The following is a 45306-nucleotide window of genomic DNA, read 5'->3' on the forward strand; positions in this document are numbered from 1 at the left end:
CGGAATTATGAACAACTTCCAGCAGGTCGTCAACAGGTTTTTATCACTCGCTTAACCCGTCCACACCGCGGAAGTCCCCGCCATCCAAGGCTTCCCGCTCCTCCGCGCCCCGGCGTCCGGAGCGCGAAAGAGCGGGATTCTAGTCGGCGCAGCCCAAACATGCAAGCGAAATCCTGGGGTTTTCCTCAGGGCGCCTTCCCCACACGGCCCGGATCGTCTACCACGGACGTTTTCACTTCCGGCGACAGAGTCTGCGCTTTCGATGCGCCGATCGTCCAGTCATGCAGCACAGCATATGCGACCGCCAACAACGTAGGGCCGATGAAAACACCAAGGAACCCAAACGCGAACGCGCCGCCGAGGATACCCAACATCACCAGAATCAACGGCATATCGCTGTTCTTGCCGATCAGGATCGGCTTGATGACGTTGTCGGACATGCCGACAACCAGCACACCCCACACGACCAGAAAAATCGCCCAGCCAGTCGAACCGCCCTGATACAGCCAGATCGCCGCGGGCAGCCAGACGATGACCGGGCCGCCGGGCACCACCGACAGGAAAAACGTCGCCAGCCCGAGCAGCGCCGGCGCCGGCACTCCCGCCATCCAGCAACCGAATCCCGCGAGAACCGCCTGCACGAGAGCCGTACCGAGAATCCCGTAGACCACGCCCTTCACAGTGCTGCCCGCGAGCGCAAGCAGATAGTCTGCGCGCTCACCCGCGACTCGACGCATCCCCGCATTCAGCCACGCGGCCGCTCCCTCGCCACCGGTGTAAAAGAAGAACGCGAGCACGATGCTCAGCGCCAGCAGCCCCAGACCGTGCGTCACCGCCAAGGCCGCCGCCAGAATCCACTTGCCCGCCGGTGCAGCGAGCGTGCGCAGTTGTGCGATCAGTTCGGAATTGCTGCTGGTGACGCGCTCCCAAAAGGTTTCGATGCTCGAACCGACAAGCGGGATCCGCTGTATCCACGGCGGCAGATCAGGCAACCCCGACTCGAAAAGTCTTTCCACCAGCGCCACGATCTGGTGAACATGCGCGCCGAATGCAAAACCCGCATAAACGAACGGCCCCAGCACCACGATCAGAATGATCAGCACGATGAAGGTCGCAGCCAGCTTGCGCCGGCCGCCGACCACGCCAGTAAGTCGCCGGTAGAGTCCCCAGGAGCTGTAACTGAGGATGGCCCCCCACAGCAGCGCGGTCGTAAAAGGCGCCAGCACCAGCAACGAACCACCCACGAGCACAATCAATGCGAATACCGCGGCAAGTCGTTCGATCAGTTGGTCCGATTTCACGAGGGTTCTCCTATTGCGCCAGACCGCGGCAATGAAATGTCACACGCCCGTCAGGCGCCCGCTGAACGCCGTCAGTATAGAAGCGAGTCAGGCGCTCGGGGTGCTCTTATACCATCGGGTCAAGGCGATGTGCGTCGGGTGAGACTGTGCTGGTGGCAAGCGCATTCTTGAGATGGAAACGCCCAAATCGCTCGTGGATGGCCCACCAACCGATACAGCTTCCCGGAAACGACTAGAATATAAGGTTCCGTGCCCCCAATTTTCCGGATCTATGCGCTCGCGAATCGCCAAACGTCTCCCTCCCGACGCCGACAAGCTCGTCGGTCTCTCGCTCGCGCTTTTCGCGTCGGGCAGCCGTACCGAAGATCGCTTCTGGGAAGCGAGACTCGACGCGCTGCTGACAAAAATTGTGCGTAACGCCAACCAGACTACGCTCGACGCCGCGCTCGACCATCTGCAGCAGAATCATCCCGATGCCTACGGCGCGCTAGCTGACATGGCGGAAACGCATAGCGAATCGTTCGTGCTCGAACACGAAGGCGTGTCTTATGAAGCCCTGCTCATCGCGGCGCCCGTGCTCGCCTGGACCCGCTACGTGATTCCCTCCGGCCCGCTCAAGTCCGACGCCGCCGACGCGTTGCGCGCGCACCTGCAAGCGCACGTGCTCGCCGCGAACACGCGCGTCGCAATGGCGCCGTTCCTGTACAGCATCGACCAGTTGCCGCGCCATCACGTCGAAACGTGGCGCATCGCTCAGCAACTCGCGCAGGCCGCCGTCAGCGGCGGCAACCCGAAGCTCAATTACGGCGAACTGCCAGAGACCTCGCCGATTTTGGCGGACCCGCGCTTCCTGCTCGCCGTCGTCGCCGCGCCCGTCGGCGAGGCGACGTTCCGCTGGCAGGAAGAAGAGCACGGCAGTCGCATCGAACGCAGCCAATGTCTCGAGCAATGGGCCACGCAAGGCGGTGCGAATCTGTCGGTCGTGCTGCCGGGCTGCGAATTTGAATGCCTGCTGCCGGACGCGTACTACTCGGCCTGCCGCGACGCCGACGAAAGCGTTCGTCCGCACACCGTGCGGACCGCCGTGCGTTATCTTTTCGACACAATTGGCACGGCGCCGCAGGACCTGCGCGCGGTGGTTGCCGGTTTCGGCGAACGACGCATCGACGAGTACCGCGTTGGCTTCACGCGCAAGGGCAGCAACGACGTGATCTACGGTGTCGTGTGGCCACTCTATGGTCGCGAGAATGGAGAACCGGGCATCGACGAAGAGCCGCAGGAAATCACTGGCTCGGACGATCCACTCGAGGAAATCGTCGCGCTTCTCAAGGAAACCGGCATCACCGACGTGCGCCGCCACGCAGGCCGCTTCGAGCCGGAATATTGCGACGACTGCGGCGTGCCGCTGTATGCGGACCCACTCGGCGAGATCGTCCATGCGGAAATGCCTGAAGACGCTGAGCCCGCGCAACCCCATTTCCATTAATCCCGGCGTCGACATCCACGCCTTATCGCGAAAAGGCCCCGCATATGCGGGGCTTTTTCGTTGAATAGCCGCCTTTCTTATGCCTTTTGGACAGCCGTCAAAACGAAAGGAATTTGTCATCATAGACACGGTGACGTATCGCCGTGATCGAGCCAGCTTCACGAACCGGACAGATGCGTCGCGCTATCTCGCCCGATACATCTGGAGACATACATGCGCTTCTCGATTCTCAATTCAAACCCGGAACGACGTGATGGACTCAAGGCCTTGTTGCGGCAGATCGACCGGCTGGCGCGCTTTACCGAAGCCGATGAATGGCGTCTGCTCGAACGTCCGTTCAAGCGTTACCGGCCTGATCTCGTCGTAATCGACTGGGAAGACTGGATGTCGGTTGCGCAAGTTCGCGCACTGCTCAGCCACTTTCCCGACCTGCGTATCAGCGTGCTCACCGACGGGACGGTACCAGCGCTCGTGCGCGCGCTGATGGACGAAGGCGTGCTCGGCGTCGTCCCGCGCGACACCGATCCCTGCCTGATCGTGCGTGCGCTCGAAATGGTGCTGCTCGGCGGTCATTACGTGCCGCCCGGCGCGCTGGCGATCGATCCGCCGCTGCCGACCGACACCACGATCCGTCCGTTCGATGAAGAATGTCCGCCGCCGCGCCGCAACAGACTCTCGAGCGGACTGTCACCCCGGCAGGAGCAGATCATGCGCTGCGTACACATGGGCAGCACCAACAAGATGATCGCGCGCACGCTCGGCATTAGCGAGGGCACGGTCAAGATCCACCTGACCAGCATATTCCAGCAACTCGGCGCGCCCAATCGCGCCGCCGCGGTCGCGCTTTACAACGGCTGGCTGACGAACCATTTGCAGGTCCTGCGCAACAACGGCGAGAGCAGCGCGAAGCCTGTCGTACGCGGTCAACCTGGCCCAGTTCCGCTACGGCACCGCAAACGCGCGCGCTTCCAGTACCCGTTGCCCGACGGCGACACCGGCACGGCGCTGCCAATGGCAGCGGAACCCACCCCGTCGTATGGGGAGACCCCGCCCGAGCGGCTCGCACAAAAGTCGGTCAGGTCGGGCTCAACATGACGCGGGTCGCGTTGCGCACATGCGCTCGAACAACCGCATTCGCGCAACGTTGAAGGTGGGCTGGCATGGAAGCCGCTCACACCTTTTCTCGTCCAACGAGTAATATGAGACTCATGGGGTTCCTCTACACACCGCTTCCGTTCTGGGTCGCTGTCGGTGGCTGGATTGCCACTGCGATGGTGATCGCGCTCGCGCTGTGGAAGAATCCTTTCAAAAGACTTCAGGACGGCACGCTCCAGCATGTCTGGCTCGCCATCATCGTCGCGGTGTCGGTGCTGTGGGCGAGTAACGCCTGGCTCGACGACGGCACCGTGATGCACCTGCTCGGCGCCACGCTCGTCGTCACGCTGTTCGACTGGGGTCTCGCGCTGATCGCGATGGCGGTAGTTGCAGGTCTGGCTGCCGTGGTCTTCGATGCGCCGTGGCAGGGCATCGCGCTGACGTTCCTCGTGTACGGCGCGCTGCCCGTCGGTATCTCGACCTTGCTCCAGCGCGTGTGCACCGCGTGGCTGCCGCGCAATCTTTTCATGTTCATCTTCGGCCAGGGTTTCGTTTCACCCTCTATTGCCGTGTCGCTGACCGCCGCGGCAGCGCTCGGAGTTCACATCGCGGTCTCTGGCGGTTCGATGACGGTGGTGCCGGTCGGCTATGCGCTGAGCGTGCTCCTGCTCGCCACCGGCGAAGCATGGTTCACTGGCATGGCGACCGCACTGATCGCGGTCTACCGTCCCGCGTGGGTCACGACGTACGATGTGCGGCGCTATCGTCTGGGCGGCCCGCGCACCTGAGATGCGCGCTTTGACGCCGCACGGCGCGCATCTGTGATAATCAGCGCATTGTCAGTGGAGGCTTATCGGGCGCTCCCACGAGGACGACACTGAATATTTGTCGCCACATTGAACTCAACCCGTCCGCGGGGCATCTTATTTGCCTCACTTCCCATTAGCGTCTAAACAACTAGATGGATCGCACCAACTTACCGCGCCGACTGTTGCGGGTGATCGGCCGGTTCGCAGCCTGCGCAGCGAGTCTCCCCCTCATCTGCGCGGTTCCCGCATTCGCTGATCAACTCGAACAGCACAACGACCTCGTCAACAGATTTATCACCCAAATGCACGCGGACCCGCTCGTCGCGGACTGCGCCGCGCATGGCGACTTTGTCGCGAGCACATCGACCGCGTTCGACCACGTCGAATTTCCGCCCAGTTCGTTCGACAGCGCCCATTCATCGGTCACGCCGTGGAACGACTCGTTCGACGAAGGCAAGCAGCGCGTCAAGGTGGACAGCATCGTCACCGTCGAGGGCGTCGGTGTGCGCTCGAACAACTCCGGCGAGCCAGCCGATCTCAAATTCCGCTGCGGCTACGTCGGCTCACAAATGCTCGCGTTCAGCTGGAACGACCCGGTGCCGCCGAACCGCGCGAATAGCACGGGATCGGGCAAGCACAAGGGCGGCAAAGGCAAGCACGCGGCCGGCAGCAAGTCGCCGAAGAAATCGTCGAATACAGGCTCGGGAAAGTCGTCGCGCGCTGCGTCGAACAAATCGGCAAACAAGAGCTCGAAGAAAAAGAGCCCATGACATCGGGCGCCGATCGACTGGCGCGCCCGCCCGATCTGCCGTTCCAATAAAAAAACGAGGCACGCACTTTTTCCGTGCGAGCCTCGTTTTTTATGTCTGTCGGCGTCTTTAAGCGAACGTCTCTACGTGACGCAGGATCGCCTGCAACATCGCGGCGCCAAGCGACGCGCTGCGCTCACCGTTCCAGCCCACACGCTCGTCGGGCAGATTCGCGTTATCCTTGAACGGCATTTCCAACGTCAACGACAGACAGCCGAATTCATTGCCGATGTACTTCGACGCGAGCTTCAACGCATCCTCTCGATACTTGCTCGCCGCATAGCCGAACTTGTCCTGAAAATCCGGACTCGCGTGCTTGAACGCTTCGATGAACGCCTTCTGCTCGAGCCCCTGCCGCTCGGTGAAACCAGGCAGCATTTCGGAGCCCGCCACGAACACATACGGCAGCGCCTCGTCGCCATGAATATCGAAGAACAGGTCGCAGCCCGTCGCCTGAATCGCGTCGCGTACCACCAGCACCTCAGGACTGCGCGCGGCGTCCGGCTCCATCCATTCGCGGTTCAGATTCGCGCCGGCCGCATTGGTGCGCAGATTGCCGCGCACACTGCCGTCCGGATTCATGTTCGGCACGATGTAGAACACCGCGTGGCCGTACAGCTTGCGCGCGACCGGATCGCCCGCCCAATCGCCCCAACCCACGAGGCGTTTCACGAACCCTTCGATAAACCATTCGGCCATTGTCTCGCCCGGATGCTGGCGCGCGATCAGCCAGATCTTCTTTTTCGGTGCGGCGTCGGCGGCATCGTCCGTGGGCGGCGTGCCGAGCGTGAGCAGCGAAATCGGCCGGCCTTCGACGGTCTTGCCAAGTTCGGTCAGCGATGCGTGCGGCATCTGCTGCACGGCGCCGAGAAACTCGGCATGGCGCTCCTCGCTGTACGGCTCGAAGTACGCGTAGTAGATGCTGTCGAAATCCGGTGTGTGGTCGATCGTCAGCACCTTGCCGTCGTACGAGGTCGGCACGCGAAACCAGTTCACGCGGTCATAGCTCGCGACTGCCCGATAGTCGCGCCAGCCCTCCGCGAACGCGCACGCGGCTGCGTTCTCGAAGGTCATCACGCAGCGCTCGCGCGCCGCGCCCGTGAGGCGGAAATAGAACCACTGCGCGAACTCGGCGTGGCTGTCGGGCCGCACGCGCAAGCGAATATTGCCGGCGTCCTCGCAGGACAACACATCAATCGCGCCAGCGTCGAAATTGCTCGTAATCGATAACGTCATGAGATTCATCCCTGCCTGAATTCACGCTGCCTGTTCAACGCAGCGCCACCCTCATTCCGCAATACGGCGGCGAAATACGTAAGTGGAATCGTTCGAGGCTTCGGCGTTGAACGCATAGCCTTCAGAATCGAAGTCCCTCAGCTGCGCGGGACGATCGAGGCGGTTTTCGACCGCGAAGCGCGCCATCAATCCACGCGCGCGTTTTGCATGGAAGCTGATGACCTTGTAGCGGCCGCCCTTCCAGTCTTCGAACACCGGCGTGACGACCGGCGCGTCGAGCAGCTTCGGCTTGACCGACTTGAAGTACTCGCCCGAGGCGCAATTGACCAGCACGCGCGAGGCCGCCGCATTCGCCTTCAACTGCGCGTTCAACGCTTGCGTGATGCGCTCGCCCCAGAACGCATACAGGTCCTTGCCGCGCGGGTTGGCGAAGCGCGTGCCCATTTCGAGCCGATAAGGTTGCAGCAGATCGAGCGGACGCAACAGGCCGTAGAGGCCCGACAGCACACGCACATGATTCTGCGCATAGTCGAGGTCGGCCGGCGATAGCGTCTTCGCACCGAAACCTTCGTACACGTCGCCGTCGAAGGCGAGCACCGCCTGCTTGGCGTTGTGCGTGCCGAATTGCGGCGACCAGTCCGCATAACGCTGAAAATTGAGGTGCGCGAGCTGATCGGAAATGCTCATCAGCGAAGCAATCTGTTGCGGCGACAAGCGGCGCAGGCCGTTGATCAGTTCGGCGGCATCGTCGACGAAATCGGGGATCGTGTGCTTTTTGACGTGCGGCGGGGTGTCGTAGTCGAGCGATTTCGCCGGCGACAGAACGATTATCATAGAGGCTTGCAGGCACGCCGTGCCTGGCGGTCAAAGACGAAAGCCCGATTGTAACGAATGCCCGGTTCCCTCGCCTCAAGCGGCGCGTTGCGCGTCGTACTCGATTCCAACGTGTGGATCGATATTCTCGTATTCGACGATCCGCGCACGCGGCCGATCGCCGCCGCGCTCGAGAGCGGCGCCCTTGCCGCGCTGATCGACGCGCGCTGCCTCGCCGAGCTCACCTACGTGCTCGACTATCCGCAATTCGCGCAGCGCAACGTCGACAAAGCTGCCGCGCTCGCGGTCGTCGCGCGGCTGGCGCAACTGGTCGAGCCGCCTGAGCCGACCGAGTCCACCGGCAACGCGCGGCCGCTGCCCCAATGCAAGGATCGCGACGATCAGAAGTTTCTCGAGCTCGCGCATGCGGCCCAAGCTGACTGGCTCGTGTCGAAAGATCGCGCTGTGCTGAAACTGGCGAAACGGATCGCGCGCGACTTCGGCTTCCGGATCGCGCAACCGGCACCGTTCGTCGAGGCAACCGCCATCGCGCAGAATGCCGGGGGCGAGCCCGTCAGCGCGTGACTCCGGCCACCGGTATCGCGTTTCGAGCCAACCGCGCATCGACGGCTCATCACGAGCCGGGCGGACGGCCGGCGTGAATCCCGCGGTGCGCACGGCATCTCGCGATTCCCTACAATCAGGCTTCGCCCTTCGCAACGACAGTTTCGAGAACCGGCCTTCCTTATTGCCTGCTACCCACGACGCCATGAACGCACCGCACGACACGCCCACGAGCCCCACGTTTCCGTCTCGCCTGCCGGATGTCGGCACGACGATTTTCACCGTGATGAGCGCGCTCGCCGCGGAAAAAGGCGCGGTGAATCTGGGCCAGGGCTTTCCCGACTTCGCCTGCGATCCGCGCATCGTCGACGCGGTCTCCAACGCCATGCGCGATGGCCACAACCAGTACCCGCCGATGGCCGGCGTGCTGCCGCTGCGTCAGGCGATTTCGGACAAGATCGCGAACCTGTACGGCCGCCGATATGACGCCAACGGCGAAATCACCGTCACCGCGGGCGCCACGCAGGCATTGCTGACCGCAATTCTCTGCACCGTCCATCCGGGCGACGAAGTAATCGTGATCGAGCCGACCTACGACAGCTATCCGCCGTCGATCGAACTCGCGGGCGGCAAGCCGGTCTTCGTCACGCTCGACGCACCCGACTACGCGATCCCGTTCGACAAGCTCGCCGCCGCGCTCACGCCGAAGACGCGGCTCATCATGATCAACACGCCGCACAATCCGACCGGCACGGTGTGGCGCGAACAGGATATGCGCAAGCTCGAAGAGATCGTACGCGGCACCAACGTGCTGATCCTGTCCGACGAGGTGTACGAGCACATGGTCTACGACGGCGCGCCGCATGAAAGCGTCGCGCGTTATCCGGAGCTCGCGCAGCGCAGCTTCGTCGTGTCGAGCTTCGGCAAGACCTACCACGTAACCGGCTGGAAGGTCGGCTATGTGGCCGCACCTGCCGCGCTCACCGCCGAATTCCGCAAGGTGCACCAGTTCAACGTATTCACCGTCAACACGCCGATGCAGATCGGGCTCGCTGACTACATGAAGGACCCCGCACCCTACGTCGATCTGCCGGCGTTTTATCAGCGCAAACGCGACTTCTTCCGCGCGGGCCTCGCGAGTTCGCGCTTCAGGTTGCTGCCGTGCACGGGCACGTATTTTCAGTGTGTCGACTATTCGGCGATCAGCGGTCTGCCCGAAGCCGAATTCGCGCAATGGCTGACCGGCGAGATCGGCGTGGCGGCCATTCCGGTCTCGGCGTTCTATCATGAGGCGCACGAATCAGGCGTGGTGCGCTTCTGCTTCGCCAAGCAGGAAAGCACGCTCGCCACCGCGCTCGAACGGCTCGCGCGGCTCTAGGATGCGTCGCGATACCGACGAGCGGCAGGTTCACGTAGCCGGCGGTATCCGCGACGCTGAACTGAGCATCGCGGGTTCCTGACTCGGCTTCACGAGTTCCTCCTCGAACTCGATACCAGCCGCGACTTTCGATCAAATCACCCAATAAATGGCACGATCGTGCTATTCTGAAATAACCATGGAGTCCGGCATCACAATGAACTCTCGCAATTTCAGTATCGAGACCATCGGCATCGTCGGCACAGGCGCAATGGGCCGCGGCATCGCGCAGATCGCGGCGCTCGCGGGCCTGCGCGTGCGGCTCTACGACACCAACGCGGCGGCTGTCGGCGCCGCGCGCGACTATCTCGCGGAGACCTTCGCCAAATTGACGGCCAAAAGCAAGCTCGCCCAGTCGCGCTCGCTTGCGGCGCTCGCGAACGTAAGCAGCGCGCAGGCGATCAGTGAACTGGTCGGCTGCGATCTGGTCATCGAGGCGATCGTCGAAAAGCTCGATGTGAAGCAGGCGCTATTCCGCGAGCTCGAAACCGTGGTCAGCGGCCGCTGCATCCTCGCGTCGAATACCTCGTCGCTGTCGATCACCGCGATCGCCGCGGGCTGCACCGATCCGTCGCGCGTGGTCGGCTATCACTTTTTCAATCCGGTCCCGCTGATGAAGGTCGTCGAGGTGATCGACGGGCTGCGCAGCGACCCGGCAGCGGGCGACGCGCTGATGGACCTCGCGCGCCGCATGGGTCACACGCCCGTGCGCGCGAAGGACATGCCGGGCTTCATCGTCAATCACGCGGGCCGCGGCATGAATACCGAGGGCCTGCGCGTGGCGGGCGAAGGCGTCGCGAGCTTTGCCGATATCGACCGCATCATGCGCGAGCAGGCCGGCTTTCGCCTCGGGCCATTCGAGCTGCTGGACCTGACCGCGCTCGACGTGTCGCACCCGGTGATGGAGTCGATCTATCACCAGTTTTACGAGGAACCGCGCTACACGCCGTCGCCAATCACCGGCACGCGGCTCGCGGGCGGACTGCTCGGCCGCAAAACCGGCGAGGGTTTTTATCGCTACGTGGACGGCAAGCAGCAGGTGCCCGCCGAAGATCCCGTGCCGACCACGCTGCCGCAAAGTGTGTGGGTCAGCAAACGCTACCCTGAAGCGTATGAGGCGGTCGTGCAACTGGTCGGCAAAGCGGGCGTGAAGCTCGACGAAGGCGCGACGCCCGCGGCCGGTTCGCTGATCGTCGTCACGCCGTTCGGCCACGACGCGACCACGGCCGCCGTCGACGAAGCGCTCGACGCGAGCCGCGTCGTCGCCGTAGACGCGCTGTTTCCGCTCGTCGGCGCGCAACGCCGCACACTGATGACCACGCCAGCCACGACGCGCGCGGCGCGCGACAGCGCGCATGCGCTGTTCGCCGCCGACGGCGTCCCCGTCACCGTGATCCGTGATTCGACCGGCTTCGTCGCGCAGCGGGTGGTCGCGACGATCGTCAACATCGGCTGCGACATCGCGCAAAAGCAGATCGCAACGCCGCAGGACATTGATCTTGCCGTTACGCTCGGTCTCGGCTATCCGCGTGGGCCGCTCGCATTGGGAGACGCACTGGGCGCCACCACGATCCTGATCATCCTGCGCAATATGTTCAACGTGCTCGGCGAGCCGCGCTACCGCCCGTCGCCATGGCTCGCAAGACGCGCGCAACTCGGCCTTTCGCTCACGCAACGCGACGTCGCCGACGTCCAGACGGAGACAGAATCATGAGCGCCGCCCTCCTCGCTTCACGCCCGGCCAGCAGCGAATCGACGCTGGTCCTCACACTGTCGAATCCCGGCGCGCGCAACGCGCTGCACCCCGACATGTACGCGGCCGCCATCGAGGCGTTCGATACGGTCGAGCGCGATCCGTCGATTCGCGCCGTCGTCATCACCGGCGCCGACAACTTCTTTTGCGCGGGTGGCAATCTGAACCGCCTGCTCGAAAATCGCGCGAAAGACCCGTCCGTGCAAGCCGACAGCATCGACATGCTCGGAGAATGGATTTCGGCACTCCGGCTGTCGTCGAAACCCGTCATTGCGGCAGTGGAAGGCGCCGCGGCCGGCGCGGGATTTTCGCTTGCGCTCGCCTGCGATCTGATCGTCGCCGCCGACAACGCCAAATTCGCGATGTCATATGCGCGCGTCGGCTTGACGCCCGACGGCGGCGGCTCGTGGTTCCTCGCGCAGTCACTGCCGCGTCAGCTGGCCACCGAGGTACTGATCGAAGCCAAGCCGATCGGCGCTGCGCGATTGCATGAACTTGGCGTGGTCAACCGGCTGACGAAAGCCGGCAGCGCACTTGATCACGCGCTCGCCTGGGCCGACGAGCTCGGCTCGATTTCGCCCAACTCGGCCGCGCGCATCAAGGGGCTGATTGCCGCCGCCGGGGCGCAAACGCTCGCGGATCATCTGGTCGCCGAGCGCGATAACTTCGTCGCGTCGCTGCATCATCGCGACGGTCTCGAAGGCATCACCGCGTTCCTCGAAAAACGCGCGCCGATCTATAAATAAGCGACGGGAGAGCCACCCGACATGCCCGACTACCAACTGCCGAAACGTCGCCGCATCTTCCTCATGCGTCACGGCGACGTCACTTACTTCGACGACTCCGGCCGCGCGATCAATCCCGAAACCGTGCCGTTGAACGCGAACGGCCGCGAGCAGGCGAGCGCGGCGGGCCGCGTGTTCGCCGCGCAGCAGGTGCGCTTTGACCGCGTGATCGTCAGCGGCTTGCCGCGCACGATCGAAACCGCGCGGCGCGTGCTTGCCGAAACGGGGCAGCAGATCGAACCCGAGATCGAACCCGCATGGCAGGAGATTCGCGGCGGGCGGCTCGGCACCATTCCGGCGAGCGATATCGAGGCGGCGTTTCTCGGCGTGTTCGACGGCATCGTGCCGGAAAGCACGCGTTTTCTCGACGGCGAAACGATCGGCGAGCTGTTCGATCGCGTGTTGCCGGCCGTGACGGCGCTGCGGGAGGACACGTCGTGGGACACCGTCTTGCTGGTGCTGCACGGCGGCGTCAATCGCGCGATCCTCTCGCACGCGCTGACGGCTGGGGGCCGCACGTTCTTCGGCCATCTGGCGCAGGCGACCGGCTGCATCAACGCGCTCGACGTCGGCGCCGCACCGCGCGACTGGGTGCTGCGCATGCTCAACTATTCGCCACCGTCTCCGTTGCATCGCGACATCCGCAACACGACGATGGAAATGCTCTACGCGCAATTCATCCGATACCAGCGCAGCTGACACCGAACTGGAGGGCACACATGGCGCAAGCCACGCAGACCGGCGAACCCGCACGCGGCCGGGACTACTCGGCTTTCGAGGGCACCCGCCCGGTCAACGAGCGGCAACGCTTCGACAACGACGCGCTCGCCGCGTGGCTGGCCGGGCACGTCGATGGATTCGAGGGTCCGCTCACGCTCGAGCAATTCGCGGGCGGACAATCCAATCCCACTTTCAAGCTGATTACGCCGTCGCGCTCGTATGTAATGCGCGCGAAGCCCGGGCCCGCCGCGAAGCTGCTGCCGTCCGCGCATGCGATCGAACGCGAATATCGCGTGATGCGCGCGCTCGCCGGCACCGAGGTGCCGGTCGCGCGGATGCTCGCGCTGTGCGAGGACGAAAGCGTGCTCGGCCGCGCGTTCTACGTGATGGAGTTCGTGGAGGGGCGCGTGCTGTGGGATCAGTCGCTGCCCGGGATGACGCCCACCGAGCGCGCGGCGATTTATGACGAAATGAATCGCGTCATCGCGGCGTTGCACAGCGTCGACGTCGCCGCCGCCGGCCTCGCCGATTTCGGTAAGCCCGGCAATTACTTCGCGCGCCAGATCGGTCGCTGGAGCAAGCAGTATCTGGCCTCCGAGACCGAGCCGATCGACGCGATGCATCGGCTGATCGATTGGCTGCCGCAGCACATGCCCGCAGAGACGAGTGGCCGTACCTCGGTCGTGCATGGCGACTATCGGCTCGACAATCTGATCTTCGATCGCAACGAGCCGCGCGTGCTTGCGGTGCTCGACTGGGAACTGTCGACGCTCGGCGACCCGCTCGCCGATCTTGCGTATCACTGCATGGCTTGGCATGTCGACCCGGCACAGTTCCGCGGCATCGCGGGACTCGATTGGGGCGCGCTTGGCATTCCCGATGAAGCACGGTACGTCGAGCGATATTGCCAACGCACCGGCTTCGAGATTCATGGCGACTGGAATTTCTACCTGGCGTACAACATGTTCCGCATTGCCGCGATCCTGCAAGGGATCATGAAGCGCGTCGTCGACGGTACCGCATCGAGCGCGCAGGCGCTCGACGCCGGCCGACGCGCGAAGCCGATGGCCGAACTGGCCTGGCGCTACGCGCAGAAGGCTCTCTAGACGCAACGGCGCGCCCCGCGTCCCACATTCGCAGTCCGCAATCCGCGAGGTCTCAGATGAATTTCGATTACACCCCGAAGGTCCAGGCGTTGCGCGAAAAACTGCTCGCCTTTTTCGACGAGCACATTTATCCGAACGAACAGGCGTTCTATGCCGAGATCGCGCGCAATCGCCAGAACGGCAACGCGTGGGTGCCGACCGAACTGATCGAGCAACTGAAGCAGAAGGCACGCGACGCCGGCCTGTGGAATCTGTTCCTGCCGCAATCGGAGCGCGGCGCCGGCCTGACGAATCTCGAATACGCGCCGCTGTGCGAGATCATGGGCCGCGTGCCCTGGGCGCCGGAAGTGTTCAACTGCAACGCGCCGGACACCGGCAACATGGAGACGATCGAGCGCTACGGCAGCGAAGACAACAAGCGCGAATGGCTCGAACCGCTGCTTCAAGGGCAGATCCGTTCGGCGTTTCTGATGACGGAACCGGAGGTGGCGTCGTCGGATGCGACCAATATCCAGACTAGCATCGTGCGCGACGGCGACCATTACGTGATCAACGGTCACAAGTGGTGGTCATCGGGCGCGGGCGATCCGCGTTGCGCCGTCTATATCGTGATGGGCAAGACCGATCCGGACGCGCCGCGCCATCAGCAACAGTCGATGATCCTCGTGCCCGCCGACGCCACCGGCATCACCGTGCACCGCCCGCTCACCGTGTTCGGTTACGACGATGCGCCGCACGGCCACATGGAGATCACCCTCGACAACGTGCGGGTACCCGCCACCAACATGCTGCTCGGCGAGGGCCGCGGCTTCGAGATCGCACAGGGCCGTCTCGGCCCGGGGCGCATTCATCACTGCATGCGCCTGATCGGTCTCGCCGAACGCGCGCTCGAACTGATGGCGAAGCGCTCGCTGCGGCGGGTCGCGTTCGGCAAGCCGGTTGCATCGCAAGGCGTCACCCAGGAGCGTCTCGCCGAGGCGCGCTGCATGATCGAACAGGCGCGCCTGCTCACGCTGAAGACCGCGTACATGATGGACACCGTCGGCAACAAGGGCGCGCGCGGCGAGATCGCGATGATCAAGGTGGTCGCACCGAACATGGCGTGTCAGGTGATCGACTGGGCGATTCAGGCGCATGGCGGCGGCGGCGTCAGCGACGATTTCCCGCTCGCGTATGCGTATGCCTCGGCGCGCACGCTGCGGTTCGCCGACGGTCCCGACGAAGTGCACCGCAACGCGATAGCCAAGCTCGAGCTCGCGCGTTATATGAATGCGGGCGGCTGAGGTCATCGCAAGCGGCGTCGCGCGATCTATGCTCTAATTTTCGGCAACGGCGGCGCCCTCATTGCGGCGCGGCTTTGACGAACAAGGAGCCAGGATGATCGACGTCTATAGCTGGGCGACCCCGAACGGCCACAAGGTTCACATCATGCTCGAGGAGACGGGCCTGCCTTACACCGTGCATGCCGTGAACATCGGTGCCGGCGACCAGTTCACGCCCGAGTTTCTCGCCATCAGTCCCAACAACAAGATTCCCGCGATCGTCGATTCTGAAGGTCCGAAAGGCGCCGATGGGCGGCCGTTCGCGTTGTTCGAATCGGGTGCGATTCTGATCTATCTCGCCGAGAAAACCGGCAAATTTCTACCGACCGATCCCGCCGCGCGCTATAAGGTGCTGCAATGGCTGATGTTCCAGATGGGCGGCCTCGGTCCGATGCTCGGACAAACGCACCACTTCCGCGTGTATGCACCCGAGCAGATCGAATACGCGGTCAACCGCTACACCAACGAAGCACGGCGTCTGTATGGCGTGATGGACACGCAACTCGGCAAGACGCGTTATCTCGCGGGCAACGACTATACGATCGCGGACATCGCCGCGTTTCCGTGGACGCGTTCGTGGAAAAACCAGGGCATCGACCTCGATGCGTTGCCGAACGTGAAGCGCTGGCATGAAGAAATCGCGGCCCGGCCGGCGGTGGTGCGCGGCGTCGAAGTGCTCGCGTCCGCGCGCGCGCCGCTGATGGACGATAAAGCGAAAGAGATCCTGTTTGGCGCCACGCAGTACGCGAGACACTGATTCAAAGCCGTCTCGCTGAGACGGCTCGACACAAATAGAAAGCGCGAGCGGCAGGCACGCCGGCTCGCGCTTTTTCATTTCATCTGCAAAGGGCAAACGCTAGAAATAATGCCGCGTGATGAACTCCGCGACGCACACCGGCCGCGCGCTGCCCTGACGCTCGAGCGTCACGTTCCATGCGAGCTGCACGCCGCCGTTCTCCACGTCGGTCACCGATTCGACCGCGAACTTCCCGCGCAGCGACGAACCGACCGGCACAGGCGAGATGAAGCGCACGCGATTCAAGCCGTAGTTGACGCCCATGCGTTGCTCGATTCTCACCGTTTCGCCGAGCAAAGCCGGAATCAGCGACAGCGTCAGGAATCCATGCGCGACCGGCCCGCCAAAAGGCGATTCAAGCGTGGCCCGCTCGGGATCGATGTGAATCCATTGATGATCGCCGGTCGCCTCGGCGAAGCGGTTGACCCGGTCCTGATCGACGCTTAGCCATTCGCTGACGAGCGGCTGCGCGCCGATGAGCGCACGCAAGGCTTCGGCGTTGTCGAACGCAACGATCGTCGCGGCACTCGCTTTCATGCCGCGACTCCAGGTTCGCGCAGACCGAACAGGCCCTTCGAGCTCACCGTGATCACCGTTTCGCCGTGCTGATTGATACCTTCCCAGCGGGTCGACACGATGCCGCGATCGGGCTTGCTCTGCGACACGCGTTTGTCGACGACGACATTCATCATCGTGATCGTGTCGCCAACTCGTACCGGCTTTAGCCAGCGGATTTCGTCGACACCGGGCGAGCCCATCGACGTCGAATCCGCCAGTACATTGCGCACGAGCATGCCCATCATGACCGAGCACGTGTGCCAACCGCTCGCGACGAGGCCACGAAACGGCGATTCGGCCGCGGCGGCTTCGTCGAGATGAAACGGTTGTGGATCGAACTTCTGCGCGAATTCAACAATCTCCTCGCGCGTGAATGTGTGCTTGCCGATCTCGCGGCTCGTGCCCACTTCCATGTCTTCGAAACTGAATTTCATTGTGCAACTCCTTTGTCCGCTGAAACCGGCCGCTCAGTCTTCGGCGATGGCAAATGCGGGTAGCGTGGCAAACCGCGCGAGATGATGATCGACGTCGCCAAGCGTGGTCTCGATGATCGCAAGACGCTTGAACAGATGCGCAGCCGCCACTTCGTTCGTGACACCCATGCCGCCATGCAGCTGCACCGCCTGTTGACCGACGAAACGCGCGGCCTGCCCGACCCGAACCTTGGCTGCGGAGATGGCACGACGCCGCTCGTTCGCGTCCTCACTCGCGTAGCGCATCGCAGCCAGATACGTGATCGAACGCGCCTGCTCCGCGTGGATCAGCATCTCGACCATGCGGTGCTGCAACGCCTGAAAACGCGCGATCGGCTGGCCGAACTGCTGGCGCGTTTTCGTGTACTCGACAGTGGCGTGATTGAGCGCGTCGAGCGCGCCGAGCGCTTCCGCGCACAGCAGCAACGTGCCGTAGTCGGCGATCTGCTCGAGGCCCGCCGCACCCGCATGTTTGCCGGCGAGCCGGCGCGCAGGCGTGCTGCTGAATTCGAGCGTCGCGGCCCGCTGGCCGTCGATGGTGCGGTACTCGGTGAGCTTGACGCCGGACGCGTTTCGCGCGACGGCAAAAAGCGCGATTTCGCCATCGAGGCGCGCCGGCACGATCCAGTGGTCCGCCTGTGCGCCGTGCTGCACGACCGATTTCGTGCCGCTCAGCGTGTGCTGTGCGCCCTGCGCGCTCGCGGTCGTCGCGACCTCGAACAGATCGTAGCGCGCGTGCGGCTCGTGAAGCGCCACGGCCAGTTTGCATTCGCCCCGCGCCACCCGCTCAAGCAATGCGGCGTCTTCGCCGTCGTCAGTGCCTGCGATGCGCAGCGCTTCGATGCCGACCGCGGTCGCCCAATACGGCTCGATGACGAGCGCCCGACCGAGTTCCTGCATAACCACGAGCATGTCGATCGGGCCGCCGTTGAAGCCACCGTGCGCTTCGGGCACCGGCAACGCGGTCAACCCAAGCTCGGTGAACGCGGTCCAGTGCGAAGCCGATATGCCCTGCTCCGAGCGCACGATCTCCTGGCGCGCTTCGAAGCCGTAACTCTTCTCGAGATAGCGGCGCAACGCATCGGCAAATTGCTGTTGTTCGTCGTTGAAAGTGAAGTCCATGCGACGCTCCTCAAAGTCCGAGAATCATCTGCGCGATGATGTTCTTTTGAATTTCGTTCGACCCGCCGTAAATCGACGTCTTACGGAAATTGAAGTAGTACGCGGCGAGCGGCGCGGCATCGTCGTCGCCAGCGAGACTGTGCTCGCGTTCGCCTTCGAGGAAAGGCACGTCGAACGGTGCGGCGAGCGGACCGATGGCTTCGAACATCAACTCGGTCAGCCCCTGCTGCACCTCCGTGCCCTTGATCTTCAGCATCGATGCTTCCGGACCCGGGCCGCGGCCGCCCGCCTCGTTGGCCACCACGCGTTGCACGGTGACTTCCAGCGCCATCAACTCGATCTCGAGACCCGCGACCTTCGCGGCAAACACCGGATCGTGCAGCAGCGGCTTGCCGTTCTTTCTCTGATTCAGCGAGACACGCTTGAGAAAGGCCAACTCGCGCTTTGACGCGCCGACTCGCGCAATGCCGGTACGCTCGTGCCCGAGCAGATATTTCGCATACGTCCAGCCGCGATTTTCTTCGCCGACCAGATTGTCGACCGGTACTTTCACGTCCTCGAAGAACACTTCGTTGACTTCGTGATCTTCGTCGAGCGTGATGATCGGCCGCACCGTGATGCCCGGCGTTTTCATGTCGATGAGCAGGAACGAGATGCCCTCCTGCTTTTTGGCACCGCTGTCGGTGCGCACGAGGCAGAACATCATGTCGGCATACTGGCCGAGCGTGGTCCAGGTCTTTTGACCATTGACCACGTAATGATCACCGACGCGCTCAGCGCGAGTGCGCAGCGACGCAAGGTCGGAGCCCGCTCCCGGCTCCGAATAGCCCTGGCACCACCAATCCGTACCATCGAGAATGCGCGGCAGATAATGGCGCTTTTGCGCCTCGTTGCCGTACTTCATCAGCACCGGCGCGACCATCGACACACCGAAAGGCAGAACGGTAGGCGCGCCTATACGCGCGCACTCCTCTTCCCAGATATGCCGTTGCGTCGCGTCCCAGCCAGGGCCGCCGTATTCGCGCGGCCATGCGACCGCTGACCAACCTCGCGTGCCGAGCAGCCTGTGCCAGCTTGCGAAGTCTTCGCGAGAAAGACGTTTGTGATTGAGAACCTTGTCGCTCAGCTCGCGAGGCAGATTCGCTTCGAGCCAGGCGCGGATGTCGGCGCGGAACGCGTCTTCAGCGGGGGAATAGTCCAGATTCATGCGTAGTGTCTCCTGGCCGCCACCATCCGGCTGCCTGGAGCCACTGCGCTATTGCAGCGGTTCCTTCAGCGCAGCCGGGACCGGCAGCGGCATCACTTCAATGCCTTCCTCGACCAAGGCACGCGCATCCTCCGGCGTCGTCACGCCGCGAATGCTGCGCGCGGGCGCCTCGTTGTAGTGAATGCGCCGCGCTTCCTCGGCGAAGCGGTCGCCCACGTTCTCGGTCTTCTCCAGTACCTCGCGCAGCGCTCGGATCATGTGCGCCTGCATTTGCTCTACGCCCGCCGGCACCTTCGAGTCGGCCGCGCCCGACAGATTCAGACGCGGTGCCGACGGCAACCGGCTGACCTCGGTCGCGCCGCAGATCGGACATTCGACGAGCTTGCGGGACTGCTGCGACTCGAAGTCATCAGCCGAAGCGAACCATCCTTCGAACCGATGGCCATGCGGACACTGTAAATCGAGGACCTTCATGTGGAATCAGGGCTTGCGTGCCAGTTTAGCGCAAAATGAAAATTTGTGAACGGTCGTTCGTAAAGCTGCGGAGCCGACGCTCAGTCGTCAGTTGGTGTACGGGAATCTGACGCGGGTGGGCGATTTTAACGCTTTACGGCAGGCCCTGCCGAAGGCGGCCCGGCGCGTAAGCCATGTCACGCCTGATTCGTTTTCCCGCCCGCTTCCGGAGCCCTCCTACGCCACGAGATCTCCGAGTTGACGGCTCACACGCGGTTCGATCTGACGGGCCTCCTTCGTCAGATTGATCTGCTTTGCCAGTTTTGCCATGTCCATCACACCGGTCTTGATGTCGTAGTCGCCGCGCTCGGTCAGCCATTCGAGTACGTCCGCCAGATGCCACACCGACGCACTGCCTTCGTGGACCGGCGGCGGGAAGTCGATGGCGTGGTTCAGCATCAGCTTGCGCATGTTTTGCCGCGACACACCGGCCACCTCGGCCACGTCGGTCAGCCCCACGAAGTCAGGCCCCGCTTCGACCAGTCTGGCGGACGGCACCGTGCGCTTCACGTCTTTGAGCGCGCTGGCGACAGCCTCAATCGCGCTCGCGCCTTCCCGAGTGAAAAGCAGCGCGAGACGACCTGCTTGCCCGACGCCAACTGTGGCGTCGTCGCACCCCATTGCTCCCAACCGCTCGACGATTGCGTCCGCATCACAGTCTTCGGCAGCGAGGCGATATTTCAACGTGAACACATATTCCATACGTTACTCCTGTCCTGGTTTAGCCCACCTGATTGCGATTGCGGTTTAATACTTGCGAACCGACTGACGTCGAGTCGTGCAGTTGTCGACGATGCGCCGCAAATGTCTGGCGTGATTGCCGGGGTTCTTCGGCGTACTCCATACGCTCGATATACAGAACTCTCCGCAACGGCACTCGCTGTCTTTGTACGGGCAAGAAATCTTTCCCCACGCATGGCCTTTCCCTCCGTCCTGGACGCGCCAGCCATGCCGTTCCGCGTACGCCAATGCGTTCTCGATCTCTTTCTTCGTGTGCTTTCCTCGAACCACCGGCACCTCCAATGTAGTCGCTCCGCCAATAGTTGTCAATCGACAACCACAAATCGACCTGCAATCAGATTATTCCGATGCCGATCATTCGTTATCCCAAACAAGATCAGCGACCGGCAGCGGATAATAGGTTCATACTAGCTCGCCAACGAGACCGCGACGAGCCGGCCGGATGGCATAGGAACCGCCTTGTTCTCGGGCTCGAAAGAAAATGGCGAAGCCAATGACGAAGCCCCTGCCGGTCGTCGACCAACAGGGGCTTTATTAAACGTCAACGCGGATCAGCGATCCGGCAGAGGCACACCTATACCGCTTCGGGCGCTTTCGTCGGCCACGCGCCCGACAACACCTTCTCGAGCCAGAACGTACCAATGATCGTCTTCACATCGGTGATTTTGCCCGTTCGCACCCACTCCGACACCTGCTCCAGGTTTGCCGTGAAGAGTTCGAGAAACTCGCCGTCGTCGAGTTCGCGCTCGCCCACGGTCAAGCCTCGCGCGAGATAGATGTCAATGAATTCGGTCGAATAGGAAATGATCGGGTGAATTCGTGTCAAGTACACGTATTCGCGAGCGGTATAGCCGGTTTCCTCACGTAGTTCGCGCACCGCGCAGGCGAGCGCCCCCTCGTTCGGGTCGAGCTTGCCGGCCGGATATTCGACCATCACCTTGCCCATCGGATAGCGATACTGGCTCTCAAGCAGGACGCGACCGTCATCGAACAAAGGGATCACCATGACGGCGCCCGGATGCTGAACGTATTCGCGCGTCGCCTGTTTGCCGTCTGGCAAACGGACCGTATCGAACTTGACCGTCATGAACGGCCCTTGATGGACCGTCTTGCTGTCGATGCAAGTCTCAGTTAGCGCGGCATCGTGATTGGGAAGTTCGGCCATGTGCGGACCTCAGAACAGCCAGGCGCGCCCGACGGCGGCACGCCGTCAGCGGCGTTTGACGAGATATTGGAAGGTAAATCCGGGGAATGCGAACACGACGAACAGCGCGAACGTGATCGCATAGAACTGCCAGCCCTGCTCGAAGCGATTTCCCGCGCGCGCCTCGAGCAGAAAAGCCAGCGCGCCGACCACGAAATACAGCACGATCAATTCGGCGATCCGGAGCCATGCGCTTTTCTTCGCCGCTTTCAACGGCACGGCGGCGAAGAGGCGCTGATTCACGAACGGCAGGTTGGCGCCGACCAGCGCCAACAGCACGATGAACCAGCCCGCGGCGGACATCAGAGCAGCAGCGTGTGCTGGACTGCCTGCAGACAGGCGCGCAACAGCGGATCCGGCACTATACCGAGCACCAGCACCGCGACGCCGTTGAGCGCGAGCATCGCGCGAGTGCCCGTGTCGGCAAGGATCGGCGATTTGTCTTGCGGCTCGTCGAAGTACATCAGCTTGACGATACGCAGGTAGTAGAACGCGCCGAACAACGACGTAATCACTGCCAGCACGGTGAGCCAGGTCAGGCCAGCGTTCATCGTCGCCTGCAGCACGGCGAGCTTCGCGTAGAAGCCGACTGCGGGCGGAATTCCCGCGAGCGAGAACATCATGATCATCATGACGAAGGCGAACACCGGGCTGCGCTGATTGAGGCCCTTGAAGTCCTCGAGCGTGTCCGCTTCGCAGTCGCGGCGCGCGAGCAGCATGATGACGCCGAAGGTGCCGAGTGTCGTGATCAGGTAGACGATGCTGTAGAACATCGCCGAGCTGTACGCGCTCGCAGCGCCCGTGGTCTTCTCGTCGACGACGCCGGCGAGCAGGCCGAGCAGCACGAAGCCCATGTTCGAAATCGCCGAATACGCGAGCATCCGCTTGACGTTGCGCTGCACGATACCGGTAATGTTGCCGACGATCAGCGACAGCGCCGCCAGAATCACCAGCATCTGCTGCCATTCAACTGCGAGCGGCAGCAGGCCCATCACGAGGAAACGCAGACCCCAGGCAAACGCCGCGACCTTGGGGCCGCCGCCGACCACGAGCGTCATGGCCGTTGGTGCGCCCTGGTACACGTCGGGCACCCACATATGGAACGGCACCGCGCCCATCTTGAACGCCACGCCCGCCACGATGAAGATCACACCGAACAGCAACACGGTCGCATCGTAGTGGCTTGTGCTGATCGCCTTGAACACCTCGCTCAGGTCGAGCGAGCCGGTCGCGCCATACAGCATCGAAATACCGTAGAGCAGGAAGCCCGAAGCCAGCGCGCCGAGCACGTAGTACTTCATCGCCGCTTCGTTCGACGACGCCACTTCGCGGCGCAGCGCAATCACGGCGTACAGCGACAGCGACATCAGTTCCAGACCGAGGTACAGCGTCAGGAAGTTGTTGCCCGAGATCATCACGATCTGACCGAGCAGCGAGAACATGCCGAGCAGGAAGAAGTCGCCGCGGAACAGGCCACGGTCTTCCAGGTAGCGACGCGAATAAACGATCGTCACCGCGTAGCCGAGCGACACCACCGCCTTCATCACGTTGGCGAACGGATCGACCACGTACATGTGATCGAAGAAGTAATGCACTTGCGGGTCGAACGCATTGAACGCGAACCAGATCCCGGCGACGAGCGTCGAGTAGAACGCGATGAAATACGTGGTGCGGCGACCCTCCTGGCCGACGAACGTGTCGTTGAGCCACGCGATCACAATGGCGAACATCACCAGTGCGTCGGGCAACAGAGCAGTCATAGGGGCGTTTTGCATGGTCTTAAATTCCTCCGCTCGTCGTTACTGAGGCAACGGCAGCTTCGATTGAGCAACGTGGGAGAGGAGGTTTTCCACGGATACGTGCATCACATCGGTAAAGGGCTTCGGGTACAGGCCCATGAACAGCGTCAGTGCAGCAAGCACTGCCAGCATGAAAAACTCGCGGCGGTTGATGTCGAACAGGCTCTTCACGTGATCGTTGGCGACCGCACCGAAGTACACCCGCTTGTACATCCATAGCGTGTAGGCCGCGCCGAGAATCAGCGTGACGGCCGCACCGCCCGCGATCCAGAAGTTGTACTGGACGGCAGCCAGAATCACCATGAACTCGCCGACGAAACCGGAAGTGCCCGGCAAGCCGCAGTTGGCCATGGCGAACAGCATCACGAACGCGGCGAACTTCGGCATCACGTTGACGACGCCACCGTAATCGGCGATCTGACGCGAGTGCATCCGGTCGTACAGTACGCCGATGGTCAGGAACATCGCGCCCGACACGAAGCCGTGCGAGATCATCTGCACGATCGCGCCTTCCGCGCCGAGCTGATTGAAGATGAAAAAGCCGAGCGTGACGAAACCCATATGCGCGATCGACGAATAAGCGACCAGCTTCTTCATGTCGGCCTGCACCATCGCGACGAGGCCGATGTAGATCACGGCAATCAGCGACAGCGTGATGACGACCGGCGCCAGAAAATGGCTCGCGTCCGGCGTGATCGGCAGTGAGAAACGCAGGAAACCGTATGCGCCCAGCTTCAGCATGATCGCGGCCAGCACGACCGAGCCGCCGGTCGGCGCTTCCACGTGGGCGTCAGGCAACCAGGTGTGCACCGGCCACATGGGGACCTTCACCGCGAATGCGAGGAAGAACGCGATGAAGAGCAGTACCTGTGGCGTCATCGCGATCTGCGTGTGCTGCCAGGTCGCGAGGTCGAACGATCCGGTCTCGACATACAGATAGATCAGCGCGACCAGCATCAGCAGGGAGCCCGCCAGCGTATACAGGAAGAACTTGAACGCCGCATACACGCGGTTCGGCCCGCCCCACACACCGATGATGATGTACATCGGAATCAGCGTCGCTTCGAAGAACGCGTAGAACAACAAGCCGTCCGCCGCGCTGAACACGCCCACCATGATCCCCGAGAGGATCAGGAACGCTGCGAAGTACTGGCCGACGTTCTTGGTGATCACTTCCCACCCTGCGATCACCACGATCACCGTGATCAACGCTGTCAACACGACGAACCACATCGAAATGCCGTCCACGCCGAGGTGATACGTGATGTGGAAGCGATCGATCCAGCTCGTCTGCTCGACGAACTGCAGGTCGGCGGTGCTCGAGTCGAAGCTCGTGATCAGCGGCAGCGTGACGATGAAGCTCAGGACCGAGCCGATCAGCGAGATCCAGCGTGCGGGGGCCGGGTTCTGGTCGTTGCCGATCGCAAGGACCAGCAGACCGAAGAGGATCGGCAACCAGATCGCGATGCTGAGAATCGGATAAGCGTGCATGAGTGTCCCTCGCCTTATTTGCCGCCGAGCGTTACAAACAGGGTCAGGAGCCCCAGCATGCCGATGATCATGGCGAACGCGTAGTGGTAGATGTAGCCGGATTGCAGGAACCGGATCACGCTAGCGAACCAGCCGATAAAGCGTGCGCTGCCGTTGACGACGCCGTCGATCACGACCACGTCGCCTTCCTTCCACAGACCCCGGCCAATGGCGACCGCGCCACGAGCAAACACGACTTCGTTGATCTTGTCCATGTAGTACTTGTTATCGAGCAGCGTGTAGATCGGGCCGAATGCGCGCTTGATGACCGCAGGCAGATCCGGACGGACCAGATACAGGTACCAGGCGACCAGTACGCCAGCGAGCGCGAGCCATACCGGCAGACCCGACACCGAGTGCAGTCCCATCGACGCCCAGCCCTGGAATTCTTCAGCCATCTCATGCAGCGCCGGATGGTTCTCGCTGATGTAGATCACCTTGTCGAACGCGACGCCGTGCTGGAAGAAGTCGCCGAACAGCAGCGGACCGACAGCTATCGCGCCGATCACGATCGACGGAATCGCCAGCAGCACCAGCGGCACCCACACGACCCACGGCGTCTCATGCGGCTCGTGAGCGTGGTCGTCGTGGCCGTGGGCGTCATGCGCATGTGCATGCAACGCGGCTTCGGCGCCCATCGGAGATCCCGGGTGCTTCGGACCGCGGAAGCGCTCCTCGCCATGAAACACCATGAAATACATACGGAACGAATACAGCGCGGTCACGAACACGCTTGCTACCACTGCGAAGTATGCGAAACCCGAGCCCGGCAGATGCGACAGCCTCACCGCGTCGATGATCGAGTCTTTCGAATAGAAGCCTGAGAAGAACGGGGTGCCGATCAGCGCGAGCGAACCGATCAGCGACGTGATCCACGTGATCGGCATGTACTTGCGCAGGCCGCCCATGTTGCGCATGTCCTGATCGTGGTGCATGCCGATGATCACCGAGCCGGCGCCGAGGAACAACAGCGCCTTGAAGAACGCGTGCGTCATCAGATGGAAGACGGCGACCGAATAAGCCGACGCGCCGAGCGCGACCGTCATGTAACCGAGCTGCGACAGCGTGGAATAAGCGACCACACGCTTGATGTCGTTCTGGACGACCCCGAGGAAGCCCATGAAAAGCGCGGTAATCGCACCGATGACCAGGACGAAGGACAGCGCCGTATCCGACAGTTCGAACAGCGGCGACATACGCGTGACCATGAAGATACCGGCCGTCACCATGGTTGCCGCGTGAATCAGCGCGGAGATCGGCGTCGGGCCTTCCATCGAATCGGGCAGCCACACGTGCAGCGGGAACTGCGCCGACTTACCCATCGCGCCGATGAACAGGCAAATGCAGGCGACCGTCAGCAGACCCCAGTCGGTACCCGGAAAATTCAGCGCCGCGAGTTCCGTGCGCTTCGCAAAGACCTCGCCGTAGTTCATCGAACCGGCGAATGCGAACAGCAGACCGATACCGAGCAGGAAACCGAAGTCGCCGACGCGGTTCACGATGAACGCCTTCATGTTCGCGTAGATCGCGCTCTCACGCTTGAAGTAGAAGCCGATCAGCAGGTACGAGACGAGACCCACCGCCTCCCAGCCGAAGAACAACTGCAGGAAGTTGTTGCTCATCACGAGCATCAGCATCGAGAACGTGAACAGCGAGATGTACGAAAAGAAGCGTTGGTAGCCATCGTCGTCGGCCATGTAGCCGATCGTGTAGATGTGCACCATCAACGACACGAAATTCACCACGACGATCATCATCGCGGTCAGCGAGTCGACCAGGAACCCGACCTCGAGCTGCGTCTTGCCGATCGACATCCATTGATAAACGGTCGCGTTGAAGCTCGCGCCGTCCATCACCTGGAAGAACACCATGACCGACAGGACGAACGATATCGCGACGCCGAGGATCGTGACCGAATGCGCGCCCGCTCGCCCTATCGCCTTTCCGAACAGCCCTGCAACCAGCGAACCGGCGAGCGGTGCCAGCGGAATTGCCAACAGCAGGTTTTCATTGAGTATCGTGGACATAACCGCTTTTCCTGAAATTAACCTTTGAGCTGATCGAGATCCTCGACATTGATCGTGTCGAGGCTGCGGAACAGGGTCACCAGAATTGCGAGACCGATCGCCGCTTCGGCAGCGGCAACCGTCAGCACGAAGAAGACGAAAATCTGGCCGTGCACGTCGCCCAGGTAGTGCGAGAACGCGACGAAATTGGTGTTCACCGCGAGCAGCATCAGTTCGATCGCCATCAGAATGATGATGACGTTGCGGCGGTTCAGGAAAATGCCGACGATGCTGATCGCAAACAGGATCGCGCCGAGGACAAGGTAATGGGCAAGGCTCAACATGATTTCTATCTCCTGTCCGCTCAGCTGTTCTTGGCCGGTGCCGAGTCGGCTGCTGCTGCAGCTGCAGCAGCTGCTTCTTCCGCTGCAAGGGTTGCCGCGCTTTTCTCTGACGGCATCTTCACGACGCGCACGCGGTCCTGGGCTCGCACCTTGACCTGGGCGCTGACGTTCTGACGCTTGCTGTCTTTCTTGTGGCTCGAGGTCAGCGCGATCGCAGCGATGATCGCCACCAGCAGAATCAGGCCGGCGATTTCAAACGCGAAGATGTAGTCGGTGTAGATGACTTTGCCGATCAGGCGCGTATTCGACCAATCGCCCATACCGGCGGCGGCCGCGGCCGTGTCGTGCAGCGCCGTGGTGGTCGCGCCATAGCCGTGCCACAGGATCAGCGCGGTTTCGACCACGATGATCGCTCCCACCGCCGAGGCCATCGGCACGAAGCGTTTGAAGTCCTTGCGCAGCACGTCGAGATTGATGTCCAGCATCATCACGACGAACAGGAACAGCACCATCACCGCGCCGACGTAGACCAACACCAGCAGGATCGCGAGGAACTCGGCCTCCAGCAGCATCCAGATCGCCGCTGCGTTGAAGAACGCCAGCACCAGAAACAGTGCGCACGCCACCGGGTTGCGCGAGGTGATCACCTTCAGCCCTGAAACCACCAGGAGCAGCGCGAAGATGTAGAACAGTACGGTCGTGAATTCCATGATTACCGGTTCATCGTTAGGCCATCGTCAGGCATTGTTCTTTGGCACGCGTGCTCGGCAACAGCGGCCGAAACCGCCAGAACCGCCGCACAGGTGCGCCGTGCCGCGGCGCTCAGGCCGCGGCGGTCGGCCCGACAGCAGGCCGTGTTACTGCTTTTACTGCCGCAATTACTGCATCAGCGGGAAAGCGCTTCAACGATACGGTGCATCGGCTGCCTTATTGGCGGCGATCTGCGCTTCGTAGCGGTCGCCGACGGCCAGCAGCATTTCCTTCGTGAAGTACAGGTCGCCGCGCTTCTCGCCGTGATACTCGAGAATGTGCGTCTCGACGATCGAGTCGACCGGGCAGCTTTCTTCGCAAAAACCGCAGAAGATGCACTTGGTCAGGTCGATGTCGTAGCGCGTCGTGCGGCGCGTGTTGTCCGCGCGCGTTTCCGATTCGATCGTGATCGCGAGCGCCGGACACACTGCTTCGCACAGTTTGCACGCGATACAGCGCTCTTCGCCGTTTTCATAGCGGCGCAGCGCATGCAGGCCGCGGAAACGCGGCGAGATCGGGGTCTTCTCTTCCGGGAACTGCACGGTGACCTTGCGCTGGAACGTGTAGCGTCCGGTCAGCGCGAGGCCTTTCAGCAGTTCCGTGAGGAAGAAAGTCTTGAAGAAGTTTTGGATTGCGGTCATAGGTTCGTCCGCCCTTTATTTCCAGATGTTCAACGGCGACATGATCCAGAAGCCGACCACCACGAGCCACACCACACAGACCGGAATGAAGACCTTCCAGCCCAGACGCATGATCTGGTCGTAGCGGTAGCGCGGGAACGTCGCACGCGCCCAGATGAACACCGACAACAGGAGGAAGACCTTGGCGACGAGCCAGACGATGCCCGGGATGAACGACAGGAACCCAAACGGTGCGCTCCAGCCGCCGAGGAACAGAGTTGCAGCCAATGCCGAGATGACGATCATGTTGATGTACTCGGCGAGGAAGAACAGCGCGAACGCCATACCCGAGTAATCGATCATGTGGCCCGCGACGATTTCCGATTCACCTTCCACCACGTCGAACGGATGACGGTTGGTTTCGGCAATGCCCGAGATGAAGTACACGACGAACATCGGCAGCAACGGCAGCCAGTTCCACGACAGGAAGTTCAGGCCGTGCGATGCGAAGAAGCCCTGCTCCTGCGAGCCGACGATGCCCGACAGATTCAGCGTGCCCGCCGTCATCAGCACGACCACGAGCGCGAAGCCCATCGAGATTTCGTATGAGACCATCTGCGCCGCGGCACGCATCGCGCCGAGAAACGCGTATTTCGAGTTCGACGCCCATCCGGCCAGAATCACGCCATATACGCCGATCGACGAGATCGCCATCGCGTACAACAGACCCGCGTTGATGTCGCCGAGCACCGCGCCCGCCTGAAACGGAATCACCGCCCAAACCGCGAACGCCGGCACCACCACCATGATCGGCGCGATGACGTAGATCCAGCGGCTCGCCTGGGCGGGCTGGATCACTTCCTTGAGCAGCAGCTTCAGCACGTCGGCGATCGGCTGCAAGAGTCCACCGGGGCCGACGCGGTTCGGCCCGAGACGCACGTGCATCCAGCCGATCAGCTTACGCTCCCACAGGATCAGGTAAGCGACGCACAGCAGGATCACGACGGCCACCACCAGGATGCGCACGAGCGCCCACACCGTGGGCCATGCCACACCGAGAAGTTGGGCGCCGCCCGAGTTGATCGTATCGAACAAGCTCATTTACGCCTTCTCCACCACCAGTTCACCGAACAGGCTGCCCAGCGCCGCACCGGCAGGCGTAGCCGCCGATACGCGGACGACCGTCTCCGCAAGATTCGCATCGCGCACGGCCGGCAACTGCACCGTTTGCTCGCCCTGACGAACGCGCACCGCGTCGCCCTCTTTCAATCCCAGTTTGTCGAACAGCGCCGCCGGCAGGCCGACCGCGTTCGCCGTACGGGCCGCCGCCGTCAGGTGCAACGACGGCGCGCGACGCACGAGGGCATCGGCATGATAGATCGGCACGTTCGCGAGACGCTCGAACTTGCCTTCCGCCGCCGTCACGGCCTTGCCGCGCGTTACCGCGACGCCGGTGCGGTTCGACAGACGCGAACTCAGGTCACCATCGCCGAGCGCAGCCGTGCGCACTTCTTCAACCGTGTCGTATTCGAAGCCCGGCGCGCCGAGCAGGCTGCCCAGCACGCGCAACACCTTCCAGGCCGGACGCGTGTCGCCGAGCGGACGCACCACGCCATTGAACGCCTGCACGGTACCTTCCGCGTTGACGAAGGAGCCGCCGGTTTCCGTGAACGGCGCGATTGGCAGCAGCACGTCGGCATAGTCGGCGCCCGTCTGGAACGGCGACATGACGACGACCATCTCGGCCTGCTTGAGCGCGGCAAGCGCCTCTGCCGGATTGGCCGTGTCGAATTCCGGTTCGAGATTCAGCAGCAGATAGCCCTTGCGCGGCTGCTCGAACACTTCGCGTGCGTTAAGACCGCCTTCGCCCGGCAGCGCGTTCACGAGGTGCGCGCCGACCGTGTTGGCCGCTTCAGTCAGGAAACCGAGTGTTGCGCCGGTTGCCTCGGCAATCCATTGCGCCGTGGCGTGGATCGCAGCGAAGTCCGGATGACGAACCACTTCGTTGCCAAGCAGCACGACGCGGTGCTCGCCGGTGACCAGCGATTTTGCGATCTGCTTGTGTGCGTCGGTCGGCTGCGTGCCAGCGAATGCTTCCGGCAGCGCGACGCCCTGCGCTTCGCCCACCGCACCGGCGATGCCGGCGAGCATGTCGAGCCATGCCGACGGCGCCGCAACCACACGTCGCGCCTGCGGGATCATCGCGTCGTCGTTGGTGGCCTGGATCAGCGTGAGCGGGGAGCCGCCGCGTGCGACCTGGCGCAGACGTGCGGCGAACAGCGGATGATCCCGGCGCAGATCCGAACCGATCACGAGCGCCGCATCGACGTTCGACAGATCGGCGATCGTGCTGCCGAGCCACGGCGCGCCAGTCACGGGCGCCGAAAAATCCGACTGACGCAGGCGGAAGTCGACGTTCGGCGTGCCGACGGCTTGCGCGACCTGCTTCAGCAGAAATAGCTCTTCGACCGTGCTATGCGCGCTCGACAGCGCCGCGAGCGCCTGCGCACCATGGTCGCCCTTGATGCCCTTCAGACCCTTGACCACGTATTCGAGCGCGGTTTGCCAGTCGGTTTCGACCCACTGGCCGCCCTGCTTGAGCATCGGTCTCGTCAGACGTTCGGGGCTGTTGAGGCCTTCGTATGAGAAGCGGTCCTTGTCCGAAATCCAGCACTCGTTGATCGCTTCGTTTTCGAACGGCAGAACGCGCATCACGCGACTGTTCTTCACCTGCACGATGAGGTTCGCGCCGACGGAATCGTGCGGGCTCACCGACTTGCGGCGCGACAGCTCCCACGTCCGGGCGCTGTAGCGGAACGGCTTGCTCGTGAGCGCGCCGACCGGGCACAGGTCGATCATGTTGCCCGACAGTTCGGAGTCGACCGTCTTGCCGACGAACGACGTGATTTCCGAATGCTCGCCGCGACCCAGCATGCCGAGTTCCATCACACCGGCGATTTCCTGACCGAAGCGAACGCAACGCGTGCAGTGGATGCAGCGCGACATCTCTTCCATCGAGATCAGCGGGCCCACGTTCTTGTGGAACACCACGCGCTTTTCTTCGCTGTAGCGAGACGACGACTTGCCGTAGCCAACTGCCAGATCCTGCAACTGGCATTCGCCGCCCTGGTCGCAGATCGGGCAATCGAGCGGATGGTTGATCAGCAGGAATTCCATCACGGCTTGTTGGCCCTTCACCGCCTTGTCCGACTTGGTGCGCACGATCATGCCGGCCGACACCGGGGTCGCGCACGCTGGCACGGCCTTCGGCATCTTCTCTACATCGACCAGACACATCCGGCAATTGGCCGCAATCGACAGCTTCTTGTGATAGCAGAAGTGAGGAATGTAGGTGTCGACCTTATGCGCAGCCTGGATCACCATGCTGCCTTCAGGCACCTCGACTTTCTTGCCGTCTATTTCCAGTTCAACCATGATGGTCAATCTTCCTTAACCTGTTACCGCTCAATCGTTCGCCTGTTCATCGCCCGCTTCGGGCGATGAATCCTGCGGTTGAGGTGTTCGTCTGGTAGTTATCCGTCAGCCGAATCTGTCGGGCCGACTCAGGCAGCCACTGTTTCGGGCGCCGCCGCCGTGCCGGCATGGCCGCCGACGAGGCAATGCTTGTGAGCGACGTGATATTCGAATTCGTCCCAGTAGTGCTTGAGCATGCCCCGGACCGGCATGGCGGCTGCGTCGCCCAGCGCGCAGATCGTGCGGCCCATGATGTTTTCCGCGACGGAGTTCAGCAGATCCAGATCTTCCTGGCGACCGAGACCATGTTCGATACGATGCACCACGCGGTACAGCCAGCCCGTGCCTTCGCGGCAAGGCGTGCACTGACCGCACGACTCTTCGTAATAGAAGTACGACAGACGCAGCAGCGAGCGCACCATGCAGCGCGTCTCGTCCATCACGATCACGGCGCCCGAACCGAGCATCGAGCCAGCCTTCGCGATCGAGTCGTAATCCATGTCGGTCTGCATCATCATGTCGCCCGGAATCACCGGTGCCGACGAACCGCCAGGAATCACGGCCTTGATCTTCTTGCCACCACGCATACCGCCGGCGAGCTCCATCAGCGTCGCGAACGGCGTGCCGAGCGGGATTTCATAATTGCCCGGCCGCTCGACGTCGCCCGACACCGAGAAAATCTTCGTGCCGCCGTTGTTCGGTTTGCCGATTTCGAGGTAATTCTGCGGGCCGATGGCGAGCAGGAACGGCACCGCCGCGAACGTTTCGGTGTTATTGATCGTGGTCGGCTTGCCGTACACGCCGAAGCTCGCCGGGAACGGCGGCTTGAAGCGCGGCTGCCCCTTCTTGCCCTCGAGGGATTCGAGCAGGGCGGTTTCCTCGCCGCAGATATACGCGCCGTAACCGTGATGCGCGTGCAGCTGGAACGAGAAGCCCGAGCCCATGATGTTGTCGCCGAGGAACCCGGCGCGGCGAGCTTCTTCTAACGCTTGTTCAAAGCGCTTGTAGACTTCCCAGATTTCGCCGTGAATATAGTTGTAGCCGACCGTGATGCCCATCGCGTACGCACCGATCGCCATGCCTTCGATCAGCGCATGCGGATTGAAGCGAAGGATGTCACGGTCCTTGAACGTACCCGGTTCGCCCTCGTCCGAATTGCAGACGAGGTATTTCTGGCCCGGGAACTGACGCGGCATGAAGCTCCACTTCAGACCGGTCGGGAAGCCCGCACCGCCGCGCCCGCGCAGACCCGACGCCTTGACGTCGGCGATCACCTGCTCGGCGGGAATCTTTTCTTCGAGGATGCGGCGCAGCTGCGCATAACCGCCGCGCGCTACGTAGTCTTCGAGATGCCAGTTGTCGCCGTTCAGCCCGGCGAGAATCAGCGGTTTGATGTGACGATCATGTAAAGCCGTCATTTCGAAAGTTCCTCGAGCAGCTGGTCGATCTTCTCGCGGCTCATGAAGCTGCACATACGGTGGTTGTTCACCAGCATCACCGGCGCGTCGCCGCACGAACCCATGCACTCACCTTCTTTCAGGGAGAACTTGCCGTCGGGCGTGGTTTCGCCGAAGTCGATGCCGAGCTTCTGCTTCAGGTATTCGGCGGCGCTTTCCGAACCGCCGTCCGGGCCGAGCTGACACGGCAGATTCGTGCAGAGCGTGATCTTGTACTTGCCGACCGGCGACGTCTCGTACATCGTGTAGAAGGTCGCCACCTCCTGCACGGCGATCGCCGGCATGCCAAGATAATCCGCGACGAACTGCATAAGTTCGGGCGACAGCCAGCCATGCTCGTCCTGAGCAATGGCCAACGCCGACATCACGGCGGACTGTTTCTGATCGGCGGGATACTTCGCGATCGCACGATCGATTTCTTTCAGGCCTTCAGCTGAGATCATTTTCAGACACGACTCTTTCAATTCCTACCGAACGAAAACCTGTCGCGTACGTCAGACTGCGACAGACCCGGCGTTCCTTTGCTTGACGCGCGTGGCGGTGCGACGACCGCAGACCCGCGTCGCTGAATACGTCCTAGCGATCCACTTCGCCGAACACGATGTCCTGCGTGCCGATGATCGTCACGGCGTCCGCGATCATGTGGCCGCGCGCCATTTCGTCGAGCGCGGACAGGTGCGCGTAACCCGGGGCGCGAATCTTCAGGCGATACGGCTTGTTAGCGCCGTCCGAGATCAGATAGATGCCGAACTCGCCCTTCGGATGTTCGACTGCGGCGTACGCCTCCCCTTCCGGCACATGGAAGCCCTCGGTGAACAGCTTGAAGTGATGGATCAGATCTTCCATGTTCGACTTCATGCCGACTCGCGACGGCGGCGCAACCTTGTGATTGTCCGTCATCACCGGGCCCGGATTTTTGCGCAGCCACTCAATGCACTGTTTCGCGATCCGCGTTGATTGACGCATTTCTTCGACGCGCACCAGGTAGCGGTCGTAGCAGTCGCCGTTCACGCCGACCGGAATGTCGAAGTCGAGCTTGTCATACACTTCGTACGGCTGCTTCTTGCGCAGGTCCCACTCGACACCCGAGCCGCGCAGCATCGCGCCGGTCATGCCGAGCTGCAGCGCGCGCTCCGGGCTGACCACGCCGATGCCGACCAGACGCTGCTTCCAGATCCGGTTGTCGGTGAGCAGCGTTTCGTATTCGTCGACGCACTTCGGGAAGCGCGTAAAGAAATCGTCGATGAAGTCGAGCAGCGAACCCTGACGGTTCTCGTTCATCTTCGACAACGCCTTCGCATTGCGGATCTTCGACGCCTTGTATTGCGGCATTGCGTCAGGCAGATCGCGATAGACGCCACCCGGACGATAGTAGGCCGCGTGCATCCGTGCGCCGGACACCGCTTCATACACATCCATCAGGTCTTCGCGTTCGCGGAATGCATACAGGAACACCGCCATCGCGCCGACGTCGAGCGCATGCGCGCCGATCCACATCAGATGGTTCAACACCCGCGTGATTTCGTCGAACAGGACCCGAATGTATTGCGCGCGCAGCGGCACGTCGATGCCGAGCAGCTTTTCGATGGCGAGCACATAGCCGTGCTCGTTGACCATCATCGACACGTAGTCGAGACGGTCCATGTACGGCACTGATTGGATGAACGTCTTGCCTTCGGCAAGCTTTTCAGTCGCGCGATGCAGCAGACCGATGTGCGGATCGGCGCGCTGGATCACTTCGCCGTCGAGTTCGAGCACGAGCCGCAGCACACCGTGCGCTGCCGGGTGCTGCGGACCGAAGTTGAGCGTGTAGTTCTTGATCTCTGCCATGACGTTCTCTTAGTGTTTCAGACCGCCATAGCGATCCTCGCGGATCACGCGCGGTGTGATTTCCCGCGGCTCGATCGTCACCGGTTGATAGACGACGCGCTTCTCTTCCGGGTCGTAACGCATCTCGACGTAACCGGAGATCGGAAAATCCTTGCGGAACGGGTGACCGATGAAACCGTAGTCGGTCAGGATGCGGCGCAGGTCCGGGTGACCTTCGAAGACGATGCCGTACAAGTCGAACGCTTCGCGCTCGTACCAGTTGACCGAATTCCAGATTTCGACGACGGACGGCAGGATCGGCATGTCGTCGTCCGGCGCGAATACGCGCAGACGTAGACGCCAGTTGTTCTGCACCGACAGCAGATGCAGCACGGCCGCAAAACGCGGGCCGTCGTAAGCGCCATCGGCATAGGTTTGATAATCGACGCCGCACAGGTCAACGCACTGCTCGAAACCGAGCGTGCGGTCGTCGCGCAGACGCCTTGCCACGTTGAGGTAATCGCTCGCCTTCACGACGATCGTCAACTCACCGACTGCCTCGGTGGTGCTCAACAGGAGGCCGCCAAAGGCCGCCTCGAGGTTCGCTTTCAGGGTCTCGAGTTTGCTTGCCATATAGTGGGGAGGCGTTGGCCTTATTGACGGGCGATGGTGTTGGTGCGGCGAATCTTGGCTTGCAGCTGGATCACGCCGTACACCAGCGCTTCCGCCGTGGGCGGACAACCCGGCACGTACACGTCGACCGGAACGATCCGGTCGCAGCCGCGCACGACCGAGTAAGAGTAGTGGTAATAGCCACCGCCGTTCGCGCACGAGCCCATCGAGATCACCCAGCGCGGCTCGGCCATCTGGTCGTAGACCTTGCGCAGAGCGGGCGCCATCTTGTTGCACAGCGTGCCGGCGACGATCATCACGTCCGACTGACGCGGACTCGGACGAAACACCACACCAAAACGGTCGAGGTCATAACGGGCAGCCCCCGCATGCATCATCTCGACCGCACAGCACGCAAGACCGAACGTCATCGGCCACAGCGAGCCGGTGCGCGTCCAGTTGATCAGTTTGTCTGCCGTAGTGGTGACAAACCCTTCCTTCAAGACCCCTTCGATACTCATTTGCTTTCCACTCCAGACTGGGCGGCAAGCCTGGCCACCCACGCAAACCGGCGATTAATCCATCATTCCCAGTCGAGGCCGCCCTTCTTCCAGATATAGGCAAAGCCAAGCAGGAACTCGAGCAGGAAAATCATCATTGCCGTGAAACCAGCCCAGCCGATGTCACGCAACGCCACGCCCCACGGGAACAGGAACGCGGTTTCAAGGTCGAAAATAATGAAGAGAATGGCGACGAGGTAGTAGCGCACGTCGAACTTCATGCGCGCATCTTCGAATGCTTCGAAGCCGCACTCGTACGGTGCGTTTTTCTCGGTGTCGGGCTTGTTGGGACCGAGGATCTTGCCGATACTGACCAGTGCTACGCCTAAACCGGTGCCCACAATAAGGAACAACAAAACGGGGAAATAGGCTGCGAGGTTCAAGACAATCCTCAATCGGTTGGTTCTGAGTGCCGTCAGGAGCATAGCACCCCTGACGCGAAATCACTTTCTCAACGTACATGGCGCAAGCCCTGCGCGCGCCAGAAGTGAAAATGCCAGCCGAAGCGAAGCAAACGGCTGGCATTTAGATAACATTTGGTGCCGACGGCGAGACTCGAACTCGCACAGCTTTCGCCACTACCCCCTCAAGATAGCGTGTCTACCAATTTCACCACGTCGGCACTATATGCAATCCGGGAAAACAACTTGTAAAACCCGCGAATCGCTTCAAGACTTGAATTCTAACTTGTTTAAGCGGATTGTTCAACGCACAAGAGCACGTCGGCCGAAAATTTATTTCGGCACGCCCGTCGCCGGAACGGACGCTGGCGAAGCCGGCGTTGCAGGCGACGGCGCCACTGGAGCCGAGCCCGCAGCCGGCGCCGAAGCAACAACCGGCGCAGTGACTGCCGCACCCAGCACGCCTGCCGAAGGCTTCACGCGGTACGCGCCAAGGTAAGTGAGCGCCAGCGTCGTGACAAAAAACAGCGCCGCGAGCACAGCCGTGGTACGCGAGAGGAAGTTCGCCGACCCCGTCGCGCCGAACAGGCTGCCCGACGCTCCGCTGCCGAAAGCCGCGCCCATATCGGCACCCTTGCCGTGCTGCAACAAGACGAGCCCGATGACCCCGAGCGCCGACAATAACTGAACGACGATAATCAACGTTTTCAAATACAGCATCACACTCACCTGAGTCTTTATTTAACCGCGCCGCACACTTTGTGTTGCGCTAAATGGAGTCATCCTTGCCGAGACGCCCTGCTTAACCGGCAACGCTGGTTGCGGCCGCCGCCTTGCAGATCGCCAGGAAATCCTGAGCTTTCAACGACGCGCCGCCAATCAGGCCACCGTCGATATCGAGTTGACGAAACAACTCTTCCGCGTTGTCCGGCTTCACGCTGCCGCCGTACAGCAACGGCACGTCCGCCGCGCCCTCTGCCGCGAGACGCGCACGTAGAAACGCGTGCACGGCCTGCGCCTGCTCCGCCGACGCACTCTTGCCGGTGCCAATTGCCCACACCGGCTCATACGCAACGACGAGGCGCGCCGCTTCCTGAGCCGACAGCTTCGCGAGCACCTCGTCGAGTTGCGCGCCGACCACCCGCTCGGTCAAACCACCTTCGCGTTCCTCGAGGGTTTCGCCGACACAGACGATCGGCGTCAGACCCGCTTCGAGCGCACGCTGCGTTTTGACCGCCACCAGTTCGGCGCTTTCGCGGTGATACGCACGACGCTCCGAGTGCCCGACGATCGCAAGCGTGGCGCCGAAGTCCGTCACCATCGGCGCGGCCACTTCGCCGGTATAGGCGCCGTGCGTGAATGCGGACACATCCTGCACGCCCCACACGACCGGACTGCCTTCGAGCAGCGACTGCGCCTGCGCGACATAGAGGCTCGGCACGCATACACCGACGCGCACGTCGGCCGGCAATTCATCGGCGCCCTGCGCTACCGCCTGCAACAACGCGGTATTCGCGGCGAGCCGCCCATGCATCTTCCAGTTACCGACGACCAGCTTGCCTCGTTGTTGTTTCGACATCGTCTCGTGTTGTCCTGTCTTGGCAGTCCTGCCTGCTCTGCTGGCGGACTTAGCTAACGTCTCGCTACAGGTTCTTGCCTGCGCTCGCGGTCCGCCCGCCGCTTCTACCCGGCGCGCGCAAAACGCGCAATTTTACTGCGTGGGGTGGATCGGGTCAAACCGATGCCGTCAAGCGTCCTGACCCCAAGTCAGCACGATCTTGCCGACGTGCGCGCTGCTTTCCATCAGCGAATGCGCGTCGGCAGCCTGGACGGCAGGAAACACGCGATGTATGACTGGTTTGATGCGCCCGGCTTCGAGATGCGGCCACACGCGCTCCTTCAGTTGCGCGGCGATTTGCGCCTTGAATTCGACCGGCCGCGGCCGCAGCGTCGAACCGGTGAGCGTGAGCCGCCGGCGCAACATTTCATTCAGGTTCAACTCCGCCTTAGCGCCGCCGAGCAGCGCGATCAGGACGATGCGGCCGCCGTCGGCGAGCGCCGACAGCTCGCGCGGCACGTAGCTGCCCGCCACCATGTCGAGGATCACGTCGACGCCGCGATCGTTGGTCAGCGACTTGATGACCTCGACGAAATCTTCAGTCTTGTAGTTGATCGCCCGTTCGGCGCCGAGCGCTTCGCACGCGCGACACTTTTCGTCCGAGCCGGCGGTGGCGAACACACGGAAACCGAGGGCATGCGCAATCTGGATCGCAGTCACACCGATCCCGCTCGACCCACCCTGCACGAGCAGCGTTTCGTTCGGACCGCCTTCACCCTGGCCGAGTTGCGCGCGATTGAACACGTTGCTCCACACCGTGAAGAATGTCTCGGGCAGCGAAGCCGCCTCGATATCCGACAACCCCACCGGCACCGGCAGGCACTGCAGGAGCGGCGCCGCCGCATACTCGGCGTAGCCGCCGCCCGCGAGCAGCGCGCACACGCGATCGCCGATTTTCAGACTGAACGGGTTGTTCTTCGGCTCGATTGCGCCACCGACGATCTCGCCCGCCACCTCCAGCCCCGGCAGATCCGACGCCCCCGGTGGAGGCGCATAGCCGCCCTTGCGCTGAAACACATCCGGACGATTGATGCCGGATGCCGCCACCTTGATGAGCACCTCACCCGCCTTGAGCTGCGGCGTCGGACGCTCCGCCAGCTTGAGGACTTCCGGCGCACCGAATTCGGTGATTTCGATCGCTTTCATCTGCGTCAACTCCAAGATTGGATTGTGTTGCCTATCCGTTGCTGTCGGCCGCCTGAGTGCCGCGTCGCCACTCGAATCCGCAACGCAATCCATCCTGCATGAAAAACGGCCGGCGCGCATTACGCAACCGGCCGTTTTTTCGCTACCGCATTATTGCGGCGTCGGCTCGCCTTGCGGCGCGTCGTTCAGCAACGCCTTTGCCGACAGACGCACACGACCCTTCTCGTCCGTCTGGATGACCTTGACCTTCACTTGCTGGCCGTCCTTCAGGTAGTCGTTGATGTCCTTGATGCGCTCGTTCGCAATCTCGGAGATGTGCAGCAGACCATCCTTACCCGGCAGGATGTTCACGATCGCGCCGAAATCGAGCAGCTTGAGCACGGTGCCTTCGTACACCTGGCCGACTTCCACTTCCATCGTGATCGCTTCGATACGACGCTTCGCTTCGGCCATGCCTTCGCTATTCGTGCTCGCGATCGTGACAACGCCGTCGTCCGAAATGTCGATCGTCGTGCCGGTTTCTTCGGTCAGCGCACGGATCACCGAGCCGCCCTTGCCGATCACGTCGCGGATCTTTTCCGGGTTGATCTTGATCGTGATCATGCGTGGCGCAAACTCCGACAGCTGCGTATTCGCACCTGCCACGGCCGAGGTCATCTTGCCGAGGATGTGCATGCGGCCCTCCTTCGCCTGCGCGAGCGCGACCTGCATGATTTCCTTCGTGATGCCCTGGATCTTGATGTCCATCTGCAGCGCGGTCACACCTTGCTCGGTACCCGCGACCTTGAAGTCCATGTCGCCGAGGTGATCTTCGTCGCCGAGGATGTCGGTCAGCACCGCGAAGCGGTTGCCTTCGAGAATCAGGCCCATCGCGATACCGGCGACGTGCGCCTTCATCGGCACGCCGGCGTCCATCAGCGCGAGGCAGCCGCCGCACACCGAAGCCATCGACGAGGAACCGTTCGACTCGGTGATTTCCGACACGACGCGGATCGAGTAGCCGAATTCGTCGGCGCTCGGCAGGCACGCGACGAGCGCGCGCTTCGCGAGTCGGCCGTGGCCGATTTCACGGCGCTTCGGCGAACCGACGCGGCCCGTTTCGCCGGTAGCGAACGGAGGCATGTTGTAGTGAAGCATAAAGCGTTCGCGGTACTCGCCTTCGAGCGCGTCGATGCTTTGCTCGTCGCCCTTCGTGCCGAGCGTCGCGATGACCAGTGCCTGCGTCTCGCCGCGCGTGAACAGCGCCGAGCCGTGGGCACGCGGAAGCACGCCAGTGCGGATTTCGATCGGGCGCACAGTGCGCGTATCGCGGCCGTCGATACGCGGCTCGCCGTTCAGGATCTGCGTACGAACGATTTTCGCTTCGATGTCGAACAGCACGTTGCCGACCGACGCCTTGTCGGCCGCCACGGTGCCCGCTGCCGCCGCTTCTTCCTCGAGCTTCGCCGAAGTCGCCGCGTAGACTTCCTTCAGCTTGGTCGAGCGAGCCTGCTTGTCGCGGATCTGGTAAGCGGCGAGCAGATCGGCTTGCGCGAGTTCGGTCACACGCGCGATCAGCGCTTCGTTCTTCGCGGCCGGTTGCCAGTCCCACTCAGGCTTGCCGCCTTCGCGGACCAGTTCGTGGATTGCGTCGATCGCGGTTTGCATCTGCTCGTGACCGAACACGACGGCGCCGAGCATGACTTCTTCGCTCAACTGCTGCGCTTCCGATTCGACCATCAGCACCGCGCGCTCCGTGCCGGCGACGACGAGGTCGAGCGCCGACTCCTTCATCTGTGCGCGCGTCGGGTTCAGCACGTATTCGTTGTTGATGTAAGCCACGCGCGCCGCGCCGACCGGGCCGTTGAACGGCAGACCGGACACCGCGAGCGCCGCCGAGGCGCCGATCAGCGCGGGGATGTCGGCGGGGATTTCCGGATTCAGCGACAGCACGTGAATCACGACCTGAACTTCGTTGTAGAAGCCTTCCGGGAAAAGCGGGCGCAGCGGGCGGTCGATCAGGCGCGAGATCAGCGTCTCCCCTTCCGACGGACGGCCTTCGCGGCGGAAGAAGCCTCCCGGGATCTTGCCGGCGGCGTAGGTCTTTTCGAGGTAGTCGACGGTCAGGGGGAAGAAGTCCTGGCCCGGCTTTGCGGTCTTCGCGCCGACCACGGTGGCGAGCACCACGGTATCTTCGACGTCGACGATTACCGCGCCGCTCGCCTGGCGAGCGATTTCACCGGTTTCAAGGCGAACGTTGTGCTGCCCCCACTTAAACTCTTTGACGATCTTGTTAAACATAGTCATTGCATTTCCTCATCGTAATGCCGCGCAGACCAGAAGCGGCGCGGCAACGCCGGGACCGGCACCGCATGGGAAGAGTCGTGCTATGCCATTCCAGAGAGCCACGTGCTGCGAATGCGCGCGAACCGCTGGAATGACACAAAACTCCGCCCTGAAGCCCGGCCATATTCCTGTTACTGCCTGTTTTACTGCTGTTTTGCCACCGCTACTGCTATTGCGTTGCTCAGGGACGCCGCGCGGACCGGGATATGCCGCGGATCACAGACCCGACGCGTCACACAAAGCGCACCGCGCAAAAACAAAATGCCTGTATCAGCGAAACTGACACAGGCATCTTGCTGAACGACTGGCCGATTACTTACGCAGACCCAGCTTCTCGATCAGGCTGCGGTAACGGTCCGCGTCCTTGCCCTTCAGGTAGTCGAGCAGCTTGCGACGGCGGCTCACCATGCGCAGCAGACCGCGGCGGCTGTGGTGATCCTTCGTGTGCTCCTTGAAGTGGGAGGTCAGTTCGTTGATACGGGTCGTGAGCAGCGCGACCTGAACTTCGGGAGAGCCGGTGTCGTTGGCTGCGCGTGCGAATTGCGCGACGACTTCGGACTTCTTGCTTGCTTCAACTGCGGACATGTCAATTTCCTTGATAACTGGACAGGCGGTCACGGAAGAAAGGCCGTGCCGTGGGATACCCGTTTCACAATCTGCTGAGTCCCGTTCGTGGCCGAGTTGACTGAATCTCAACACCCAGCCCAACAACGGGACGCGTATTGTAGCACAGCCCGCCTCGGCCGCGAACCCCGACCAGCAAGGCGAAATGAGCACCGCTCGCGGCCGCTCAAGGCCGCCGCATCCGACAGACCGTCGGCAATGTCGTGCGCTCGGCCGGCAGCGCCAGCACCGTGCGAAACCCATAGCCGGAGCCTTCGTTGTCGAAAGGCACGCCCGGCGTGCCGGCTTTGGTCATCTGCATTACGTAAAGGGGCTGGATCAACTGGTGGTCGTCGGGGCGCATCCACGATGCGTGAAAGCCGTTCTCGAAGCGGATGCCCTCGAGCGCTCTCGCGACCGCCGTCGGATCGGCGCTGCCCGCGCGGTTCATCGCGGCGGCAAGCGTTTCGACCATCAGGGGGATGCGCAGGACCAGGTAGTCGTCCTGGGCGGCCGGAAAGCGCGCGCGGAACGCCGCGTACCATGCGTCGGAAGCCCTGCCGCCGACGTTCGGATGCCACTCCGCCACGGCGATCACGTGACCCACACCCGCGTCGCCGAGCGCGGCCGGAGCGCCGAGGCTGTTGCCGTAGAACGTGTAAAACTTCGTGTCGAGACCCTGCTCGCGTGCCGCCTTCACGAGCAGCGTCAGATCGTTGCCCCAATTCCCGGTGATCACCGCGTCTGCGCCGCTCGCGCGTATTTTCGCGATATACGGCGCGAAGTCCTTCACGCGGCCGATCGGATGAAATTCGTCGCCGACCACCGCGATGTCGGGACGCCTGGACGCGAGCGATGAACGCGCGAGGCTGCTCACGTCGTGGCCGAAGCTGTAATCCTGGTTCAGCAGATAGACCCTCTTCACGGCCTTGTCGCGCTCGATTACATCGGCGAGCGCGGCCATGCGCATGCCCGCGTGCGCGTCGAAGCGGAAGTGCCAGAAGCTGCAATCTGCGTTGGTGAGCGCGGGGTCGTCGGCGGAGTAGTTGAGGAAAAGTTCGCGGTTGTCCGGTTCGCGGCTGTTCTGTTTGTCGATCGCGCCGATCAGCGCCGCGGCGACCGCCGAGCCGTTGCCTTGGAGGATGTAGCCGATATGACGGTCCGCAGCCGCACGCAATTGCGTCAGCGCTTCCTCGGTGCTGCCCTTGCTGTCGAGCACGACGAGTTCGAACGGATGAATGCCGTCCGCGAACTTTACGCCCCCGTGCGCGTTCACCTGCTCGACACCGAACCGAAGATTGCGCTCGACCGCCGCGCCCGCGTTCGCGAACGGACCGGACATGCCTTCGATCAACGCGAGCTGGATTGGTGTGCCGGTGGACTTGCCGGCCGCCGTCGGGCCGGGCGCCGTCGCGGCGTGCGTCACGCTCGCCGCTGCCATCGCCATCGAAATCGCTGTCAGCGCCAGCGCCGCCGTCCGTTGCCACATCGCCATCATTGTGTCCTGCCCGAATCTTTCGAAGCGCGGATCATAGGACGCCGCCCATGAAATAGGCAAGCCGGTGCAACTTTACCGGCGTAACGCCGGGCACGGTCCGGCGAGGCGATTCATTTACTGCGGCACATGTCAAAATGATGCGTCTCGATGCTAAAAATGCCCACTCGAACGCCATCGGAGGAATACATGTTCGACCGCCACCACCGCACGGCGGCCTCTGTCGCGAGGCCGGCCGGCGCCCGTCTGCGCCGTGCCGCGTTCGCCTGCCTCAGCGCGCTCGCGCTCGGCGGCTGCTTGCAGCCGTGGCAGCAATATCAGCAGGGTGCGGACGTCTCGACGGTCATCGCCCGGCTCGGTCCGCCGCGCGAAACCTACGATCTCCCGGACGGCGGCAAGCGTCTGATGTGGCCGACCCAACCGATGGGCGAAACCACCACGGCCGCCGACATCGACGCGGCCGGCAAGATCGTCGACATGCGCCAGGTGCTGCAGCCCAACGAGTTCTATCGCGCCGAAATCGGCAAATGGACGCGCAGCGACGTGCTGGTGAACTTCGGCCGTCCGGTCGAAACGTCGTACTTCCCGATGATGAGGCGCGAAGTCTGGACCTATCGCTATCTCGAAGACAATGTCTGGTACATGCTCTACAGCTTCTATTTCGACGACCAGGGCATCCTGCGCCTCACGCAAAAGACCCCCGACCCGCTGCACGAACCCGATCGCCGCAACATGTTCTGATCGCACCGGGAGTCGTTTTCGGACACAGCACCAAAATCTCAAAAAGCCACCTTCGATAGGTGGCTCAGACTGCTGACCAACCCCACGTTTTTCGGAGCGTGGGGTTTTGTTTTTCAGGCGAGGCGAGTTTTGTCGTGGGGTCCGAGAATTTGTGCGATGAAGGCCAGTATCGAGCTGGCGAGGCGC

Annotated in this window: 45 protein-coding genes and 1 tRNA gene; 13 read left to right on the forward strand and 33 right to left on the reverse strand. The window is 62.4% G+C overall.

The annotated features are described in order from the left end of the window. Positions 1 to 185: 185 nt before the first annotated feature. Positions 186 to 1301, reverse strand: a complete 1116-nt coding sequence (locus LJ655_RS28290) for an AI-2E family transporter (protein WP_230564465.1) — start codon at positions 1299 to 1301, stop codon at positions 186 to 188. Between the two features lie 271 nt (positions 1302 to 1572). Here LJ655_RS28290 and LJ655_RS28295 point away from each other — a divergent pair, with 271 nt between their 5' ends. The 4 genes from LJ655_RS28295 (at position 1573) to LJ655_RS28310 (ending at position 5461) form a co-directional block, all read left to right on the forward strand. Next, entirely contained in the window at positions 1573 to 2787 is a 1215-nt protein-coding gene (locus LJ655_RS28295; protein ID WP_230564466.1) for a DUF2863 family protein, read from the forward strand. Between the two features lie 213 nt (positions 2788 to 3000). Then, positions 3001 to 3882 carry a response regulator transcription factor gene (locus LJ655_RS28300; protein WP_230564467.1) on the forward strand — a complete coding sequence of 294 codons (882 nt, stop codon included), beginning with the start codon at positions 3001 to 3003 and terminating at the stop codon, positions 3880 to 3882. 113 nt (positions 3883 to 3995) lie between these two features. Next, complete coding sequence (locus LJ655_RS28305) at positions 3996 to 4670, forward strand: energy-coupling factor ABC transporter permease (RefSeq protein ID WP_230564503.1); 675 nt, start codon at positions 3996 to 3998, stop codon at positions 4668 to 4670. Between the two features lie 173 nt (positions 4671 to 4843). After that, positions 4844 to 5461 (forward strand): BspC domain-containing protein, encoded by a 618-nt coding sequence (locus LJ655_RS28310; RefSeq protein ID WP_230564468.1) that lies wholly within the window; start codon positions 4844 to 4846, stop codon positions 5459 to 5461. A gap of 108 nt (positions 5462 to 5569) precedes the next feature. Here LJ655_RS28310 and LJ655_RS28315 read toward each other — a convergent pair whose 3' ends face one another. After that, positions 5570 to 6736, reverse strand: a complete 1167-nt coding sequence (locus LJ655_RS28315; RefSeq protein WP_230564469.1) for a M14 family metallopeptidase — start codon at positions 6734 to 6736, stop codon at positions 5570 to 5572. Between the two features lie 51 nt (positions 6737 to 6787). Further along, complete coding sequence (yaaA, locus tag LJ655_RS28320) at positions 6788 to 7570, reverse strand: peroxide stress protein YaaA (RefSeq protein ID WP_230564470.1); 783 nt, start codon at positions 7568 to 7570, stop codon at positions 6788 to 6790. A 57-nt stretch (positions 7571 to 7627) separates the two neighbouring features. Between yaaA and LJ655_RS28325 the strand changes: the two genes are divergently transcribed. The 8 genes from LJ655_RS28325 to LJ655_RS28360 all read left to right on the forward strand — a co-directional run bounded on the left by LJ655_RS28325 (position 7628) and on the right by LJ655_RS28360 (position 15973). After that, positions 7628 to 8134, forward strand: a complete 507-nt coding sequence (locus LJ655_RS28325) for a putative toxin-antitoxin system toxin component, PIN family (RefSeq protein WP_230564471.1) — start codon at positions 7628 to 7630, stop codon at positions 8132 to 8134. A 184-nt stretch (positions 8135 to 8318) separates the two neighbouring features. Further along, positions 8319 to 9491, forward strand: coding sequence for a pyridoxal phosphate-dependent aminotransferase (locus tag LJ655_RS28330; RefSeq protein ID WP_230564472.1), 1173 nt, complete (start codon positions 8319 to 8321; stop codon positions 9489 to 9491). 196 nt (positions 9492 to 9687) lie between these two features. Further along, entirely contained in the window at positions 9688 to 11244 is a 1557-nt protein-coding gene (locus LJ655_RS28335) for a 3-hydroxyacyl-CoA dehydrogenase (RefSeq protein WP_230564473.1), read from the forward strand. After that, the gene (locus LJ655_RS28340) at positions 11241 to 12029 is read left to right on the forward strand and encodes an oxepin-CoA hydrolase, alternative type (protein WP_230564474.1); all 789 of its coding nucleotides are present in this window, start codon (positions 11241 to 11243) and stop codon (positions 12027 to 12029) included. Before LJ655_RS28335 ends, LJ655_RS28340 begins: the two co-directional genes overlap by 4 nt. Positions 12030 to 12050: 21 nt before the next feature. Further along, positions 12051 to 12767: a histidine phosphatase family protein gene (locus tag LJ655_RS28345; protein ID WP_230564475.1), complete on the forward strand. Its 717-nt coding sequence runs from the start codon at positions 12051 to 12053 to the stop codon at positions 12765 to 12767. Between the two features lie 20 nt (positions 12768 to 12787). Then, on the forward strand, positions 12788 to 13894 hold the full coding sequence (locus LJ655_RS28350) for a phosphotransferase (protein ID WP_230564476.1): 1107 nt from the start codon (positions 12788 to 12790) through the stop codon (positions 13892 to 13894). Positions 13895 to 13950: 56 nt separating this feature from the next. After that, a complete protein-coding gene (locus LJ655_RS28355) occupies positions 13951 to 15177 on the forward strand; it encodes an acyl-CoA dehydrogenase family protein (RefSeq protein WP_230564477.1) in 1227 nt (408 codons plus the stop codon). Between the two features lie 94 nt (positions 15178 to 15271). Then, positions 15272 to 15973 carry a glutathione binding-like protein gene (locus LJ655_RS28360; protein WP_230564478.1) on the forward strand — a complete coding sequence of 234 codons (702 nt, stop codon included), beginning with the start codon at positions 15272 to 15274 and terminating at the stop codon, positions 15971 to 15973. A 99-nt stretch (positions 15974 to 16072) separates the two neighbouring features. Here LJ655_RS28360 and LJ655_RS28365 read toward each other — a convergent pair whose 3' ends face one another. The 30 genes from LJ655_RS28365 to LJ655_RS28510 all read right to left on the reverse strand — a co-directional run bounded on the left by LJ655_RS28365 (position 16073) and on the right by LJ655_RS28510 (position 44382). Continuing rightward, complete coding sequence (locus tag LJ655_RS28365; RefSeq protein ID WP_230564479.1) at positions 16073 to 16549, reverse strand: MaoC family dehydratase; 477 nt, start codon at positions 16547 to 16549, stop codon at positions 16073 to 16075. Next, the gene (locus tag LJ655_RS28370; protein ID WP_230564480.1) at positions 16546 to 17004 is read right to left on the reverse strand and encodes a MaoC family dehydratase; all 459 of its coding nucleotides are present in this window, start codon (positions 17002 to 17004) and stop codon (positions 16546 to 16548) included. Before LJ655_RS28370 ends, LJ655_RS28365 begins: the two co-directional genes overlap by 4 nt. Positions 17005 to 17037: 33 nt before the next feature. Further along, the gene (locus LJ655_RS28375) at positions 17038 to 18165 is read right to left on the reverse strand and encodes an acyl-CoA dehydrogenase family protein (RefSeq protein ID WP_230564481.1); all 1128 of its coding nucleotides are present in this window, start codon (positions 18163 to 18165) and stop codon (positions 17038 to 17040) included. Positions 18166 to 18175: 10 nt separating this feature from the next. Next, on the reverse strand, positions 18176 to 19372 hold the full coding sequence (locus LJ655_RS28380; RefSeq protein WP_230564482.1) for an acyl-CoA dehydrogenase family protein: 1197 nt from the start codon (positions 19370 to 19372) through the stop codon (positions 18176 to 18178). Between the two features lie 48 nt (positions 19373 to 19420). Next, positions 19421 to 19846, reverse strand: a complete 426-nt coding sequence (locus LJ655_RS28385) for a DUF1178 family protein (RefSeq protein ID WP_230564483.1) — start codon at positions 19844 to 19846, stop codon at positions 19421 to 19423. 216 nt (positions 19847 to 20062) lie between these two features. After that, positions 20063 to 20587, reverse strand: a complete 525-nt coding sequence (locus LJ655_RS28390; RefSeq protein WP_230564484.1) for a helix-turn-helix transcriptional regulator — start codon at positions 20585 to 20587, stop codon at positions 20063 to 20065. Positions 20588 to 20632: 45 nt separating this feature from the next. After that, a complete protein-coding gene (locus LJ655_RS28395) occupies positions 20633 to 20896 on the reverse strand; it encodes a hypothetical protein (protein WP_230564504.1) in 264 nt (87 codons plus the stop codon). Between the two features lie 304 nt (positions 20897 to 21200). Next, positions 21201 to 21791 (reverse strand): NUDIX domain-containing protein, encoded by a 591-nt coding sequence (locus tag LJ655_RS28400; RefSeq protein ID WP_230564485.1) that lies wholly within the window; start codon positions 21789 to 21791, stop codon positions 21201 to 21203. Between the two features lie 45 nt (positions 21792 to 21836). After that, a complete protein-coding gene (locus tag LJ655_RS28405) occupies positions 21837 to 22133 on the reverse strand; it encodes a DUF2818 family protein (protein WP_230564486.1) in 297 nt (98 codons plus the stop codon). Next, complete coding sequence (gene nuoN, locus LJ655_RS28410) at positions 22133 to 23605, reverse strand: NADH-quinone oxidoreductase subunit NuoN (protein ID WP_230564487.1); 1473 nt, start codon at positions 23603 to 23605, stop codon at positions 22133 to 22135. The genes LJ655_RS28405 and nuoN overlap by 1 nt, the downstream gene beginning before the upstream one ends. A 24-nt stretch (positions 23606 to 23629) precedes the next feature. Next, positions 23630 to 25120 carry an NADH-quinone oxidoreductase subunit M gene (locus tag LJ655_RS28415; RefSeq protein ID WP_230564488.1) on the reverse strand — a complete coding sequence of 497 codons (1491 nt, stop codon included), beginning with the start codon at positions 25118 to 25120 and terminating at the stop codon, positions 23630 to 23632. A gap of 14 nt (positions 25121 to 25134) precedes the next feature. After that, positions 25135 to 27186 carry an NADH-quinone oxidoreductase subunit L gene (gene nuoL / locus LJ655_RS28420; protein ID WP_230564489.1) on the reverse strand — a complete coding sequence of 684 codons (2052 nt, stop codon included), beginning with the start codon at positions 27184 to 27186 and terminating at the stop codon, positions 25135 to 25137. Positions 27187 to 27203: 17 nt separating this feature from the next. Further along, entirely contained in the window at positions 27204 to 27509 is a 306-nt protein-coding gene (gene nuoK / locus LJ655_RS28425; protein WP_007588140.1) for an NADH-quinone oxidoreductase subunit NuoK, read from the reverse strand. A 20-nt stretch (positions 27510 to 27529) separates the two neighbouring features. Beyond that, the gene (locus tag LJ655_RS28430) at positions 27530 to 28219 is read right to left on the reverse strand and encodes an NADH-quinone oxidoreductase subunit J (RefSeq protein WP_230564490.1); all 690 of its coding nucleotides are present in this window, start codon (positions 28217 to 28219) and stop codon (positions 27530 to 27532) included. Positions 28220 to 28411: 192 nt separating this feature from the next. Then, positions 28412 to 28900, reverse strand: a complete 489-nt coding sequence (nuoI, locus tag LJ655_RS28435; RefSeq protein WP_013088942.1) for an NADH-quinone oxidoreductase subunit NuoI — start codon at positions 28898 to 28900, stop codon at positions 28412 to 28414. A 15-nt stretch (positions 28901 to 28915) separates the two neighbouring features. After that, entirely contained in the window at positions 28916 to 29980 is a 1065-nt protein-coding gene (gene nuoH / locus LJ655_RS28440) for an NADH-quinone oxidoreductase subunit NuoH (protein WP_230564491.1), read from the reverse strand. Continuing rightward, positions 29981 to 32314, reverse strand: coding sequence for an NADH-quinone oxidoreductase subunit NuoG (gene nuoG / locus LJ655_RS28445; protein WP_230564492.1), 2334 nt, complete (start codon positions 32312 to 32314; stop codon positions 29981 to 29983). A 128-nt stretch (positions 32315 to 32442) separates the two neighbouring features. Continuing rightward, complete coding sequence (gene nuoF, locus LJ655_RS28450) at positions 32443 to 33771, reverse strand: NADH-quinone oxidoreductase subunit NuoF (RefSeq protein WP_230564493.1); 1329 nt, start codon at positions 33769 to 33771, stop codon at positions 32443 to 32445. Further along, complete coding sequence (gene nuoE, locus LJ655_RS28455; RefSeq protein WP_230564494.1) at positions 33768 to 34253, reverse strand: NADH-quinone oxidoreductase subunit NuoE; 486 nt, start codon at positions 34251 to 34253, stop codon at positions 33768 to 33770. Before nuoE ends, nuoF begins: the two co-directional genes overlap by 4 nt. A 133-nt stretch (positions 34254 to 34386) precedes the next feature. Next, a complete protein-coding gene (locus tag LJ655_RS28460) occupies positions 34387 to 35640 on the reverse strand; it encodes an NADH-quinone oxidoreductase subunit D (protein ID WP_230564495.1) in 1254 nt (417 codons plus the stop codon). A 9-nt stretch (positions 35641 to 35649) separates the two neighbouring features. Next, the gene (locus LJ655_RS28465; RefSeq protein ID WP_230564496.1) at positions 35650 to 36252 is read right to left on the reverse strand and encodes an NADH-quinone oxidoreductase subunit C; all 603 of its coding nucleotides are present in this window, start codon (positions 36250 to 36252) and stop codon (positions 35650 to 35652) included. 20 nt (positions 36253 to 36272) lie between these two features. Then, the gene (locus tag LJ655_RS28470) at positions 36273 to 36752 is read right to left on the reverse strand and encodes a NuoB/complex I 20 kDa subunit family protein (RefSeq protein ID WP_006052903.1); all 480 of its coding nucleotides are present in this window, start codon (positions 36750 to 36752) and stop codon (positions 36273 to 36275) included. Between the two features lie 62 nt (positions 36753 to 36814). Then, a complete protein-coding gene (locus LJ655_RS28475) occupies positions 36815 to 37174 on the reverse strand; it encodes an NADH-quinone oxidoreductase subunit A (RefSeq protein WP_230513376.1) in 360 nt (119 codons plus the stop codon). A gap of 154 nt (positions 37175 to 37328) precedes the next feature. After that, positions 37329 to 37413: transfer RNA gene (locus LJ655_RS28480), tRNA-Leu, on the reverse strand. A gap of 112 nt (positions 37414 to 37525) precedes the next feature. After that, positions 37526 to 37912 carry a preprotein translocase subunit SecG gene (gene secG, locus LJ655_RS28485; protein ID WP_230564497.1) on the reverse strand — a complete coding sequence of 129 codons (387 nt, stop codon included), beginning with the start codon at positions 37910 to 37912 and terminating at the stop codon, positions 37526 to 37528. Positions 37913 to 37994: 82 nt separating this feature from the next. Further along, a complete protein-coding gene (gene tpiA / locus LJ655_RS28490) occupies positions 37995 to 38771 on the reverse strand; it encodes a triose-phosphate isomerase (protein ID WP_230564498.1) in 777 nt (258 codons plus the stop codon). A 168-nt stretch (positions 38772 to 38939) separates the two neighbouring features. After that, on the reverse strand, positions 38940 to 39956 hold the full coding sequence (locus LJ655_RS28495; protein WP_230564499.1) for an NAD(P)H-quinone oxidoreductase: 1017 nt from the start codon (positions 39954 to 39956) through the stop codon (positions 38940 to 38942). Between the two features lie 150 nt (positions 39957 to 40106). After that, complete coding sequence (gene pnp, locus LJ655_RS28500) at positions 40107 to 42242, reverse strand: polyribonucleotide nucleotidyltransferase (RefSeq protein WP_230564500.1); 2136 nt, start codon at positions 42240 to 42242, stop codon at positions 40107 to 40109. Positions 42243 to 42593: 351 nt separating this feature from the next. Next, a complete protein-coding gene (gene rpsO / locus LJ655_RS28505) occupies positions 42594 to 42866 on the reverse strand; it encodes a 30S ribosomal protein S15 (RefSeq protein WP_008920609.1) in 273 nt (90 codons plus the stop codon). Between the two features lie 205 nt (positions 42867 to 43071). Further along, positions 43072 to 44382 (reverse strand): branched-chain amino acid ABC transporter substrate-binding protein, encoded by a 1311-nt coding sequence (locus tag LJ655_RS28510; RefSeq protein ID WP_230564501.1) that lies wholly within the window; start codon positions 44380 to 44382, stop codon positions 43072 to 43074. 186 nt (positions 44383 to 44568) lie between these two features. On the opposite strand from LJ655_RS28510, the gene LJ655_RS28515 reads away from it, so the two are divergent. Beyond that, entirely contained in the window at positions 44569 to 45120 is a 552-nt protein-coding gene (locus LJ655_RS28515; protein WP_230564502.1) for a hypothetical protein, read from the forward strand. The last annotated feature ends 186 nt before the right edge of the window (positions 45121 to 45306 follow it).

Origin of the sequence: Paraburkholderia translucens, from assembly GCF_020881035.1 — a bacterium.
Taxonomy (GTDB): domain Bacteria; phylum Pseudomonadota; class Gammaproteobacteria; order Burkholderiales; family Burkholderiaceae; genus Paraburkholderia; species Paraburkholderia translucens.

Coding starts and splice junctions, on each gene's coding strand:
- rpsO (WP_008920609.1), bottom strand. CDS start 42,866: ATGTCCGCAGTTGAAGCAAGCAAGAAGTCCGAAGTCGTCGCGCAATTC.
- LJ655_RS28375 (WP_230564481.1), bottom strand. CDS start 18,165: ATGGACTTCACTTTCAACGACGAACAACAGCAATTTGCCGATGCGTTG.
- LJ655_RS28330 (WP_230564472.1), top strand. CDS start 8,319: ATGAACGCACCGCACGACACGCCCACGAGCCCCACGTTTCCGTCTCGC.
- yaaA (WP_230564470.1), bottom strand. CDS start 7,570: ATGATAATCGTTCTGTCGCCGGCGAAATCGCTCGACTACGACACCCCG.
- tpiA (WP_230564498.1), bottom strand. CDS start 38,771: ATGTCGAAACAACAACGAGGCAAGCTGGTCGTCGGTAACTGGAAGATG.
- LJ655_RS28470 (WP_006052903.1), bottom strand. CDS start 36,752: ATGAGTATCGAAGGGGTCTTGAAGGAAGGGTTTGTCACCACTACGGCA.
- nuoN (WP_230564487.1), bottom strand. CDS start 23,605: ATGCAAAACGCCCCTATGACTGCTCTGTTGCCCGACGCACTGGTGATG.
- LJ655_RS28340 (WP_230564474.1), top strand. CDS start 11,241: ATGAGCGCCGCCCTCCTCGCTTCACGCCCGGCCAGCAGCGAATCGACG.
- LJ655_RS28300 (WP_230564467.1), top strand. CDS start 3,001: ATGCGCTTCTCGATTCTCAATTCAAACCCGGAACGACGTGATGGACTC.
- LJ655_RS28510 (WP_230564501.1), bottom strand. CDS start 44,382: ATGATGGCGATGTGGCAACGGACGGCGGCGCTGGCGCTGACAGCGATT.
- LJ655_RS28305 (WP_230564503.1), top strand. CDS start 3,996: ATGGGGTTCCTCTACACACCGCTTCCGTTCTGGGTCGCTGTCGGTGGC.
- LJ655_RS28345 (WP_230564475.1), top strand. CDS start 12,051: ATGCCCGACTACCAACTGCCGAAACGTCGCCGCATCTTCCTCATGCGT.
- LJ655_RS28465 (WP_230564496.1), bottom strand. CDS start 36,252: ATGGCAAGCAAACTCGAGACCCTGAAAGCGAACCTCGAGGCGGCCTTT.
- LJ655_RS28310 (WP_230564468.1), top strand. CDS start 4,844: ATGGATCGCACCAACTTACCGCGCCGACTGTTGCGGGTGATCGGCCGG.
- nuoG (WP_230564492.1), bottom strand. CDS start 32,314: ATGGTTGAACTGGAAATAGACGGCAAGAAAGTCGAGGTGCCTGAAGGC.
- LJ655_RS28335 (WP_230564473.1), top strand. CDS start 9,688: ATGAACTCTCGCAATTTCAGTATCGAGACCATCGGCATCGTCGGCACA.
- nuoF (WP_230564493.1), bottom strand. CDS start 33,771: ATGACGGCTTTACATGATCGTCACATCAAACCGCTGATTCTCGCCGGG.
- LJ655_RS28405 (WP_230564486.1), bottom strand. CDS start 22,133: ATGTCCGCCGCGGGCTGGTTCATCGTGCTGTTGGCGCTGGTCGGCGCC.
- LJ655_RS28355 (WP_230564477.1), top strand. CDS start 13,951: ATGAATTTCGATTACACCCCGAAGGTCCAGGCGTTGCGCGAAAAACTG.
- LJ655_RS28325 (WP_230564471.1), top strand. CDS start 7,628: ATGCCCGGTTCCCTCGCCTCAAGCGGCGCGTTGCGCGTCGTACTCGAT.
- nuoE (WP_230564494.1), bottom strand. CDS start 34,253: ATGATCTCAGCTGAAGGCCTGAAAGAAATCGATCGTGCGATCGCGAAG.
- nuoI (WP_013088942.1), bottom strand. CDS start 28,900: ATGACCGCAATCCAAAACTTCTTCAAGACTTTCTTCCTCACGGAACTG.
- secG (WP_230564497.1), bottom strand. CDS start 37,912: ATGCTGTATTTGAAAACGTTGATTATCGTCGTTCAGTTATTGTCGGCG.
- LJ655_RS28400 (WP_230564485.1), bottom strand. CDS start 21,791: ATGGCCGAACTTCCCAATCACGATGCCGCGCTAACTGAGACTTGCATC.
- LJ655_RS28495 (WP_230564499.1), bottom strand. CDS start 39,956: ATGAAAGCGATCGAAATCACCGAATTCGGTGCGCCGGAAGTCCTCAAG.
- LJ655_RS28380 (WP_230564482.1), bottom strand. CDS start 19,372: ATGAATCTGGACTATTCCCCCGCTGAAGACGCGTTCCGCGCCGACATC.
- LJ655_RS28460 (WP_230564495.1), bottom strand. CDS start 35,640: ATGGCAGAGATCAAGAACTACACGCTCAACTTCGGTCCGCAGCACCCG.
- LJ655_RS28385 (WP_230564483.1), bottom strand. CDS start 19,846: ATGAAGGTCCTCGATTTACAGTGTCCGCATGGCCATCGGTTCGAAGGA.
- LJ655_RS28370 (WP_230564480.1), bottom strand. CDS start 17,004: ATGAAATTCAGTTTCGAAGACATGGAAGTGGGCACGAGCCGCGAGATC.
- LJ655_RS28415 (WP_230564488.1), bottom strand. CDS start 25,120: ATGCACGCTTATCCGATTCTCAGCATCGCGATCTGGTTGCCGATCCTC.
- LJ655_RS28390 (WP_230564484.1), bottom strand. CDS start 20,587: ATGGAATATGTGTTCACGTTGAAATATCGCCTCGCTGCCGAAGACTGT.
- LJ655_RS28365 (WP_230564479.1), bottom strand. CDS start 16,549: ATGAAAGCGAGTGCCGCGACGATCGTTGCGTTCGACAACGCCGAAGCC.
- LJ655_RS28295 (WP_230564466.1), top strand. CDS start 1,573: ATGCGCTCGCGAATCGCCAAACGTCTCCCTCCCGACGCCGACAAGCTC.
- LJ655_RS28515 (WP_230564502.1), top strand. CDS start 44,569: ATGTTCGACCGCCACCACCGCACGGCGGCCTCTGTCGCGAGGCCGGCC.
- LJ655_RS28430 (WP_230564490.1), bottom strand. CDS start 28,219: ATGGAATTCACGACCGTACTGTTCTACATCTTCGCGCTGCTCCTGGTG.
- LJ655_RS28315 (WP_230564469.1), bottom strand. CDS start 6,736: ATGACGTTATCGATTACGAGCAATTTCGACGCTGGCGCGATTGATGTG.
- pnp (WP_230564500.1), bottom strand. CDS start 42,242: ATGACTATGTTTAACAAGATCGTCAAAGAGTTTAAGTGGGGGCAGCAC.
- nuoH (WP_230564491.1), bottom strand. CDS start 29,980: ATGAGCTTGTTCGATACGATCAACTCGGGCGGCGCCCAACTTCTCGGT.
- LJ655_RS28350 (WP_230564476.1), top strand. CDS start 12,788: ATGGCGCAAGCCACGCAGACCGGCGAACCCGCACGCGGCCGGGACTAC.
- LJ655_RS28360 (WP_230564478.1), top strand. CDS start 15,272: ATGATCGACGTCTATAGCTGGGCGACCCCGAACGGCCACAAGGTTCAC.
- nuoL (WP_230564489.1), bottom strand. CDS start 27,186: ATGTCCACGATACTCAATGAAAACCTGCTGTTGGCAATTCCGCTGGCA.
- nuoK (WP_007588140.1), bottom strand. CDS start 27,509: ATGTTGAGCCTTGCCCATTACCTTGTCCTCGGCGCGATCCTGTTTGCG.